At 62.6% G+C, this 57222-nt stretch carries 52 protein-coding genes and 1 tRNA gene (1 of these 53 only partly in view); 26 read left to right on the plus strand and 27 right to left on the minus strand.

What is annotated here, in order from left to right:
• Window positions 1-422: 422 nt before the first annotated feature.
• The 3 genes from V8352_RS07810 to V8352_RS07820 all read right to left on the minus strand — a co-directional run bounded on the left by V8352_RS07810 (window position 423) and on the right by V8352_RS07820 (window position 2997).
• Complete coding sequence (locus V8352_RS07810) at window positions 423-1127, minus strand: hypothetical protein (protein WP_336423718.1); 705 nt, start codon at window positions 1125-1127, stop codon at window positions 423-425.
• Window positions 1128-1138: 11 nt separating this feature from the next.
• The gene (locus V8352_RS07815; protein ID WP_336423719.1) at window positions 1139-1996 is read right to left on the minus strand and encodes a hypothetical protein; all 858 of its coding nucleotides are present in this window, start codon (window positions 1994-1996) and stop codon (window positions 1139-1141) included.
• A gap of 161 nt (window positions 1997-2157) precedes the next feature.
• Entirely contained in the window at window positions 2158-2997 is an 840-nt protein-coding gene (locus V8352_RS07820) for a hypothetical protein (protein WP_336423720.1), read from the minus strand.
• 140 nt (window positions 2998-3137) lie between these two features.
• On the opposite strand from V8352_RS07820, the gene V8352_RS07825 reads away from it, so the two are divergent.
• A complete protein-coding gene (locus tag V8352_RS07825) occupies window positions 3138-3875 on the plus strand; it encodes an FkbM family methyltransferase (RefSeq protein WP_336423721.1) in 738 nt (245 codons plus the stop codon).
• Window positions 3876-3917: 42 nt separating this feature from the next.
• Here the strand turns inward: V8352_RS07825 and V8352_RS07830 are convergent, their stop codons facing one another.
• Together V8352_RS07830 and V8352_RS07835 are read right to left on the minus strand one after the other, a co-directional pair.
• Entirely contained in the window at window positions 3918-4853 is a 936-nt protein-coding gene (locus V8352_RS07830; RefSeq protein ID WP_336423722.1) for a hypothetical protein, read from the minus strand.
• A 4-nt stretch (window positions 4854-4857) separates the two neighbouring features.
• Window positions 4858-6963 (minus strand): glycosyltransferase family 2 protein, encoded by a 2106-nt coding sequence (locus tag V8352_RS07835; RefSeq protein WP_336423723.1) that lies wholly within the window; start codon window positions 6961-6963, stop codon window positions 4858-4860.
• Between the two features lie 260 nt (window positions 6964-7223).
• Here V8352_RS07835 and V8352_RS07840 point away from each other — a divergent pair, with 260 nt between their 5' ends.
• Entirely contained in the window at window positions 7224-8873 is a 1650-nt protein-coding gene (locus tag V8352_RS07840) for an FMN-binding glutamate synthase family protein (RefSeq protein ID WP_336423724.1), read from the plus strand.
• 74 nt (window positions 8874-8947) lie between these two features.
• On the opposite strand, the gene clpB is transcribed toward V8352_RS07840, so the two are convergent.
• On the minus strand, window positions 8948-11566 hold the full coding sequence (gene clpB, locus V8352_RS07845; protein WP_336423725.1) for an ATP-dependent chaperone ClpB: 2619 nt from the start codon (window positions 11564-11566) through the stop codon (window positions 8948-8950).
• 255 nt (window positions 11567-11821) lie between these two features.
• Between clpB and V8352_RS07850 the strand changes: the two genes are divergently transcribed.
• From V8352_RS07850 to V8352_RS07860, 3 genes are all read left to right on the plus strand, one after another.
• The gene (locus V8352_RS07850; RefSeq protein WP_336423726.1) at window positions 11822-12121 is read left to right on the plus strand and encodes a hypothetical protein; all 300 of its coding nucleotides are present in this window, start codon (window positions 11822-11824) and stop codon (window positions 12119-12121) included.
• Window positions 12122-12199: 78 nt separating this feature from the next.
• A complete protein-coding gene (gene pyrF / locus V8352_RS07855) occupies window positions 12200-12913 on the plus strand; it encodes an orotidine-5'-phosphate decarboxylase (protein WP_336423727.1) in 714 nt (237 codons plus the stop codon).
• A gap of 80 nt (window positions 12914-12993) precedes the next feature.
• Window positions 12994-14250, plus strand: a complete 1257-nt coding sequence (locus V8352_RS07860; RefSeq protein WP_336423728.1) for a DNA polymerase IV — start codon at window positions 12994-12996, stop codon at window positions 14248-14250.
• 4 nt (window positions 14251-14254) lie between these two features.
• Here the strand turns inward: V8352_RS07860 and V8352_RS07865 are convergent, their stop codons facing one another.
• Window positions 14255-15118 carry an N-formylglutamate amidohydrolase gene (locus V8352_RS07865; RefSeq protein ID WP_336423729.1) on the minus strand — a complete coding sequence of 288 codons (864 nt, stop codon included), beginning with the start codon at window positions 15116-15118 and terminating at the stop codon, window positions 14255-14257.
• A gap of 155 nt (window positions 15119-15273) precedes the next feature.
• Between V8352_RS07865 and V8352_RS07870 the strand changes: the two genes are divergently transcribed.
• From V8352_RS07870 to V8352_RS07880, 3 genes are all read left to right on the plus strand, one after another.
• A tRNA-Val gene (locus V8352_RS07870) sits at window positions 15274-15348 on the plus strand.
• 79 nt (window positions 15349-15427) lie between these two features.
• Complete coding sequence (ykgO, locus tag V8352_RS07875) at window positions 15428-15553, plus strand: type B 50S ribosomal protein L36 (protein ID WP_005850168.1); 126 nt, start codon at window positions 15428-15430, stop codon at window positions 15551-15553.
• A 155-nt stretch (window positions 15554-15708) separates the two neighbouring features.
• Window positions 15709-16947 (plus strand): NAD(P)/FAD-dependent oxidoreductase, encoded by a 1239-nt coding sequence (locus V8352_RS07880; protein WP_336423730.1) that lies wholly within the window; start codon window positions 15709-15711, stop codon window positions 16945-16947.
• Window positions 16948-16968: 21 nt separating this feature from the next.
• Here the strand turns inward: V8352_RS07880 and V8352_RS07885 are convergent, their stop codons facing one another.
• From V8352_RS07885 to V8352_RS07900, 4 genes are all read right to left on the minus strand, one after another.
• Window positions 16969-17505 (minus strand): NADPH-dependent FMN reductase, encoded by a 537-nt coding sequence (locus tag V8352_RS07885; protein WP_336423731.1) that lies wholly within the window; start codon window positions 17503-17505, stop codon window positions 16969-16971.
• Between the two features lie 179 nt (window positions 17506-17684).
• Window positions 17685-18590 (minus strand): LysR family transcriptional regulator, encoded by a 906-nt coding sequence (locus V8352_RS07890; protein ID WP_336423732.1) that lies wholly within the window; start codon window positions 18588-18590, stop codon window positions 17685-17687.
• A gap of 159 nt (window positions 18591-18749) precedes the next feature.
• Window positions 18750-20324: an exodeoxyribonuclease VII large subunit gene (xseA, locus tag V8352_RS07895; RefSeq protein ID WP_336423733.1), complete on the minus strand. Its 1575-nt coding sequence runs from the start codon at window positions 20322-20324 to the stop codon at window positions 18750-18752.
• 67 nt (window positions 20325-20391) lie between these two features.
• Entirely contained in the window at window positions 20392-20952 is a 561-nt protein-coding gene (locus V8352_RS07900) for a type 1 glutamine amidotransferase domain-containing protein (RefSeq protein ID WP_336423734.1), read from the minus strand.
• Between the two features lie 180 nt (window positions 20953-21132).
• Between V8352_RS07900 and purD the strand changes: the two genes are divergently transcribed.
• On the plus strand, window positions 21133-22398 hold the full coding sequence (purD, locus tag V8352_RS07905; protein WP_336423735.1) for a phosphoribosylamine--glycine ligase: 1266 nt from the start codon (window positions 21133-21135) through the stop codon (window positions 22396-22398).
• A gap of 7 nt (window positions 22399-22405) precedes the next feature.
• Window positions 22406-23287 carry a bestrophin family protein gene (locus V8352_RS07910; RefSeq protein ID WP_336423736.1) on the plus strand — a complete coding sequence of 294 codons (882 nt, stop codon included), beginning with the start codon at window positions 22406-22408 and terminating at the stop codon, window positions 23285-23287.
• A 186-nt stretch (window positions 23288-23473) separates the two neighbouring features.
• Here V8352_RS07910 and V8352_RS07915 read toward each other — a convergent pair whose 3' ends face one another.
• Window positions 23474-23797, minus strand: a complete 324-nt coding sequence (locus V8352_RS07915; RefSeq protein ID WP_336423737.1) for a 2Fe-2S iron-sulfur cluster-binding protein — start codon at window positions 23795-23797, stop codon at window positions 23474-23476.
• Between the two features lie 126 nt (window positions 23798-23923).
• On the opposite strand from V8352_RS07915, the gene V8352_RS07920 reads away from it, so the two are divergent.
• Entirely contained in the window at window positions 23924-24298 is a 375-nt protein-coding gene (locus V8352_RS07920; protein ID WP_336423738.1) for an OB-fold nucleic acid binding domain-containing protein, read from the plus strand.
• Between the two features lie 91 nt (window positions 24299-24389).
• On the plus strand, window positions 24390-24932 hold the full coding sequence (locus tag V8352_RS07925; RefSeq protein ID WP_336423739.1) for a peptidoglycan-binding domain-containing protein: 543 nt from the start codon (window positions 24390-24392) through the stop codon (window positions 24930-24932).
• A 24-nt stretch (window positions 24933-24956) separates the two neighbouring features.
• Here the strand turns inward: V8352_RS07925 and V8352_RS07930 are convergent, their stop codons facing one another.
• Both V8352_RS07930 and V8352_RS07935 read right to left on the minus strand, forming a co-directional pair.
• A complete protein-coding gene (locus tag V8352_RS07930) occupies window positions 24957-25358 on the minus strand; it encodes a DUF2177 family protein (protein ID WP_336423740.1) in 402 nt (133 codons plus the stop codon).
• A 56-nt stretch (window positions 25359-25414) separates the two neighbouring features.
• Window positions 25415-26533, minus strand: a complete 1119-nt coding sequence (locus V8352_RS07935; protein WP_336423741.1) for an Mrp/NBP35 family ATP-binding protein — start codon at window positions 26531-26533, stop codon at window positions 25415-25417.
• Window positions 26534-26789: 256 nt separating this feature from the next.
• On the opposite strand from V8352_RS07935, the gene V8352_RS07940 reads away from it, so the two are divergent.
• A complete protein-coding gene (locus V8352_RS07940; protein WP_336423742.1) occupies window positions 26790-27017 on the plus strand; it encodes a DUF1127 domain-containing protein in 228 nt (75 codons plus the stop codon).
• Between the two features lie 240 nt (window positions 27018-27257).
• Here the strand turns inward: V8352_RS07940 and trhO are convergent, their stop codons facing one another.
• A complete protein-coding gene (trhO, locus tag V8352_RS07945) occupies window positions 27258-28178 on the minus strand; it encodes an oxygen-dependent tRNA uridine(34) hydroxylase TrhO (protein ID WP_336423743.1) in 921 nt (306 codons plus the stop codon).
• 99 nt (window positions 28179-28277) lie between these two features.
• Between trhO and pncA the strand changes: the two genes are divergently transcribed.
• A complete protein-coding gene (pncA, locus tag V8352_RS07950; RefSeq protein ID WP_336423744.1) occupies window positions 28278-28880 on the plus strand; it encodes a bifunctional nicotinamidase/pyrazinamidase in 603 nt (200 codons plus the stop codon).
• Window positions 28881-28924: 44 nt separating this feature from the next.
• Here pncA and V8352_RS07955 read toward each other — a convergent pair whose 3' ends face one another.
• Both V8352_RS07955 and V8352_RS07960 read right to left on the minus strand, forming a co-directional pair.
• Window positions 28925-29269 carry a VanZ family protein gene (locus tag V8352_RS07955; RefSeq protein WP_336423745.1) on the minus strand — a complete coding sequence of 115 codons (345 nt, stop codon included), beginning with the start codon at window positions 29267-29269 and terminating at the stop codon, window positions 28925-28927.
• 219 nt (window positions 29270-29488) lie between these two features.
• Entirely contained in the window at window positions 29489-30310 is an 822-nt protein-coding gene (locus V8352_RS07960) for an ABC transporter permease (protein WP_336423746.1), read from the minus strand.
• Between the two features lie 161 nt (window positions 30311-30471).
• On the opposite strand from V8352_RS07960, the gene cysQ reads away from it, so the two are divergent.
• From cysQ to V8352_RS07995, 7 genes are all read left to right on the plus strand, one after another.
• On the plus strand, window positions 30472-31242 hold the full coding sequence (gene cysQ, locus V8352_RS07965) for a 3'(2'),5'-bisphosphate nucleotidase CysQ (protein WP_336423827.1): 771 nt from the start codon (window positions 30472-30474) through the stop codon (window positions 31240-31242).
• A gap of 148 nt (window positions 31243-31390) precedes the next feature.
• Window positions 31391-32284, plus strand: a complete 894-nt coding sequence (gene galU / locus V8352_RS07970; RefSeq protein WP_336423747.1) for a UTP--glucose-1-phosphate uridylyltransferase GalU — start codon at window positions 31391-31393, stop codon at window positions 32282-32284.
• Between the two features lie 25 nt (window positions 32285-32309).
• Window positions 32310-33293, plus strand: coding sequence for a UDP-glucose 4-epimerase GalE (gene galE / locus V8352_RS07975; RefSeq protein WP_336423748.1), 984 nt, complete (start codon window positions 32310-32312; stop codon window positions 33291-33293).
• Window positions 33294-33336: 43 nt separating this feature from the next.
• Window positions 33337-34380: a glycosyltransferase family 2 protein gene (locus V8352_RS07980; protein ID WP_336423749.1), complete on the plus strand. Its 1044-nt coding sequence runs from the start codon at window positions 33337-33339 to the stop codon at window positions 34378-34380.
• A 142-nt stretch (window positions 34381-34522) separates the two neighbouring features.
• Entirely contained in the window at window positions 34523-35533 is a 1011-nt protein-coding gene (locus tag V8352_RS07985; RefSeq protein ID WP_336423750.1) for a glycosyltransferase family 2 protein, read from the plus strand.
• A gap of 34 nt (window positions 35534-35567) precedes the next feature.
• Window positions 35568-37268: a DUF5927 domain-containing protein gene (locus tag V8352_RS07990; protein WP_336423751.1), complete on the plus strand. Its 1701-nt coding sequence runs from the start codon at window positions 35568-35570 to the stop codon at window positions 37266-37268.
• Window positions 37269-37271: 3 nt separating this feature from the next.
• Window positions 37272-38696, plus strand: a complete 1425-nt coding sequence (locus tag V8352_RS07995) for a sulfotransferase family 2 domain-containing protein (RefSeq protein WP_336423752.1) — start codon at window positions 37272-37274, stop codon at window positions 38694-38696.
• Between the two features lie 28 nt (window positions 38697-38724).
• On the opposite strand, the gene V8352_RS08000 is transcribed toward V8352_RS07995, so the two are convergent.
• The 9 genes from V8352_RS08000 to V8352_RS08040 form a co-directional block, all read right to left on the minus strand.
• Window positions 38725-39189, minus strand: a complete 465-nt coding sequence (locus V8352_RS08000; protein ID WP_336423753.1) for a PTS sugar transporter subunit IIA — start codon at window positions 39187-39189, stop codon at window positions 38725-38727.
• A 49-nt stretch (window positions 39190-39238) separates the two neighbouring features.
• On the minus strand, window positions 39239-39802 hold the full coding sequence (gene hpf, locus V8352_RS08005; RefSeq protein ID WP_336423754.1) for a ribosome hibernation-promoting factor, HPF/YfiA family: 564 nt from the start codon (window positions 39800-39802) through the stop codon (window positions 39239-39241).
• 225 nt (window positions 39803-40027) lie between these two features.
• Entirely contained in the window at window positions 40028-40810 is a 783-nt protein-coding gene (gene lptB, locus V8352_RS08010) for an LPS export ABC transporter ATP-binding protein (RefSeq protein WP_442970983.1), read from the minus strand.
• Complete coding sequence (locus V8352_RS08015; protein ID WP_442970984.1) at window positions 40807-41310, minus strand: LptA/OstA family protein; 504 nt, start codon at window positions 41308-41310, stop codon at window positions 40807-40809. The genes lptB and V8352_RS08015 overlap by 4 nt, the downstream gene beginning before the upstream one ends.
• Window positions 41307-41924 (minus strand): LPS export ABC transporter periplasmic protein LptC, encoded by a 618-nt coding sequence (lptC, locus tag V8352_RS08020; protein WP_336423755.1) that lies wholly within the window; start codon window positions 41922-41924, stop codon window positions 41307-41309. The genes V8352_RS08015 and lptC overlap by 4 nt, the downstream gene beginning before the upstream one ends.
• Window positions 41921-42532 (minus strand): ribonuclease D, encoded by a 612-nt coding sequence (locus V8352_RS08025; RefSeq protein ID WP_336423756.1) that lies wholly within the window; start codon window positions 42530-42532, stop codon window positions 41921-41923. Before V8352_RS08025 ends, lptC begins: the two co-directional genes overlap by 4 nt.
• 253 nt (window positions 42533-42785) lie before the next feature.
• Complete coding sequence (gene arfB / locus V8352_RS08030) at window positions 42786-43208, minus strand: alternative ribosome rescue aminoacyl-tRNA hydrolase ArfB (RefSeq protein ID WP_336423757.1); 423 nt, start codon at window positions 43206-43208, stop codon at window positions 42786-42788.
• Window positions 43209-43524: 316 nt separating this feature from the next.
• Window positions 43525-44421, minus strand: coding sequence for a penicillin-insensitive murein endopeptidase (gene mepA / locus V8352_RS08035; RefSeq protein ID WP_442970985.1), 897 nt, complete (start codon window positions 44419-44421; stop codon window positions 43525-43527).
• Window positions 44418-45755, minus strand: coding sequence for an MFS transporter (locus tag V8352_RS08040; RefSeq protein ID WP_336423831.1), 1338 nt, complete (start codon window positions 45753-45755; stop codon window positions 44418-44420). The genes mepA and V8352_RS08040 overlap by 4 nt, the downstream gene beginning before the upstream one ends.
• 139 nt (window positions 45756-45894) lie before the next feature.
• On the opposite strand from V8352_RS08040, the gene V8352_RS08045 reads away from it, so the two are divergent.
• From V8352_RS08045 to yaaA, 3 genes are all read left to right on the plus strand, one after another.
• A complete protein-coding gene (locus V8352_RS08045) occupies window positions 45895-46182 on the plus strand; it encodes a YggT family protein (protein WP_336423758.1) in 288 nt (95 codons plus the stop codon).
• Between the two features lie 78 nt (window positions 46183-46260).
• Window positions 46261-48300 carry a DNA helicase RecQ gene (gene recQ / locus V8352_RS08050; RefSeq protein WP_336423759.1) on the plus strand — a complete coding sequence of 680 codons (2040 nt, stop codon included), beginning with the start codon at window positions 46261-46263 and terminating at the stop codon, window positions 48298-48300.
• 27 nt (window positions 48301-48327) lie between these two features.
• A complete protein-coding gene (gene yaaA, locus V8352_RS08055) occupies window positions 48328-49083 on the plus strand; it encodes a peroxide stress protein YaaA (RefSeq protein WP_336423760.1) in 756 nt (251 codons plus the stop codon).
• An 83-nt stretch (window positions 49084-49166) separates the two neighbouring features.
• Here the strand turns inward: yaaA and V8352_RS08060 are convergent, their stop codons facing one another.
• The gene (locus V8352_RS08060; RefSeq protein WP_336423832.1) at window positions 49167-51368 is read right to left on the minus strand and encodes a response regulator; all 2202 of its coding nucleotides are present in this window, start codon (window positions 51366-51368) and stop codon (window positions 49167-49169) included.
• Between the two features lie 143 nt (window positions 51369-51511).
• Between V8352_RS08060 and V8352_RS08065 the strand changes: the two genes are divergently transcribed.
• Together V8352_RS08065 and pbpC are read left to right on the plus strand one after the other, a co-directional pair.
• Complete coding sequence (locus V8352_RS08065; protein ID WP_336423761.1) at window positions 51512-56947, plus strand: alpha-2-macroglobulin family protein; 5436 nt, start codon at window positions 51512-51514, stop codon at window positions 56945-56947.
• 3 nt (window positions 56948-56950) lie between these two features.
• Window positions 56951-57222 carry the 5' portion of a penicillin-binding protein 1C gene (pbpC, locus tag V8352_RS08070; RefSeq protein ID WP_336423762.1) on the plus strand. 1762 nt of this gene lie beyond the right edge of the window, so only the first 272 of its 2034 coding nucleotides appear in the window; its start codon is at window positions 56951-56953; the stop codon falls past the right edge of the window.

Here is a 57222-nt window from a genome sequence, read left to right on the forward strand (position 1 = left end):
GGCCTCCAAGGCACCGCCTCGTCGTCCCGCCAACTCCCCAACCGCGCCTCAGCGCCGCCGGTGAAGGGGGTTCTACGGCCACTTCCCAATACCCGCAACCCTTTTTTTCGACAAAGGGTAGGTTTTATCGGATTTTCCTGATTTTCACATGATTTTATGGGGTTAAGGTCTGTTTGTTACGGTCGGGCCGGCGGCCGCGCAAGTTTGTGACTGCCTTTCCCTTAGGTGATGATCGGGAATCGTCGCCCAAGGCATCCTGCGGCAGGTGAGCGATCCATCAAAGCGCCTCACATCAGCCGAGTCGGCCGCCGAATCCCGGATGAATCACTGCCTCTGCCTCCGCATCAAAGCAAAAGGGCGAGGCCACCTCCGTGATCCCGCCCCTCCACCATGATCTGCGCACCCCTCCCGGGGCCACGGCGCTACCGCTTGTGAATCACCGCCACTTGGTCACGCCGCTTCTTCTGATACTTCACGGGATGCACGATGCAGGCCGAGATATCGGGGATAAGCGCATTGAACTGCGCTGCGACGTCGGGATCGGAATGCTGAAACTCCCGTGTGTCGATATAGGACCGCAGCAGCGCCGCCGTCTTGGTTATCCCGCGCACCTCATAGGGCTCGGGCTGCCAGCGCAAATCCTCGATCACATAAAGGCCCCCCGACGGCATCTTGGGGAAAATCTCGAGAAAGGCGTTCTGCTGGTGATGGCTGGCGTGACTGGCATCGTCGATCACGATGTCCGGGGCATCCATCCTGGCTGCGGCCTCGGCGATCGCGGCCCGATCATCCATATCGCAGCGATGAAAGGTAAAACGGTCGTGGTCGAACCACGAGAAATCCGACACATCCAGCCCGTGGATATGGGCATTGGGGAAATACTCCAGCCACATACGAACCGATGGCAGGTCAGTTGTCTCGCGGTCGGCGTGCGCGCCCGTCTCCGGACCGCCAATCAGCAGGCCCATCTCCAGAAAGTTGATCTTGCGCGCCCGGTAGGGGTGAAAGAGCATATGATACAGCTCGGTGTAGCGATGCTTGGTCGATCCCTTGTCCGAGCCAAAGCGATCGGCGAGGTCGGTCAGGTTGATCGGGTTCTTTTTCTTGGTGTCGCCTTGATCCAACATTTCTCGCTTCCTCATTCTGCCGCTTCGGCGTTGGGTTTCTTGGACATGATCGGAGCCTGTGTCGGATCGATCCCGTGCTTTTTCAAAAGCTGGTCGATAAGGCCGCCCTCATCCGGCAGACCGCCTGGGCGCGAGGCCAGAAATTCCCGGATGCGCCGACCGTAAAGATGAATCGAGGTCGTCTTTTCGGTCAGATAGCTCTCGGCACTCTCGGCCCGCGCGGCTTTCACCATGCGGCGGCGCTTGTCGAACGGAACCGGGTAGAGCACCTCGCGCGGAAAGGCGTATTTGTCCTCGCCCGTCTTGTGAACATAGTGCGTCACGGCCTGCGGGCCCCAGACCCCCCAGGGCAAATCGCTGCAATGCACAGGAGTGCCCGCATCCTTTTGCGCCTGAAGCTTGGCCTTGGCGCCATCGCTATACCATTCGGGAATGCCATATTCATCATGGCTCATCTCGAGCAGGCCCGCCAACGCAGGGCTGTCTTGCGGCAGGCCCAGAACGCCGCCATTGATGTGGCTCTCGCTCTCCCAGCCGTAATAATGCCCAGTCGCTGTCTCGAAAGGCTTCATGCAGTAGGCATCGGTATCGGCCCAGATCGTATGCTCGGACTGGGTCAGCATGTGATAGCGAAAGACATCCGAAAAAAGCGCAAGGCTTCCTGTGCGGCCATGCGCGATGAACTCGTCCCGCTTGAGGATTGTATCGCCATGCACCACCGCCGCGCCGTCCGGCACATTCTGAACCGGGCCATAATGATAAAGCGTGACGTCATGGCCCGCATCCAGAAAGGACTGCACGCAAAGTTGCTCGACATAACTCAGCGGGCCCTCGACCCATAGCATGGCGATATAGTGGAGTTTACTCATGTTCCGCCTCAAGCAGCTGGATTGTGTTGTACGTAGATCGGTGCATCCCGCTTGCCCTCAGCAGTAACAGAAAGCCTTCAGACCAAGCAATCTTTTGCAAGGGCGTCAGACAGGCCAAAGCTCTGGACGGATTTGCGATCAACTTGGCAGTCAACCCGCGCTTAGCCCGTCTCACGCGACCATACCGGTGAAGAGATCACATCAATTTCGTGCTTTTTCAAAATCTTGTCCATGTAGCTGCCAATCTGCGGATAGCCCCCGATGGACGATAGGTACTCTCGAACCCTGCGCCCGTAAAAATGCACTGAATATGTCTCGGGCGCGATGAGGCTTTCGATCTTGTCCGCCATCCGTGTTTTCATCAGCTTGCGGCGATCCCGAAAGTTGACCGGATACAGGCCCGACACTGGCAGCGCATATTTCGCCTCCCCAGTCTTGTTCAGGTAGTGGGTCAGCGCATGAGGGCCCCACACGCCCCACGGCAGATCTCCGACATGGATGGGCTGGCCAGCATTCTTCGACATCTCCATCCGCCGCTTCTCGGGGTCGGAATACCATTCGGGTATGCAATATTCGTCTTCGGTCATCTCCAGAAGCTGTCCCAGGGCATCACTATCCGCGGGCAGACCAAGCACCCCACCGTTTATGAGGTCGTCAGACGCCCATCCATAAAAATGCCCCGTAGCGGTTTCGAAGGTTTTGACACAATAGGCGTCCAGATCTGCCCAAATCATCCGGTCGCACTTCTGCAGCAGGTGATATCGGAAAACGTCCGAAAACAGCGCAAAGCTACCGGTTTTGCCATGACGCAGAAAATTGTCGGCCCGCAAGATGGTGTTGCCATCGACCAACTCTACAAAATCCGGCGCGTTCGGGATCGCACCATAATGAAACAATTTGACGTGGTGGCCCGCATCCACAAAGGATTTCGCACAAAGGATCTCCACGAAGCTCAGTCGCCCTTCGACCCACAACATTCCAATTTCGCACTCATTCGTCATCTTATCAGTCCACTACTATCTACTGCTTTGCACAGAAGCTGGATTAGCCGTTCTCATGGGCATTGGCAGAGCGTTCATCCCAACAGCTTTGCCTCGCGATTGTTATGCCGCGAAGAACAAAGCCCTTCCAACAAATTCCAATGCGCCTTATGATTTTTCAAAAAAAAGTCAGAAATGAGGCAAATATGCAGAATATGATCGAGTGCCGTGGCATTGCGATGCCGCATGACGAGCGGTTCATTAACACTAAAGTCCACAAACGACTGAGCCAGGACATGTATGAGACGCCTGAGGTTCTCGGGCTGGAAAAGTTCATCAAGTCGAGCGACCGCATCCTTGAGCTTGGAGCGGGCTTGGGATTCATTTCCAGCTACTTAGTCAAGCATCTGGGTGTCGACCATGTAACCTGCGTGGAGGCCAACCCACAGCTCTGCAATTATATTGAACGCGTGCACCGGGCCAATGAGATTGAGAACGCCTCCATCACCAATGCGGTGGCGCTTTCGGATTCCGCGACCTGGCCAAAAGACGACGTCATGCCGTTTTACGTGACTGACCCATTCTGGTCGTCCTCCTTAAGCGAGCCGCAGAACAAGCCGTCGACAATAACCCATGTTGCCGCGACGCGTTTGAGTGACATGATCAAACGAGAAAACCCCAGCGTCATCGTATGTGACATCGAAGGTGGAGAAGCCTCTCTATTCGACAGCGTGGATCTCAAAGGCGTCCGTGCAATCTATATGGAGTTGCATACGCGCGTGTATGGCGGCGCCGGCATACGCAAGGTCTTCGACGACATGCATCGCCACAATTTCTTCTATCACCAAAAAGCGTCATGTGCGGACGTGGTGCTTTTCGAGCGGCTCAAGATGCATTGATCCCGGCGCAGCAGATGGCAAATCTGCTCGAGACTTTGTCGGTCATCCGGCGCTCAGGAGAGTAACGCGGCTCCGCGCGGCGATGTCGGCTGTGTCGCGATCATAAAGCCGGGTCAGATGCGCGCGCTCGGAGGCGGTCCATGGATCATAGCCGGGATACTCGGACCCGCGCGGGTAGGCGTCCTGTATCTCGACGCGCCGCGCGAGGGCGGCTTCCGCCCCGTTGCGCTCGATCTCGATCAGCAGTTCCTGCACGGCGCGGTGGCTGGCCGACGGCCTGCCCCGCTTTCGCTTGGGCGAGACCAGCGTATCGGGGTCAATGTCTGGCCCACAGAGATTGCCGATCACCACCTGTGACAGATCGCCAAAATCCTCGTGCCGCCACAGCATCAGCTGGGCCTGCGGAAAACATGTTTCGATCACGTCGATGAATCCGCTCCAACTGGGCAGGTTCGACAGCACCGCACGCTTCATCAGCGCCTCGGGGATCACGTTCTCGCCCTTGGCCGACCGCAGGAATTCGATGAAGGTCGAGGCAAAGAAATCAGCATAGTTGCGAATGGCCAGATGCACCTCGGTCACCGGATAAGGGACATGCCCGGCAAAGATCGGGACCAGCACGTCGCGCCGATTGTAGAGCTGGCCAGAGCGCACGCAGTGCCCGCTGTGACCGGGCATGTTCTCGTCCGAAATGATGATGCGCTCACCGGGACCTGCGCCGATCCCATCGAAAAACGTCTGCGCCTTGCGGCTCAGCACCTCGTCCGGCACCTTGGTTTTGTAGTTCAGGCCCAGCTTTTCATATCCGTTCAGCTGGCACGGAACGGTGTAGTGCTTGCGCGTGTCGCGATGATGAACGTAATGCACCCCGCTCTTGCGCATCCGCCCGGCGTTGCGTTGCAGGATCGACTGGATGTGGCTGGTCGCCGTTTTATGAACGCCGCCATGCACCACCACGACGGGTGTGTCGCTGTCCATGTGTTCAGCCCTCAGCCATCTCCGGCGCGGCATTGATCGCCTTGATCTGATCACGGAACGCATCCCAGCCGTCGCGCAGGCGCAACTCTTCGATCCGGCCGCGGTGCCATTCGGTCGCCGCCTTATGGAGGCGTGCCAACTCGGGATCCTTGAGCAATGACGCCATTTCCTTGCGCAAGCCCGGCAGTCGCGCGTGGATCGAGGTGTCGCGCTCGGTATTGTAGTTCATGTTGGACCAATAGGTGACGCCCTGATCGTCGCCCACATGATTGGTCCGGCCCCGATCCCTCTTGACGAGAAAACTATCGACCGAGCGCACAGCATAATGATGCAGACGCACGTAATCGTGGCGGAAGCCGCTATGTGCCTTCCAGCCTTGCGACAGGTAAAGGTCGGGCATCGGCTGGCCGCCACCATCGACCCACGCGATATCGCCCTTGTCGAGGTGGAATGCGGGTCTGTGAATGCGCAGCTTTTCAAAGCGGTCAGTGTTGCGCACCAGCGTCTTCATGCCCAGCGCGCGGTAGTTCGGAAATTCCTGCTCGCCGCAGCCGCGATCGAACTGCTCGATCACGAAATCCTCACTATACGCGACGCGCCCGCTGTTGCCCATCAGCTTCCAGCAGACCGAGATGGCATCTGCATCGCCCACTGCGGCAAAGAGATCGTCGAGGCGCCCCTTGCCCACGCGCACGTTCAGGAATTCATCGCAATCGGCACAGATCAACCAGTCGGCCTTTTTCAGCAGATCCTCACTGCGCGCGGCCTTCAGCGCGCTGCGCTGGGGGCTGCCGCCGGGTTTGAACGGGTTCTGGCGGTGCTGCGCCATGCCCAACTCATCCAGACGCTTGGCGATCAGGTCGGTGCCATCGTCGCAATCATTGGTGTAGATCAGGAAATCGGTAAACCCGATCAGCCGGTTGTAGGCCACCCACTCCAGCATGAAAGGGCCCTCGTTCTTCATGGTGGTCACTATGACGCGGCTCTGCACTTCGGGCTTGGCCGATGCCTTCTTGCCCGCATTGGTCGGGGCAATGATGCGCGGCATGACGCCATCCGCCGGGGGCCTCGCACCCTTGATCTTGGGCTGCTTGGCACTCGCGGCCTGCGCATCGGCCGGCTGCGCGTCAGGCGCCGGCCTCGTTTTGGGTGCAGGCATTGTCGCCTCATCCTGCGCTGGCGCATTGGCCTCAGGTCCCACCTGCGCGGCCTCTTCCTCCAGACGGCGCTTGCGCTTGCGCAGACGGCGGCGGAACGCCTTGTCGAAACGATCTGCGATCGCCTCGCGCCCTGCCTCGCGAAAGTAATTGGAAAGCGCGCCGCGATACCACGGCAGATTGCGCCGCGCGCGGTAGAGGCGATAGAATTCCGCCTCGGTCAGCTCATCCATGATGCAATTCGTCATTACAGCCTTGAGTGCGTCGATCTTGCGCAGGAAAACCGCTGTCTTGTGATTGGAAAACCAGCATTTGAACACACGCAGATTATCGCCGTGAAACCGGTCGACATGCTTCTGGTCCAGGTCGAAATGCGGGTCATAAAAAATATTGACCCGCCCGGCCCCCTGCGTCAGCGCCGCGCCATCGCCCAAGGGCAGCATCCAATCCTGCCTTTGCCCGTTCTCATATCGCGTCTCCCACGGGACCAGATCAGGGTCGAGCGTGCTTTGCGGATTGATCGCGATCACATGCGCGCCCGGCACGAGCGATGAGAACACCAGCGACGCATAGCCCCCCATCGAAACACCCGCGAAAACAACGCGTTCATACCCCTCGAAAAACCCTTGGGCCACCAGCCCCTCGAAGCGACGAATGAGATCGGCATCACGATACCAATCGCTGACATGCGCCATGACACCCAAGTGCGAATACCCACTGTCAGAGGCGTATTTATAGGCCCACGGCTCGCGCTGGAGGCTGTCGTCGTTGACGTTCGAGAGGTTGTCGAAGGTGACCAGCAGACGGTCGCTGGGCCGCTTGATGAACATCAAGGAGTGGCGTAGGTTTTTCTCGAAAAACCCCTCGCCCTCGGCACCCGGCCTAAGATCGTCCAGCCACCGGGGCGTCTCGGGCGCGGAATCCGGGCTGTCGCTGTCGTCTTGGTCTGCCATCTGTCCAACTTTGCGTTGCGAGTGTTTATCCGCGCCGTGACCTCATGGGCCTGCCTCGACCCGCCCGGCACTTGGGCCGGACCATAACCCGGCCCATCCAAAACAGGCAACATATCTGTGCTTTCATGGTTATTGTTTCTTGATGCGAAACCTTGTCGTCACATACTCCTGTCCAATCGGGTGGCGGCGTCAGGCCAGAGATTGTAGGCCCGCCGAGCAGCGGCACCCAAGGCTGCACACCCTAGCGCCAGGAGGCACGCATGTTGGACACCATCAAACGCGCGATCATTCCGGTGACCGCCTTTGCGTTGTCGCTCCTTGTCATCGCGATGGGTTTCGTCAACGCGGCCTGGCTCTGGGTGCTGATCGTGACGTTGCCGATCGTCGCCCTCGGGATCTATGACCGCACCCAAAAGACGTGGACGATCACCCGCAACTTTCCCGTTGCCGGACGGCTGCGCTGGCTCTTTTACATCATGCGGCCCTATCTGCGCGCCTATATTGTCGAGGATGATCTCAGCGGCACGCCCTATTCCTTCAACGCGCGTAACCTCGTTCACGCCCGTGCCCGCGGCGAAAACGACACGCACCCCTTCGGAACCGAGCGGGACACGGGCGCGCAGGAGTATCACTGGCTGATGCACTCGATGGCCCCAGAGGACAATCCCGACCCGGCCCCACGCGTGCATGTCGGCCACGATCAGACGTCCAAGCCGTATTCCGCCTCGGTCCTTAATGTTTCGGCCATGAGCTTTGGCTCGCTTTCGGCCAATGCTATCCGCGCGTTGAACATCGGCGCGGCCAAGGGCGGCTATTACCACGACACCGGCGAGGGCGGCGTCAGCGATCACCACACGCAGCACGGTGGCGATCTGGTCTGGGAACTTGGCTCGGGCTACTTTGGCGCGCGCACCGAGGATGGCAATTTCGACCCCGGCAGGTTCCGCGATGCCGCCGCGCGCGATCAGATCAAGATGACGGAAATCAAGCTGAGCCAAGGGGCGAAGCCCGGTCATGGCGGCATGCTTCCGGGGACCAAGGTCACCGAAGAGATCGCGCGCGTGCGCGGCATACCGCAGGGGCAAGATTGCCTGTCGCCGCGCGGGCACAAGGCATTTTCCACACCCATCGAGATGATGGAGTTCGCGGCCCGGATGCGAGAACTGTCGGGCGGCAAACCCGTCGGCATCAAACTCTGCATCGGCCAACCCTACGAGGTCTTTGCCCTCATGAAGGCGATACTGAAAACGGGCATCAAACCCGAGTTTATCGTCGTCGATGGCGGCGAAGGCGGCACTGGTGCGGCCCCGCTCGAGCTGTCGGATTGGGTCGGCACGCCGCTGACCGAGGGCCTGATCCTGATGCGCAACGCGTTGGTCGGATGCGGCCTCAAGGATGACATCAAACTTGTGGCAGGCGGCAAGATCCACTCCGGCATGGGCCTTGCCCGCAACATCGCGCTTGGAGCCGATTGGTGCAATGCCGCGCGCGCCTTCATGCTGTCGGTCGGCTGCATCCAGTCGCAGCGCTGCCATATGGACACCTGCCCCACCGGCGTCGCCACGCAAAATGCCGCCCGCCAGCGCGGCCTCATCCCCGAGGTTCAAGGCCCCCGCTCGGCCCGTTTTCATCACAAGACGGTCGAGGCGCTGGTCGATATGGTGGCCGCCGCCGGCCTCAAACATCCCGGTCAGCTACAGCCGCATCACATGATGCACCGCGTCGGTCCGCAAGCGGCCCTGCCGATGGACATGATCCACTCGTTCCTGCCCGAAAGCATCCTGCTCGACGCGCCGCAGGACACGCTCTATGCGGACTGGTGGGCAGCCGCGCAGGCAGACAGCTTCGACCCTTCAACAGATCTGGTCAAGCGCCGTGCCGTGTCCCATCTGATGGCGTCAGCACCCTGACCTACCGTTCACGGCGCACGAAAAAAAGGCCGCGCATGTCACCATGCGCGGCCTTTCTTTTGGCTCAGCCGGGATCAGTGAACCACGGCATCCTCAGGCGGCTGCCGCTTGGTCGTGCCAACGCGGTCGCCGATGATAAGGCCACCATCGCCCCCCGTGACATTGATGACCGCCCCGTCCAGAACGTCACCGGCCAGCAGCATTTCGGCCAGGGGATCCTGCACAGCCCTTTGAAGAACCCTCTTGAGCGGACGCGCACCGAACACCGGATCATACCCTTCGTCGGCCAGCCACTTCTTGGCACTCTCGTCCAGATCCAGTGTGATCTTGCGACCTGCCAGACGCGACCTGAGCCGCCCCAGCTGCACCTCGACAATGCCGGTCATGTTATCCCGGCTCAGCCGGTCAAAGATCACCGTTTCGTCCAGACGGTTGAGGAACTCGGGCCGGAAATGCGCCCGCACGGCATCCATCACATCGCGCTTGGCACTGGCCGCATCCGCACCCTCCGGCATCTGGCTGAGGGCCTGAGATCCCAGGTTGGATGTCAGGATGATCAGCGTCTGCTTGAAGTCGACACGGTGGCCCTGACCATCGGTCAGCACACCATCATCCAACACCTGCAAGAGCACGTTGAACACGTCCGGATGCGCCTTTTCGACCTCGTCGAAAAGAACCACCTGATAGGGGCGCCGGCGGACGGCCTCGGTCAGAACACCGCCCTCGTCATAGCCGACATACCCCGGAGGGGCGCCGATCAGACGTGAAACGGAATGCTTCTCCATGAACTCGGACATGTCGATGCGCACCATCGCATTGTCATCGTCAAAGAGGAACTCGGCCACCGCCTTGGTCAGCTCGGTCTTGCCCACGCCGGTCGGCCCGAGAAAGAGGAAACTGCCCAAGGGACGGTTCTCGTCGTTCAGCCCGGCACGCGCACGGCGCACGGCATTCGCCACGGCCTTGACCGCCGCATCCTGTCCGATGACGCGCTTGTGCAGGCCCGCTTCCATGCCGAGGAGCTTCTCGCGCTCGCCTTCCAGCATCTTGGCAACGGGGATGCCCGTCCAGCGCTCGACCACCTGTGCGATCTGTTCGGGGCGCACGGCCTCTTCGACCATGACGCCGTCCTCTTCGGATTTCTCCGCTTCGGCCAGGTCTTTCTCCAGCTGGGGAATGACGCCGTAGGACAGCTCTCCGGCCTTGGCCAGATCGCCCGCCCGCTTGGCGGTGTCCAGGTCGATGCGGGCGCGGTCCAGCTTTTCCTTGAGGTCGCGGGCACCGGCCAGCTTGTCACGTTCGGCCTGCCATTTCGCGGTCATCTCTGCCGAGCGTTCCTGCAACTCGGCCAGTTCCTTTTCCAGCTTGACCAGACGGTCCTTGGAGGCAACGTCATCCTCTTTTTTCAGGGCCTCCGCCTCGATCTGCTTTTGCAGGATCTCGCGGTCGAGCGCGTCCAGTTCCTCGGGCTTGCTGTCCACTTCCATGCGCAGACGGCTGGCCGCCTCGTCCATCAGGTCGATCGCCTTGTCCGGCAGGAAACGGTCGGTGATGTAGCGATTGCTCAGCGTTGCCGCCGTCACAAGCGCGCTGTCACTGATGCGAACACCGTGGTGCAACTCGTATTTTTCTTTGATCCCGCGCAGGATGCTGATCGTGTCCTCCACCGTCGGCTCGGAAATGACGAGCGGCTGAAAACGACGCGCCAGTGCCGCGTCCTTCTCTACGTGCTTGCGATACTCATCCAGCGTGGTCGCACCGATACAATGCAATTCGCCCCGCGCCAAAGCAGGCTTGATGAGGTTGGCGGCATCCATCGCGCCATCGCCCTTGCCCGCGCCGATCAGCGTGTGCATCTCGTCGATGAAAAGGATGATCTCGCCCGCGGCATCCGTCACCTCGTTCAGCACGGATTTCAGACGCTCTTCAAACTCGCCGCGATACTTCGCGCCGGCAATCAGCGCGCCCATGTCGAGACTCAGCAACCGCTTGTTGGCGAGGCTCTCGGGCACGTCGCCATTGACGATGCGCAGGGCAAGGCCCTCGGCAATCGCGGTTTTACCCACGCCCGGTTCACCGATCAGAACAGGGTTGTTCTTGGTCCGGCGCGACAGCACCTGCATCGCGCGGCGGATTTCGTCGTCACGGCCGATGATGGGGTCGATCTTGCCCTCGGCGGCGGCGGCGGTCAGATCGCGCGCGTATTTTTCCAGCGCCTCATAGGTATCCTCGGCGCTCGCCGTATCAGCGGTGCGGCCCTTGCGGATATCGTTGATCGCCTCATTCAGCGTCTGGGCAGACACACCGCCCGACTCCAGCGCGTCCTTGGCCGGGGATTTCGTCAGCGCCAGCGCCTGAAGCAGACGTTCGACCGGGACGAAACTGTCCTTGGCCTTGGTCGCCAGCTTCTCTGCTTCGGCCAGAACCTTGCCGGTTTGCTGATCCATGTAGGTCTGGCCCGCGTCACCCTGAACGCGCGGAATCTTGGCGACCGCGATGTCGTTGGCCTGCAAGACACGCGCTGGATCACCACCAGAACGGCGGATCAGGTTTGCCGCCAGTCCCTCACTGTCGTCCATGAGCGCTTGGAGCAAATGCTCGGGCGCGAGGCGCTGGTGGCTCTCGCGCATTGCTATCGTTTGTGCCGCCTGGATAAATCCGAGCGAGCGTTCAGTGAACTTGTTCAAGTCCATGGGCTTTCTCCTTGGTTAAGCGAAATTCCTGTGGCGCACCCTGCGATAGGCATGCGCCTGCGGAACCCTCGAGTTGTATTTGGGCAACAGGGGAACCCGCTTCAAGACCTCCAACCCTCAAATCGCGTTCAAGGTAAATTTTCTGTCAACTGTGATGAAACCGTAACAGCCACTCTTTAGTTGTAAGTCTGACAGGCAAGTTATCCACAGGCCGGTCGCATGCCAGCATAGCTGGTTCAAAGCAGGAGCAGTCCCATGAAGATCGAGAAAATTCAGTTCGATAATGTGCGCTACAACCCCGAGATCGGTGCATTCGAAACGCTGGTGAAAATCCACGATCACGGACAGACATATTCCTATCCCGCGCAGGTCGCCGCACCGCTGCATGCCGAGTACGGCATTATCGCGCGGGGTCTCGCACAGGCCGCGAGCAAGGCGCACAAGGGCGCAAGCGGCAAGACGCGCCTGCACCATGCAGAGCCGCCCAGAGCCGCCATGGCCGACGCAAGCCACAAAAGCCTTCTTTCGCGCCTCTTGGGCAACGCCGCCGCATGACGTAACGCCCATGGGCGCGGTTGACGCGGGTTCGGTGCGCCGTATGAAGGGCGCATCGCCCCAACCGGAGTTGCGCCCATGACCACCCACCCCGATCCAACCACAGCGGATGATCGTCTGATCGTCGCTCTTGATGTGCCTGATGCGTTGTCGGGACTGACCTTGGCCGAGGCCTTGGGCGACCAAGTAGGGTTCTACAAGATCGGTCTGGGGATGCTGACCGGGGGCGGTCTTGCACTGGCCAATGAGCTCAAGAGCGAGCACGGCAAGCGGATTTTCCTCGACATGAAGCTTTTCGACATCGGCGCGACGGTCGAGGCTGCTGTGCGGGGGCTGGTGCAATTCGATCTGGATCTGCTGACCGTCCACGGCGACCCCCATGTCGTGCGCGCCGCAGCCGAGGGCGCCTCTGGCAAACCCACCAAGATCCTTGCCGTAACCATCCTGACATCGCTGGACCGTGCCGATCTGGACGCGGGGCTGATCGTGCCGGGCGATATTCCTGACCTGGTCACGACCCGCGCCGCCCGCGCCTTCGAGGCGGGCGCCGATGGCATCATCGCCTCACCGCAGGAGGCCAAGATGATCCGCGCCCTGCCCGAAGCCGAAGGCAAGCTGATCGTCACACCCGGCGTGCGCCCCCACGGCAGTGCATTGGGCGACCAGAAACGCGTTGCGACACCCGCGCAGGCCATTCGCGACGGCGCCGATCATATCGTCGTCGGGCGGCCCATCTGGGCGGCAGATGATCCCGCTGCCGCGGCAGCAGAGATATTGGCCAGCCTTCCCTGACTGGCGGCAACTCGCCAGACACATGCTGAAAGACGAACGGGCGGGCTTAGCGCCGCCGATCTGGCGTGGTATGATAGGACATGCCTGCATTCTGCCGCGATTGCCTGACCGAAAATGACCCTGCACAGCGGCGCTGCGTGGCCTGTGGGCGCCCGCGCGTCATTTCCCACCCCGAGCTCTATGATCTGGGCATCGCGCACATGGATTGCGACGCATTTTATGCCAGCGTGGAAAAGCGCGACGATCCCAGCCTTGAGGGCAAGCCCGTCATCATTGGCGGTGGCCGGCGCGGCGTGGTGTCGACCGCCTGTTATGTCGCTCGCATTCGCGGCGTGCGATCCGCCATGCCGATGTTTCAAGCGCTCAAACTCTGCCCCGATGCCGTCATCATCAAGCCGCGCATGGAGGTCTATGCCGCCGTTTCGCGCCAGATCCGCGCGATGATGGAAGAGATGACGCCCGCCATCGAACCCCTCTCATTGGACGAGGCTTTCATGGACCTGCGCGGCACCGCGCGCCTGCACGGCGCACCGCCCGCCGTGATGCTGGCCCGGCTGGTGCGCCGGATGCGGGACGAGCTGGGCGTGACCGGCTCTATCGGGCTGAGCCATAACAAGTTTCTCGCCAAGATCGCATCCGACCTCGACAAGCCGCGCGGGTTTTCCGTGATTGGTGAGGCCGAAACGGCGGAATTTCTGCAAGGCAAGCCGGTGCGCCTGATCTGGGGCGTGGGGCAGGCCGCGCAGGCGTCTTTGGAGGGGGCAGGCATTCGCACGTTCTCGGACCTTCTGCGCTGGGACCGGACGGATCTGCACGCCCGTTTCGGGGCAATGGGCGACCGGCTGTGGCATCTGGCGCGCGGGCAGGATTTCCGCCGGGTGGATGCGCGCGCACCGGTGAAATCCATCTCGAACGAGACGACATTCAACGAGGACACCGGCGATCTGGATATCCTCGACGGCCACATCTGGCGGCTGGCGGAAAAAGTGTCGGATCGGGCCAAAGCCCGGCAGCTTGCAGGCCGCGTGGTCACGCTCAAGCTCAAGCGCGCCAATCACAGCAGCCTGACGCGCCGCCAATCCTTGCGGGACGCCAGCCAGATGGCGGACACGATTTACCGCACAGCCCGCGCGCTGATGGATGGCGCGGCAACCGAGGCCCCGTTCCGTCTGATCGGTGTCGGCCTGTCAGAACTTGTGAACGAGACTGCCGCCGACCTCTCGGGCGACCTGCTGGATCCCGGCGCCGCCCGGCGGAGCGGCGCCGAGCGCGCACGCGATCAGATCCGCGCGCGATTCGGCGAGGCGGCCATCGTCAAGGGGCGGTCACTGCGCTGACGCATTATTCAGCGGCCAGCGGCATCTGGACGGGGCGGCCGATCTCGGCCAACTCCGCGACAATGCCATTCATCAATTGGCGGAACTCATCAAAGTCAGACCGCGGCGTGATCGTGCGCTCATCCATGTATAGCGCGCGGTCGATCTCGACCTGAACGGCGTGACGCCCCCGTGGCGGGCGCCCGTAGGTCTGCGTGATGTAGGCCCCAGCAAAAGGTGTGTTGCGTGCCACGACAAGGCCCGCGCGCGTGAACGCCGCCTCGATCCTGTCGGTGATCTCGCGGCTGGCCGACCCGCCGAAACGATCGCCCAGCACCACATCCGGCCGGCGCGCACCGCTGCGCACCGTGCCTTCCAGCGCCTCATGCGGCATCGAGTGGCAATCAATCAGGATTGCATCACCGAAAGCCTCATGCGCACGGTTCATCTCGGCCATCAGGGCCGCATGATAGGGGCGCCAATACAGCTCGATCCGCTTCTGCGCCTCATACAAGGCGATCTTGCCGTCATAAATCGCGCGCCCGCCCGCGACGACGCGCGGGATCACGCCCAGCCCTGAGGCAATGCGTGGATTGTGGCCATGGTGCCGCGCCCCATGAATCAACGCGGGGTCCAACTCGTCCGCGCTGCGATTGAGATCGACGAAAGCACGGGGCGTTCCTGCCACGAGCAGCGGCGCCCCGTGCGAGGGCGCGCAGTCAAAGAGCCGATCGACAAACGCATCCTCGGAGCTGCGCATCGCCAGCGCATCGGGCAGCGCCTGCGCAAGAAAGGCCGCCGGGTAGTCGCAGCTGCTGTGCGGCGACGCAAAGACGACGCTGGTTGTCCGGCGCGTCGGCGAATGCAGATGGTAGGCGGCTTTGAACATGGTCGCTCCGATGAACACCGCTTATGATAGCCCGAAGTTTGCAGCGATCAAAAGCCCCTTGATCCTTTGTCCGACTCCTCTTATAGACCAGCGAACCGACGCGGATATTCGCGCCTCCGTGTTATGCGGAACGTGGACCAAGTGTCGGTATTCATGGGCGATTAGCTCAGTGGTAGAGCACTTCGTTGACATCGAAGGGGTCACAAGTTCGAACCTTGTATCGCCCACCATGAATTCACTGGCTCCGATCACAGGGGCCGACCGCAACCTCAGGCGCTGGCCCGCGCCGCGACAGACAGGAGATGAACGATGAAAGTTCGCAACTCGCTCCGCTCGCTCAAGAACCGGCACCGGGATTGCCGCGTCGTGCGCCGCAAAGGCCGCGTTTACGTGATCAACAAGACCCAGCGCCGCTTCAAGGCCCGTCAGGGCTAAGCAGGCAGGCACCGCGCAAGCGGCCTAGAAAAGAACCCCGTCCCGGCATGCCGAGGCGGGGTTTTTTCTTTGTGCCATACGCTCTTGCCCCGATGCGCCGATCCGGCTTAGCTGGCGGCAGAGCAACCCCCAGAGCAATCCCCGGAGAGCCTGCCATGAGCGCGCAAAAGGTCATCGTCGTCGGCGCAGGTATCTGCGGGCTGTCCTCGGCCATCTGGCTGCGCCGCGCGGGCCATGATGTGATGCTGATTGACAAGGATGGCCCCGGTGCGGGCGCGTCTTATGGCAATGCCGGGCTGTTGGCCGAATGGGGCATCGTGCCGATCAGCGGGCCGGGCATTGCCTGGACCGGGCTGAAATACCTCACGTCACGCAATGCGCCCCTGTCCGTTCAATGGGGGCAACTGCCGCGCATCGCGCCTTGGCTGGCGCAATTCCTGCGCAACGCCTCGGATACGCGCACGCGCGAGATTTCCGCCGCACTCTCGCACCTTTTGCACGATTCGGTCGATCAGCACCGCGCGCTGGCGCGCGGCACGCGGGCGGAGCGGTGGATCGCCTCCAGCGATTTTGGCTGGGCCTATGCCAGCCGCGCCGCCTTCGACGCTGATGCCTATACCTGGGAGCTGCGCCGCGACGCCGGCCTCATTCCCGAAGTGATCGAGGGCGAGGCCGTGCGCGAGGTCGAGCCGATGCTGGGGCCGGCGACAAACTGCCTCGTGCGGTTGCGCGGCCACGGTCATGTCACGAACCCCGGCGCCTACATGGCGGATCTTGCGCAGGTTTTGCAGGATGAGGGCGGCACATATCGCCGGGCCGAGATGCGCGACGTGACGATGGTGGATGGCCGCATCACCCAAGTCATCACCGACCATGGCCCCCTGCCCTGCGATACCGCCGTGCTGGCTGCCGGCATATGGTCCGAGCAGCTGGCGCGCAAATTGGGCATCCGCGTGCCGCTGGTGGCCGAGCGCGGCTTTCACCTTGAGTTCAAGGACCCGTCGCAAATGCCGCGCATGCCACTGATGATGACCAGCGGCAAGTTTGCCGTGAACCCGATGTCGCAGGGCCTGCGCTGCGCGGGGATGGTCGAGCTGGGCGGCACGTCGCCCAAGGTGTCGCGTCGCCCGATCGAGCTGTTGCGCCGCAACGTGGCGTCGGTCTTTCCGGATCTGAAATACGGCGAGGTCGAGGAATGGATGGGTTATCGCCCCTCCACCCCTGACAGTCTGCCCATGATCGGCCAGATGGGGGCAAGCGGCGTCTATGCCGCCTTCGGCCATCAGCACATCGGCCTGACCGGCGGCCCCAAGACGGGCCGCTGGATTGCGGGGATGATCGGTGGAGGCAGCAATGCCGAACTGGCGGCTTTCGGCGCGAACAGGTTCACCTGACGCACCGAAAGCGCTTGGACTTTAGCCCAGCATCTCGCGCAGGCGCGCCATGCGGTCGGCGATCTGCCCCTTGAGAAAATCGTTACCCAAGCTGCCATCCTCACCGAACTCGTCATGCGCGGCAGCCACCAGGATAAGCGGGCCGTGCACCACCTTGACCTGCAATTGCGTCAGGATCTGGTGCGCCATGAAATGCGCGGTCTCGCCGCCGGTGCGCCCCGCCGAGGCCGACAGGATGACGGCCGTATGATTGGCCAGAACATTCGGGTTCGCCCTGCTCAGCCAGTCGATCGCGTTTTTCAGCGGTGCGGTAATTCCCTTGTTATACTCGGGCGCACCAATGACCAGCGCATCGGCGCGGCGTGCCTGATCGATCAGCGTTTGAACAGCGGCGGGCATCCCCGCATCTTCGACATCGCCATTATACAGCGGCAGATCCAGATCGCCCTCGATCACCTCGGCATCGCCAAAGGCACGCACGGCCTCTGCAATCAGCATACGGTTGTAGGACGCCTTGCGCAGCGAGCCGGGCATGGTCAGCAAAACAGGTTTGGTCATGATAGAAATCCTTGCGGTTTGAGTTGCCCTTCTAATTGCGCCCCGCGCCGCCCAAGGCAACCGGCGCTGGCGCACAGAAGATGTGCGGCCCAGCACGTGAAAAGCCCCGGACGCGGGCAATCGCATCCGGGGCAGGTGGCCAAGATTGGCAAACAGACAGTCAGGTCGTCAACGAAAAGTCACCACTCGGCCGGGCCCTTGTCGGCAAAGGCATGGACCAGAAAATCGATGAACGCACGCACCTTGGGCTGGGTAAAGCGGCCAGGCGGATAGACGGCATAGATGCCCTGCGTCTCGACCGGCAACTCGGGAATCACATCCTCGACCAGCCCCTTTTGCATCGCCCCCGCATAGAGAAAGCTGGGCAGATAGGCGATGCCAAGACCCGAGATCGCCGCATTCAGCAGCGATTGCCCGTCATTGACCGAAAGGCCCCCGGCGGTGCGCACCTGGCGTTTTTCACCAGAGGGCGCTGTCAGCTTCCACACCGACCCGCCAGCCTGGCTGGAATAATGCAAGAGCTTGTGCTCGTTCAGGTCGTCGATCTTGGTGGGGCGGCCGTATTTGGCAATATAGCCGGGCGACGCGATCATCCGCTTGGTCGTTTCGGTCAGCTTGCGCGCGCGCAGGGTGCTGTCCTCCAACTCGCCAATGCGAATTGCCATGTCGAACCCTTCCGAGATCAGCTCCACATAGCGGTTGTTCAGCACCATGTTGACGGTGATGTCGGGAAACTCGTCAAGGAAGGTGCCCAGGACCGGGCTCAGATGATTGACGCCAAAATCCGTGGCGACGCTGATGCGCAAGAGGCCAGATGGATCACTCTGCATCGAGCTGACCAATGCGTCGGCTTCGCCTGCGTCGTTGAGCACGCGCAAGGCCCTGTCATAATAGGCAAGACCGATCTCGGTCGGGCTGACCCGGCGGGTCGTGCGATTCAAAAGCCTCGCCCCCAGACGCGCCTCAAGCGACGAGACATGCTTGGACACCGCAGATTTCGAGATGCCCATCTTGCGGGCCGCATCGGTAAAGCCGCCTTGATCCACCACCGTGGCAAAGGCTTCCATTTCCGTCAGGCGATCCATTCACACATCCTTCCGACTTGTTCTTCAACGGTCGGTATGCGGAGCAACTTGGGCGCAAACGGGGCAGGCGCTAGACAATATAAGGGTTTTATCGCCCACCGTTCGATTGAGGGGAACGCGGAAACGACGGTTTCGGCGCCCCGGCCTCACATGATGCGCCTAGAAGAGCGAGCCTTGGTCGGGTGCATCGGACTTCGGCTTGTTCTTGGGCGCGCTCTTAGGGGTGTTCTTGGGCGCTGGCACAGCCGCGCCAAGGCTGATGCGTCCATCGGCGAATTCAACCTCGAGCGCGCCAGCCGCCTTGGCCGCCTTGCGCGTCGTCACCAGCGCGCCGTCGCCCCGCACCACCGCATAGCCGCGCTTCAGCGTCGCCTTGTACCCCAGCGTTTCGCGCAATCGGTCAAGCGCGGTGATACGCTGCGCCCAAGTGGTGATCTGCCGCTCCCCCGCAGCTGACAGTCGCTGCGACACGCGGCCTGCCTCGGCGCGACGCGCAGCCACCTCATCGGCAGGAGAACGCGCGCCGAATCGCGCGGCAAGCGCATCGAATCGGCGGCGATCATCGCGCGTGCGCCGCTCGAGCGCGCCGCCCATCCTCTCGGACGCAGCCATTAGCCTGCGGCTGTCGCCCTCGATCATCCGGCGCAGCACGCCGGGGCGCAGCGCGCCACCAGCCTCCGACAGCGCAACGCGGCGCACCTGAACGCCGCGGATCAGCGCGGCTGGCAGCCGGTCCCCCCAGACATCGAGGCGCTGGCGCGGCCCATCCAGCAGCACCTCTGGGCGCGGCAACGCCCGCGCCAGATCGCGCAAGCGCTGACCGCGCTGCGCGACACCGCCGCTGAGGGCATGGATCAGGCGCCCCTCCTGACCGTCGAGCCATGCCAGCAGCTCAAGCCGCACGGGCACCGCCAACTCGGCGGCGGCGGTCGGTGTCGGCGCGCGCTTGTCCGAGGCGTAGTCGATCAGCGTCGTGTCCGTCTCGTGGCCCACAGCGGAAATCAGCGGGATCTCACTGGCGGCGGCCGCACGCACAACCGATTCCTCGTTAAAGCCCCACAGATCCTCAATCGAGCCACCTCCCCGCGCAACGATTATCAGATCGGGCCGGGGCATGGCGCCACCGGGCGTCATCGCGTTGAAGCCCTGAATGGCGCGCGTCACCTCCGGCGCGCAGCGCTCGCCCTGAACCGCGACCGGCCAGATCATGACCTTGCGGGGAAAGCGGTCGCGCAAGCGGTGCAGGATATCGCGGATCACGGCACCAGAGGGCGAGGTGATGACACCGATAATCTCGGGTAGGTAGGGCAGCCGCTTTTTGTGCTGCTCATCAAAGAGGCCCTCACCCGCCAGCGCAGCCTTGCGGCGCTCCAGCATCGCCATGAGCGCGCCGGCACCGGCGGGTTTGATATCTTCGATGATGATTTGATAGCGTGACTGGCCGGGGAACGTGGTCAGGCGGCCGGTTGCCACCACTTCCATCCCCTCTTCGGGCTGAACCGGCAAACGGCCCGCGACACCCTTCCAGATGATGCCATTGATGACGGCGCGGTCATCCTTGAGGTCCAGATAAAGATGCCCGGACTTAGGACGGGAGACGCGCCCGATCTCGCCTCTGATGCGGACATGACCGAACTCGCCCTCGATCAGGCGCTTGATCGCGCCCGACAGGTCCGAGACCGAGAATTCAGGCGCATTCGCGCCGGGATCGGGATCATCAATAAGGTCTGACATTCCTCATCAATGCCCTATCCCGACGCCCTTGAAAAGATGCGCCGCGCTCTGGCGGCGCACCCCCTTATCAGGCCGCGCGCGAGCGGTGCCGCCCCTCGGCGATCTCTTCGATCAGCTTGGCATTGAATGCGGGCAAATCGTCAGGGCTCCGGCTGGTGACCAGCCCCTTGTCGCAGACGACTTCGCTGTCTTGCCACCGGCCCCCTGCATTCTCGACATCCTTGCGGATCGAGTGATACGAGGTGACGTCGCGGCCTTCGATGATTTCCGCCTCGATCAGCAGCCATGGCGCGTGACAGATGGCACCGATGGGCTTCTTGGCATCCCAGAACGCGCGCACGAATGTCACCGCATCAGGGTTGGCCCGCAGGATGTCGGGGTTGATCTGCCCGCCGGGCAACATCAGCGCGTCGTACTCGGCCGATTTCACGGCATCCAACGTATGGTCCACCTTGACGTTGGTGCCCCAGTCATCGCCGGACCAGCCACGGATTTCGCCGCCTCCGGGGGAAATGACATGCACGGTTGCACCTGCGTCTTTCAACGCCTTCATCGGGCTTTCCAGCTCGGATTGCTCAAAGCCGTTAGTTGCCAGGATTGCGACGGTACGATCAGAAATATCTGCCATTCTGTTTCCTTTCCTCATCGAGTTTAATCTGGTGGAGGAACGCTGTGCCCCGCGCACCCGTTCCATCCTGCGTGATCTGCGCCCCTGCTGCCCGCGCGCCTGCTGTCTGGCCACCGCTGCTTGCTTGCGCGCGGCCATGCCCCTATTGAAAGCGCCAAGGCGCAGAAATGGGAGAGCGGCATGAACATCTTGATCCTCGGCGGCGGCGGGCGCGAGCATTCACTGGCCTGGGCGGTGCTCCAGAACCCCAAGTGCGACCGCCTGATCGTCGCGCCGGGCAATGCAGGCATCGCCGCGATTGCCGAATGTGCCAGCCTAGACATCATGGATGCGGGCGCCGTCGTCACATTCGCCGAAGAGGAGTCGGTGGATTTCGTCATCATCGGTCCCGAGGCGCCTCTGGCCGCCGGTGTGGCCGACCGTCTGCGCGAGGCAGGCATCCTGACCTTTGGCCCCTCCGCCGCCGCCGCGCAGCTTGAGGCATCCAAAAGCTTCACCAAGGAAATCTGCGCCGCCTCGAATGCGCCCACGGCCGCCTACGGCCATTTCACCGACGCCGCCGCCGCGCGCGAATACGCCAGCGCTCAGGGCGCGCCCATCGTGATCAAGGCCGACGGCCTCGCCGCAGGCAAGGGCGTCATCATCGCCGAGACCCTGGACGAGGCACATGCCGCCATCGACGACATGTTCGGCGGCGCCTTTGGTGGCGCAGGCGCCGAGGTGGTGATCGAGGAGTTCATGACGGGCGAGGAGGCATCGCTCTTTGTTCTCTGCGACGGGACCAACATCCTGTCGATCGGCAGCGCGCAAGATCACAAGCGCGTGGGTGAGGGCGACACCGGCCCCAACACCGGCGGCATGGGCGCCTATTCTCCCGCGCCCGTGCTCACACCCCAGATCGAGGCCATCGCGATGGACCGAATCGTGCGCCCCTGCGTGGACGAGATGGCCAAACGCGGGGCGCCCTTTCAAGGCGTGCTGTATGCGGGCCTGATGATCGAAGACGGCCAGCCGCGCCTTGTGGAATACAACGTGCGCTTTGGCGATCCCGAATGCCAAGTGCTGATGATGCGCCTCGGCGCGCAGGCGTTCGATCTGATGCACGCCGCTGCCGAAGGACGGCTGGACGGCGCGCAGGTCAACTGGGGCGACGATCATGCCCTGACCGTCGTCATGGCGGCCAAGGGATATCCCGGCGCCTACACCAAGGGCAGCGTCATCAGCGGTCTTTCCGAGTGCCCTGCCGACAGCTTCAACATGGTGTTTCATGCCGGCACGTCAGCCAAGGATGGCAAGATCACCGCATCGGGGGGCCGTGTCCTCAACGTGACGGCGCGCGGCGCTTCCCTGCGCGAGGCGGCCGATAGCGCCTATGGCACCGTGGACCGTATCGACTGGCCCGACGGTTTCTGCCGCCGCGACATCGGCTGGCGCGCGCTCTCGTGATCCAGCCATGATTATCCGCGATACTCCGGGGCCCCTCCAGCTGCTGTTTTCGGTGCGCGGCTCGGTGCTACCGCGGATTTTGCCGCGTATCATCTTGGTGACCGCCTTTGCCGCGCTGCTGGTCTGGCTCGATGCCAGCTATGCCGCATTGCCACATACCAACGCCGCGCCCTTTGCGGTCTTCGGCATCGCCCTGTCGCTCTTTCTCGGCTTTCGCAACAACGCGGCGCAGGACCGCTGGTGGGAGGGGCGCAAGCTGTGGGGTCAGTTGATCGCCGACTTCCGCAGCCTTGCTCGCGAGGTTCAGATCTTTTTGCCCGAGGGCGAGGATCGCCGCGAGATCCTGCGCCTTGCCGTCGGCTTTGCCCATGCGCACCGGATCAACCTGCGCAAATTGCCTGCCACGGCCGCGCCGCAGGACTGGCTGACGCCCGAGGATCTGGATCACCCCCATCCGCCCTGCGCCATGCTGAACCGCATCGGGGACATCATCGAGCGCGCCGCGCCCGACGGCTTTGCCCGCCGCGCCCTGGCCGAGCGTCTGGCCTCGATTGCCCGCGCGCAGGCTGGCTGCGAGAGGATTGCGACAACACCTCTGCCGTATGTCTATTCGCTTCTGATTTTTCGGACGACCTATCTCTACTGCGGCCTGATTCCCTTCGGTCTCGTCGAGACGGCAGGCTGGTTGTCACCGCTTTTCGTGGCCATCATGGCCTATATCTTCATCGGACTGGCAGAAGTGACCGAAGAGCTGGCCCGTCCCTTTGGCGAGACGGTCAATGGCCTTCCCTTGGATGCGATGTGCCGCACGATCGAGATCAGCCTCGCTCCGCATCTGGGCCTGCCCGCGCCTGCCCCGAAAGAGGCCAAGCGTTTCTACCTCAGCTAGAAAAGCGCGGCCCGCCAAGCGGGCGCGGAACGGCACTGCAAAGCGTCCTTGCCGCTCGTGTAAATCTGCGTCGATAACGGCACCGCGCCGCCAGAGGGCACGCCCTCAGCAGCGCGCGGCGCGCGATTCATCGCAATGGGCGCGCGAGAGGACGCCGCGCCACCCATTGTTTTCATATCCGCTTTTTCAGATCTGCTTTTCGGGCATCTGAACCACGAGGCCGTCCAGATCATCCGTCACCTTGAGCTGGCAGGTCAGGCGCGATCTTGCCGGATCGGGCTGAAACGCGAAGTCCAGCATGTCCTCTTCCATATCGTCCTTGGCGGGCAGCTTCTCGATCCAGGCGGGGTCGACATAGACATGGCAGGTCGAGCAGGCGCATGCGCCGCCGCAATCGGCCTCGATGCCCGGAATATTGTTGTCGCGCGCACCTTCCATGACCGTCAGGCCGGTGGGCACATCGACCTCATGCTTGGTCCCGTTATGCTCGATATAGGTGATCTTGGCCATGCTCGCGAACTCCCTCTATTGGCGATTGCCGGTTACGTAGCGGTCGCACCCCGCCCAGACCAGAGGATTCGCGCATTCCTTGCGGAAAGAGTTGCGCAAAGGCCCATTTGTTCTATTTTTGTTCTTATGCAGAATCACGCCAGCAGCCCTTATCCTTCCCATGACTGGCCGCGCCCGCCCTCGGCGCTGGTGGCAGCCCGGCAGGGCCAGCCGCCCACCGGTGCGCGCGTGACCGTCGCGGGGATAGTGATCCTGCGGCAGCGACCCGGCACGGCCAAGGGCGTCATATTCCTCACGCTCGAGGATGAGACGGGCGTCGTCAACGTCATCGTCTGGCGCAAGATCTATGAGGCGTATCGGCGCGCCGTGATCGCCGGGCGCCTCTTGCGGGTGACGGGGCGGGTGCAGCGCGATCATGGCGTGACCCATGTCCTCGCCGAAGAGATCGAGGATATCTCGGCCATGCTGGACAGTCTGCTCGACACCGGTTCTGTCGAATGACGCTGGCGCGGCACAGGTATCTTTCCTGCCGGCCCAAAACGGTCTAGCGTGCGCGCAACACGGCATCAGACCGCCAATCGAGGCACGCGCATTGATCACCCGCCCCCTATCCTTGCTGGCCATTCTGGCCCTGGCGGCCTGCGATGCGCCCTTGCCCGGCATTGGTCCCGGCTCGGGCGAGTCTGGCCTGATCCAGACATTGGCCGAGGCGCCCCCCGGCGCCGCACCCGGCACCTGTTGGGGCAAGGTCGTCACCCCCGCCGTGATCGAGACGGTGACCGAACAGGTGCTGGTCCAACCGCCTGAACTTCAGCCCGATGGCAGCATCGCCGCGCCCGGCATCTACAGGACCGAGACACGGCAACAGATCGAGACTGAACGGCAGGTGACATGGTTCGAGACGCCCTGCCCAGCTGACCTGACACCTGATTTCGTCGCCTCGCTGCAACGGGCGCTCAAGGCGCGCACGCTCTATCGCGGAGGCATCACCGGCGAGATGGACGCCCGCACCCACGCGGCCGTGCGAAAATACCAGCAAGCCGACGGCCTGAACAGCAGCATCCTGTCACTGGCCGGCGCGCGCAAGCTGGGCCTCGTCGCGGTCGAGCGTGTCGAGACCCAGAGCGAAGAATGATCGGAACGAGTTTGCCCCGCCAGCCTAGCTCAGCGCACGGGCCACGGCGACACCCGCCGTCGCCGAGATGCCCGTCAGGAAAGTGCCCCACGTCAGATCGGTCGCCACCATGCGCCATGTCCAGTCCTTGAGCGTGGCGAGATTGGTAAACTCATACGTGCCATAAGCCATTGCACCGATCAGCGCGCCCGACGCAAAGACCCACAACAGCGATTTGCCATCCTCCATTGCCGGCCAGCTGACGAACCACAACAGGACGCCGATATAAAACGCGTAGAATACGATAGCCGGCCCGAGACGCGGGCTGTCCAGCAAGAGAGGCGCGATGTCCTTCTCGAAGGTCGGCTTGATCAGATAGCTGAGCGCAAAGTAATCAAGACCCAGAAAGACAGCCAGCGTCGCGACGTAGAGAATGAGAAGGGTCATGAAAGACTCCGTTTGAATATGCGCCTCAACGCCGCGAACGCAGCTTTGGTTCGGTCCTAGACGATGCCCCCCTCGATCAAGCGCCGGGCAAGCGCGGCATAGGCGGTCGCCGCTGCACTTTGCCCTGCGGCAATGGGCGTGCCCTCATCGCCCGCCAGCCGAGTATCGAGGTCAATGGGCAGCGAGCCGAGGAAGGGCAGGCCCATCTTCTCGGCCTCCGCCTTGACCCCGCCATGGCCAAAGATCTGCGCCTCGTGTCCGCACTCGGGGCAGATGTATGTGCTCATGTTCTCGATCATCCCAAGGATCGGTGTTTTCAGCGTCGAGAACATGTCCATCGCCTTGCGCGCATCCAAGAGCGCCACATCCTGCGGGGTCGACACGATGATCGCCCCCGACGGTTCGGCCTTCTGACAAAGCGTCAGCTGCACATCGCCGGTGCCCGGCGGCAGATCGACGATCAGGACGTCAAGCTCGCCCCAACTGACCTGACTTATCATCTGCTGGAGCGCGCCCATCAGCATCGGGCCGCGCCAGACGACCGCCTTGGCAGGGTCCAGCATGAGGCCGATCGACATGATCGTAACTCCATGCGCGTGCAAAGGCTCGATCGTCTTGCCATCAGGGCTGGCGGGCCGTTTAGACACACCCATCATGCGCGGCTGGCTGGGGCCATAGATATCGGCATCGAGCAGGCCCACCTTCTTGCCCGCCCGCGCAAGCGCAACGGCGAGATTCGAGGACACGGTCGATTTGCCGACGCCGCCCTTGCCCGAGCCCACCGCGATGATCGACTTGACACTGGCGGGCTTCATCGAGCCTTCCTGCGGCTTGGGGTGGCCACCGATCTTGAGGCTGGGGGCCTGCTGACCCGATGGGTCGGGCTGACCGGGCTGTGGCGGCGCCTTGGCGCCTGCATTGCTCGGGGCCGCATGCGCCGTCAGAGCCACAGAAGCACGGGTGACGCCGGGCATCGCGGCCACAGCACGCTCGGCGGCGGCGCGCACACCTTCGATCTGGCGGGCAATATCGGGGCTGGGCGCCTCGATGACGAAACGCACCTCACCGCCTTCGACGCTGAGCGCACGCACCCAATCCCGCGAGATCAAGGTGCCCCCGTCCGGCAGCTGGATCTGGTCCAGCTGCGCCTCGATTTCACTGCGCGTGACGGCCATGGTGTCCCTCCAAATGATGCTGTGACATAGGTGGCGATTTTCGGCGACGGGGCAAGGGCGATCCGGAAAACGACAGAAAAACACGACTATTTCATGACGCTACGTCACTTTTATCTATGCAATTGCTGCATAGCAGCATTGCCCTTAGGCGGGATTGTGCAACCGCAGCGAAGGCGTATGTAGGGGTCACAGAGGCACACAGGACTGCCCCGCCGACCCGGCGAGCGTAGCAACCCGAAACCGAAGGAACGTTAAAATGAGCTATGCATCCCACGCACATGCTGGCCGCGCCACCGCTGGCCATGGCCTGTCCGCAGCATTCAGCGACATGAAGAACAAGATGGCCCGTCGCCGCGCCTACCGCCAGACAGTCAACGCACTGTCAGAGCTGTCAGACCACGATCTGGCCGATCTGGGCCTGAGCCGCAGCACGATCCCCAGCCACGCATGGCACGCGGTCTACGGCACGCGCCGGCAAGGCTAAGAAATTCGCCCGCAAGAGCGGGTGACACCGGATCCGGATATCTGATTCCTCCTCCCTAAGATATCCGGGCATGGCGGCGGCCCTTCTCCTCCTCCCTGAGGGCCGCCGCTGATCTGCCGCTGCAACGCAGTGAAGACCTATGAGACCTATCTGAGAACCGGCGCGCCCCAGCATGGGCGTCGCCGGTTTTTGCTATCCGGGGAGGTGAGTATTTCTGGAACAATGAAAGGGCCTTGGGGCCTAATCCTCTTGTCCGGGGATATTGAGCATATGCCGCTCGCCGCGCGCCTGCGACAGGGCGATCTGCTTTTGACGCTCGCGGAAGCGGGCCTTGTCCGCTTCGGTCGTCTCATCGGCGCACATGTGGCAGGCAACACCCTGTTCGTATTCGGGGCGCTCCATGTCTTGGGGCAGTATCGGACGGCGGCAGGCATGGCAGAGCAGATGGGGCCCCTCGGTCAGGCCCTGACCGACCGAGACACGTCCGTCAAAAACAAAGCACTCGCCCTGCCAGGTGCTTTGGTCCTCGGGAACCTCCTCGAGGTATTTCAGGATACCGCCCTTGAGGTGGTAGACATCCTCGACCCCCTGCCCCAGCAGGTAGTTCGTCGATTTTTCGCAGCGGATGCCGCCGGTGCAGAACATCGCGATACGTTTATTGTGAAAGCGGTGCTTGTTCGCCTCCCACCATGCGGGAAAGTCACGGAAGCTGGCCGTCTTGGGATCGATCGCGCCTTGAAACGTTCCGATGGCGACCTCGTAGTCGTTGCGCGTGTCGATGACGGCCACGTCGGGCTGCGCGATCAGATCATTCCACTCGGCCGGGGCGACGTAATGCCCGGCGAACGCGCGCGGATCGACGCCGGGCTGGCCCATTGTGACGATCTCGCGTTTGATGCGCACTTTCAGCCTGCCGAAGGGTTGCTGAGCGCTGCGACTTTCCTTGTGTTCGAGCGCCTCGCAACCGGGCCAGGCCCGCAAATGCGCCAGCACCGCATCAATGCCGCTGCGGGGCCCGGCAATGGTGCCATTGATCCCCTCCTCGGCCAGGATGAGCGAGCCGGTGATGCCTTCGGCCCGGCAGAGATCCAGCAATGGGCCCTGCAAGGCGGCGGGGTCGCCAAGGCGGCAGAAATGATAGAGTGCGGCGATGATAAACATGCGCGCTGGTTTAGGCCGATGATCCGCGCGCGGCAAGGGGGCGATATTGACGGGCTTTACGCAGCCGCCTACCCATGAGTGAAGACTGAGGAGGCCACAATGACACATGCCCTGATCGTGATCGACATGCAGCTGGATTTCTGTCCGGGCGGCGCGCTGGCCGTGACCGAAGGCGATACCATCGTCGAAGGGATCAACGCACGCATGGAGGATTTCAGCGCCATCATCCTTACGCAGGATTGGCACCCCGAGGCACATTCGTCCTTTGCCTCCAGCCACCCGGGGGCATCGCCGATGGAGGTCATCGACATGCCCTATGGCCCCCAGGTGCTCTGGCCGGATCACTGTGTTCAGGGGAGCCGGGGCGCGCAGTTCGATCCGGTGTTGAACGCCGATGCCGCGGACCTGATCATTCGCAAGGGATACAACCCCGCGATCGACAGCTATTCGGCCTTTTTCGAGAACGATCACCAGACGCCGACCGGCCTGCACGGCTACCTTCAGACAAGGGGCATCACTGAGCTGACGATGGTCGGGCTGGCGCTGGACTTTTGCGTGAACTTCTCGGCCGTGGATGCGGCCAAACTGGGCTATGAGGTGCGCGTAGAAACAGCGCTGAGCCGGGGGATCGATGCGAACGGGTCGATGGATGCCGCGCTGGCGGGGATGCGCGCGGCAGGTGTCGCGTTGATCGAGGGCTGACACGCGCCAAAACTGATTGGGCCAAATCTGATCGGCGCGCACTCCTAGCGGCGCAGCAACCACATCAAGAGCACAGCGGTGCTGGCGCCTGCGATATCTGCCAGCAGATCGCCCCATTCCGCACCGCGTCCGACATAGGGCTGAACCACCTCGATCATCGCCCCAAAACCAGCGACCCCCGCGATGATGTGCCATCCCCAGCGCGGACGCGCATACCCCAGCGGCAGCGCCAGACAAAAGAACCCGGCAAAATGCTGCAACTTGTCACTGCCGGGCGGTCCCACGGAAGGCATGGCCGGGGTGAGCGTCGTGATGCAGATCGCGACCGCGATCAGCAGTGTCGCCGCACAGGCGCGGCGCAGCAGGCGGTCTTCTTGACTGTCGGACATGCGCGCTCCTTGCCTCGGGCGGGCACCAAGTTTGGCGACGGCCTATAGGGGTGTTCTGCCCGTGCCGGCGCAAGATGACAATACGGGCGCACTGCGGGGATCGATGCTGCCCTGCCGCAGCCAGCCAGCGGGTCCGCATCAGACCGCATGCAAGGGTAACGCACTGCCCCGCCCCAAGGTCGCAACCATCTCAGACATATCGCCGGGGCCAGGTGCGGCTCAGCGCCGCGCGTCCCAACTGGAGGAGGCATGACGCCTTGTGTAGAATTCGCCCATGAGGCCGATCATCGTCAATGTGATGGCCACGATGATCGGATATTCGACGTTGGAATTGTTGGGCGAATAATTCACGAAAACAAAGCCACGCGCCTGATCAATAGCATGAAACAGCGGATTCCAGTCGAACATTTTCAGCATGTATCCCGGCAGCATGTTGGCAACGAACATCTTGCCGGACGCGATCATGTTGGCGCGCTGGTACACGGTGGCGAAGGTGGCGACAAAAGTGGGAAACCACGGCTTGAGGGCCAGAAGGACAAGACCGATCGCCGCGCCAGTGAACCACGCCAGCAAGAACATGCCAATCGCAGCAAAAGGATACTCAACCTCAAAGGGTGTCACCGCGACGTGATACGCAAAAAGGATCAGCGACATGGACAGCACCTGGATATAGAGCGACCCCAAGGCTGCCGAAGTGATGGAAATCGCCGTTGTCATTGGCGCATGTTTCATCATCGGCGATGATGGCCCCTCCGAGCCGACGACTGCTCCGAGCGCCTTGATGTGCGTCAGAAACAGAAAAATTCCGGACATGATATAGAGCAGGAAATCCCCACGCAGCGCAGCGCCACGCAGGCCCAAGATCGAGAACATGACATAGAAGGCCGCCAGAAACACCAACGTCTGGAGGATGTTCAGGCCCAGCGCGACAAGCGCGTTTCCATGCGTCTTGCGCACGTCACGGACAGTCGCGTGGTAGATCAGTTCGAGGATGGAAACCGCCGAGTGCAGCTTTGACCGATGGTGCGTCTGTTGGAACATCGCCCTCGCCTTGCGCTGTTGATCCTGCTGTCATGCCACGGAATTCTTGCCGATCCGTTATGACGAGACCATAAGGAGGTCGGCGCATCCCCGCAACAACGCGTTGCGCCGCACCAAACGCAGGAGACGCCGCATTGGATTATGCAAGACTGACCACCGAAATGCGCCGCCTCGCGCTCGAGGCAGGCGACGCGATCATGCAGATCTATGGACAGGAGGATTTCGACGTCAAATCCAAGTCCGACGATAGTCCTGTCACCGCCGCCGACGAGGCGGCGGATGCGCTGATCTCGGCCGGGTTGCGCGCCGCATTCCCGGATGTGATGCTCGTCACCGAAGAGCAGGCAGACTCGCACACCCAGCAGGCCGATACGTTCCTCATCGTCGACCCGCTGGACGGGACCAAGGAATTCATTCACCGTCGGGGCGATTTTACTGTCAATATCGCGCTGGTCGAGAATGGTGCGCCAACGCGGGGCGTCGTCTATGCCCCGGCCAAAGGGCGCATGTTTTACACGCAGGCAGACGGTGCGTCAGTCGAGGAAACCGGCCCGCTGGCCAAGGACGCCGTTGGCCCGCTTCGCCCCTTGCGCGTCTCGACGCCGGACAACAGCGCCCTGATGATTGTCGCCTCCAAATCGCACCGCGACGCCGCGACCGACGCCTATATCGCCAAATATGCGGCCAAGGATATGAAAAGCGCAGGCAGTTCGCTGAAGTTCTGCCTGATCGCGACAGGCGAGGCGGACATCTATCCCCGTGTCGGGCGCACGATGGAATGGGACACCGCCGCAGGCCATGCCGTCCTGGCTGGCGCGGGCGGGCGCGTCGTGCGCTTTGACGATCACGCGCCTCTGACCTACGGCAAGGAGGGCTATGCCAATCCGTTCTTTATCGCCTACTCGCCGGATGTAGAACTGAAGGGGCCTTGATGTGCCTGGCAGAACCGTGCCCTGAAAGTCGCATTTCTCGAAAAAACAGTCGCTTCGTTGGGTAGAATAAACTAACACGCACCCAAGAGATATGCGCAACGAACTTTCGTGTTATTCAGTTGAGTAAAGAAGTATCAAGGGGCAGGCGATGCGCAGCAAGGTGACCAAGGCGATCTTTCCCGTGGCCGGATTGGGAACGCGGTTCCTGCCCGCGACCAAGTCGGTGCCCAAGGAAATCATGACGCTCGTCGATCGCCCGCTTGTCCAATATGCCATCGACGAGGCGCGCGCGGCCGGGATCAAGGAATTCATCTTTGTGACCTCGCGCGGCAAAGGCGCGCTCGAGGATTACTTCGACAACGCCCCGCAGCTCGAGCAGGAGCTTCGCAAGAAGGGTAAGACCGAGCTGCTGGAGATCCTCAAGTCCACCAACATGGACTCGGGCGAGATCGCCTACATGCGCCAGCACAAGCCATTGGGCCTTGGTCACGCGGTCTGGTGCGCCCGCCGCCTGATCGGGAACGAGCCCTTTGCCGTGATCCTGCCCGATGATGTGATCGCCGCGGAAAAGCCCTGCTTGCAGCAGATGGTGGAAGCCTTCGAAGAAACCCAAGGCAATATCGTTGCCGCGATGGACGTGCCCGACGACAAGGCATCGGCCTACGGCATTCTGGACATCAAGGAAGACATGGGCGCGCTGGTCTCGACCAAGGGCATGGTGGAAAAACCCGCGCCGGGCACGCAGCCATCGAACCTTGCCGTCATTGGGCGCTACATCCTGACGCCCACCGTCCTGCAAATGCTGAACAAGAAAACCGTCGGCGCGGGCGGCGAGATCCAGCTGACCGATGCCATTGCGGACGCCCGCAACGAGGGCGAGGAGGTTTATGGCTACCGCTTCAAGGGGCACCGCTATGATTGCGGCTCCAAGGCGGGTTTCCTGCAGGCGACGGTCGCCTTTGCGCTTGCGCGCGATGACCTGCGTGACGACTTGCAGAACTTCCTCTACGATGTCCTGGACGCGACAAAAGCCGCACAGTAATTCCGCTGCAAGAGTTGGGCCGGGCGTGACGAATATTCTGGTAACAGGTGGCGCAGGCTATATCGGCAGCCATGCCTGCAAGGCGCTCAAGACTGCGGGCTATACCCCGGTCACTTATGACAATCTCAGCTTCGGCTGGGCGGACGCGGTCAAGTTCGGACCGTTCGAAGAGGGTGATCTGACCGACCGCGAGCGGCTTGATCAGGTGTTTGCCGCATACAACCCCGCCGCCGTCATGCATTTTGCCGCGCTCAGCCAAGTGGGCGAAGCGATGCGCGAGCCCGGCCTCTATTGGTACAACAACGTGGCCGGGTCACTGACCTTGATGGAGGCCGCCGTTCAAGCGCAGTGCCTCGATTTCGTCTTCAGCTCGACCTGTGCGACCTATGGCGATCAGGATAACGTGGTGCTTGATGAGGACTGCGTGCAGCGTCCGATCAATGCCTATGGCGCGTCCAAACGCGCAATCGAGGATATGCTGCGCGACTTCGAGAACGCCCATGACCTGCGCCACGTCATATTCCGCTACTTCAACGTGGCCGGTGCCGATCCTGAGGCCGAAGTGGGCGAGTTTCACCAGCCCGAGACGCATCTGGTCCCCCTCATGCTGGACGCCATTCAGGGGAAGCGCGCCGCGCTGACCATTTTTGGCACCGACTACGACACGCCCGACGGGACGTGCATCCGCGATTACGTGCATGTCTGCGATCTGGTCGATGCGCATGTGCTGGGCCTGAAATGGCTGGAGCAGGACAAGGGCAGCCGCGTCTTCAACCTTGGCACCGGGTCGGGCTTTTCCGTGCGGGATGTTATCGGCCATGCAAATGCGGTCACGAACGGCCAGGTGCCCGTGATCGAAGGGCCGCGACGCCCTGGCGACTGCACCAAGCTGGTTTCCGGCTCGACCCGTGCCGAGGCCGAATTGGGCTGGAGTGCGCCGCGCAGCACGATGGACCAGATGATCGCCGATGCCTGGCGCTGGCACGGAACTGGACATTACGAAAAGTAGACGCGACGCTGACCCTTTGGGGACAAGAGCAGGCGGAGAACGGATGACTGGCAGCGCGCAGATCAGGGACGCCGCGGCGGAGCTGAGCATGGCCTATCGCCTGCGCTGGAAACGGCGCCGCCTGCTATGGCGCAGCTTTCGCAAGCGCCGCCAGCTGAGCGTGGTGGCGGACCGCACCGGCCAAATCACGCAGCGCGCCATCCTGTGCTTTTCCACCGTCCGAAACGAGCTTGTGCGCCTGCCCTACTGGCTGGAGCATCACCGCAGGCTGGGTGTCGATCATTTCCTGATCGTGGACAATGGCTCGAAAGATGGCACGCGGGAATACCTCGCGGAGCAGCCCGATATCTCGCTGTGGCACACGGCGCACAGCTATCGGATGTCGCGTTTCGGTGTCGACTGGCTGACCTGGCTGCAAATGCGCCACGGGCACGATCATTGGTGCCTGACTGCCGATGCGGACGAGCTGCTGATCTACCCCTTTCACGACACGCGGCCCCTGCCAGCGCTGACTGAATGGCTGGATCGGCGCGGCACGCGGTCGTTTGGCGCGCTCATGCTGGACATGTATCCCAAGGGGCGCCTGAGCACCGCGCCCTATGCCGCAGGCGAAGATCCCTGCAAGGCGCTGCCGTGGTTCGATGGCGGTAACTATATGATTCAAAAGCAGGACCGCCTGCAAAACCTGTGGATACAAGGCGGCCCCCGCGCGCGCAATTTCTTTGCGCAAGAGCCCCGCCGCGCACCAACGATGGGCAAGGTGCCACTGGTCCGATGGGATCGACGGTATGCCTATGTCAGCTCCGCCCACTCCGCGCTGCCCCGGCGGCTGAACCACGTCTACAACGAGGATGGCGGCGAAAAGACCAGCGGCGTTCTGCTTCACACAAAGTTTCTGCACATGGTGACCCAGAAATCCGCCGAAGAAAAAGGGCGCCGCGAGCATTTTGCGAATTCGGCCCTTTATGACGATTACTACGACAGCCTGATCGAAGACCCCGACCTGTGGTGCCCCGGCTCGACCCGCTATCTGGGGTGGCGACAGCTCGAGGCGATGGGCCTTATGTCGCGGGGAACTTGGCTGTGAGCGGCGCAATAACAGTTTACCCAAGCGCGCCAACAGCTTATCTTTCGCGCAGCGTGGGCCATGGCGACCATAGACGAGGCAACAGAACCTTAATCCTCGGTCCATATGCTGCATCCGAGGCAGGGATCAGGGGAGGGCCGTCATGAGTATTTTGCAATCATACCGGATGCGCCTGCGCCGCAAGCATGCCAAGGCCCGCTCGATCCGCAAGGGGCTTTCACTACGCCCGGTGGTCGATCGCACGTCTCAGATCACACCCGGTGACATCTTGCTCTTTTCGACCCTGCGGGACGAGAATGTGCGCCTGCCCTATTTCCTCGATTACTACCGCAGCATGGGCGTCGATCATTTCCTGATGGTGGACAATGACAGCAGCGATGGCAGCGGCGATTATCTAGCGGGCCAGCCTGATGTTTCGCTCTGGCACACCAAGGGAAGCTATCGCAATTCGCGGTTTGGGGTTGATTGGCTCAACCGGCTTCAGTCGAAATACGGGCACGACCATTGGACCCTCGTGGTCGATCCTGACGAATTGTTCGTCTATCCATTCTGCGACACGCGCCCCATTCGCGCACTGACCGATTGGCTGGACGGATCGAATGTGCGCAGCTTTGGCGCGATGTTGCTCGACATGTATCCCAAGGGACGCCTTGATGCGGTGCCCTATCGGCGCGGACAGAATCCGATCGAGATCGCCGCTTGGTTCGATCCCGGCAACTACATGATCGAGAAGAACCACAAGTTCGGTAATCTCTGGATTCAGGGCGGGCCGCGCGCGCGCGTCTTCTTTGCCGATCAACCGAAAAAGGCGCCGGCCCTCAACAAGATCCCACTGGTCAAGTGGAACCGGCGCTATGCCTACGTCAGCTCAACCCACATGCTGCTGCCGCGCGGCCTGAACCTGGTCTATGACGAATGGGGCGGCGAGACGGCGAGTGGCGTCCTCTTGCATGCCAAGTTTCTCGATACTTTCACCCAGAAGGCCGAAGAGGAAATGCAGCGCAAGCAGCACTACCGCGCATCTCTGGAATACAAGGCCTACATGGAAAACATGGCCGAGCAGCCAGAGCTTTGGTGCAAATGGTCTGAAAAGTATATAAATTGGCGGCAACTGGAAATCTTGGGCCTGATGTCCAAAGGAAACTGGGCATGATGACAAGGACCGTCACCGCAAGGGCATACTCCGGATGAGCGTCGGTATCGTCATGCTGGTTCACACCGCCCTTGGCCGGGCCGAGCAGGTGGCACGCCACTGGTCGGCCGCCGGCTGTCCTTTGGTGATCCATGCTGACGTATCTGTTCCGACCAAGACCTTTCGCGCGTTTCAAAACGCACTGGCCGATTTACCCGATGTCCGGTTTTCGCGGCGCCACCGCTGCGAATGGGGCACCTGGGGGCTGGTGGCCGCCTCACAGAGTGCGTCCGAAATGATGCTGAAGGAATTTCCACAGGTGCGGCACGTCTACCTTGCGTCGGGCTCGTGCCTGCCGCTGCGCCCGGTGCAGGAGCTGATCGACTATTTGGACGCACATCCCCAGACCGATTTCATAGAAAGCGCCACGACCGCCGACGTTCCCTGGACCATTGGCGGCCTCGACGCCGAGCGGTTTACCCTGCGGTTTCCATTTTCATGGCGCAAGCAACGCTATCTGTTTGATCGGTATGTCGCGCTGCAACGCATGTTGGGCATGAAGCGCCGCATCCCCGGCGGAATCGTGCCCCACATGGGCAGTCAGTGGTGGTGCCTCACACGTCAGACCCTGTCGGCCATTCTCACAGACCCCGAACGCGCCACCTATGATCGCTATTTCTCCAAGGTGTGGATACCTGACGAGAGCTATTTTCAGACCCTTGCGCGGCAATATTCGCGCCAGATCGAAAGTCTGTCGCTGACCCTGTCCAAGTTCGACTATCAGGGCAAGCCGCACATCTTCTACGACGACCATCTACAGCTTCTGCGCCGCTCGGACTGCTTTGTCGCGCGCAAGATCTGGCCCCATGCAAACAAGCTTTATGACGCCTTTCTCACCGACGAGGCGGGCGCAATGAAACGGGCCGAGCCGAACCCCGGCAAGATTGACCGCATCTTCTCGAGGGCGGTCGAGCGGCGCACGCGCGGCCGTCCCGGCCTCTACATGCAAAGCCGCTTTCCCGTGGAAACGCGTGAGAACGGGCTGACATCTGCGAAATATTCGGTCTTCCAAGGCTTTTCCGAGCTTTTCGAGAATTTCGAGCCGTGGCTTGCGCGCGCCACCGGCGTGCGGGTGCATGGCCACCTATTTGCGCCAGAGCGCGCCGAGTTCAGCGAGGGGGCCACCGTGGTCAACGGCGCCCTCAGCGACAGCGCGGCCTTGCGCGACTACAATCCGCATGCCTTTCTGGCCAGCCTCATCTGGAACACCCGGGGCGAGCGGCAGTGTTTTCAGTTCAGCCCCCGCGACAATCAAGAGATCAACTGGGCCATCGCCAAGGATCCCAACGCGCAAATATCGGTCATCTCGGGGGCTTGGGCGATACCTCTGTTTCAGTCCAACGGCAACTTCGTCGATATCCGCCGCGCGGCGGCGCTGCTGCAGCAGACGGAATTGAAACATCTTGAAATCCTGCGCTCAAGCTGGACCAAGGCACGCGTGCGGATCTGGACCATGGCCGAATTCATCGAGGCCCCGATGGAGCCGCTTCAGACCATCATCGACGAAATCGGCCCACAGCAACTGCAGCGCGGCGTTTCCGAGGTGCCCAAGATGGTCGACCTCACCGGCTTTGGGCAATTCCTGCAAAATCTGAAGAACCAAGGGATGCACCCCTACCTGATGGGCAATTTCCCGGTCGCCCACGACCTGCACGAGGCGCCGACCAGCGCGCGCAAACCCTATTTGGTGCGGTGATCCATGCCTGACTTCGACTATTTCGTGGTCCTGGCCGAGATGCGCACCGGCTCCAACCTGCTGGAGTCGCACCTCAATGCGTTCCAAAGTTTCGAATGTCATGGCGAGGCGTTCAATCCTGCCTTTATCGGCTATCCCAACCGCACCGAAATCCTGGGCATCACGCAGGCCACCCGCGAGGGGGATCCGGCCCGACTGATCGACACCATTCGCGACCGCTCGGCCGGGATGGGCGGTTTTCGCCTCTTTCACGATCATGATCCGCGTGCGATCAAGATATGCTTGAATGACCCGCGCTGCGCCAAGATCGTGCTGACGCGCAACCCCGCCGAGAGTTATGTCAGCTGGAAAATCGCGCAGGAAACCGGGCAGTGGAAGCTGACGAACGTCAAACGTCGCAAGGATGCCAAGGCGACCTTCGACGCCGAGGAATTCGAGCGGAATGTGACCAGTTTGCAGGCGTTCCAGGTCGAGGTGCAAAATACCCTTCAGAAATCCGGGCAAACGGCCTTTTACATTTCTTATGATGATTTGAACGATCTTGAGGTCATCAATGGCCTCGCCCGCTATCTCGGCGCCGACGAAGCGCTCAAAGCCTTGGGCGACAAGCTCAAGATCCAGAACCCCGGCCCGCTCTCCGAGAAGGTCGCCAATTTCGACGAGATGGCCGAGGCCCTGTCGGGGCTGGACCGTTTCAACCTGACGCGCACGCCCGCGTTCGAGCCGAGGCGCGGCCCTGCCGTGCCAGCGCATATCATCGCCTATCGCGCGCCTCTGATCTACATGCCGATCAAATCCGGCCCCGAAGAGGAGGTGATCGCGTGGATGGCCGCGCTGGATGAGGTCGTACCCGAGGCGATGCACACCAATATGAACCAAAAGGGCCTGCGCCAATGGATGCGGCAGGCCACAGGTCACCGCAGCTTTACCGTGATCCGGCACCCCGCAGCGCGGGCGCATGCCGCCTTTTGCCAGCGCATTTTGCAGCCCGGCCCGAGTTGCTTGGGGGAAATCCGCCGCGTCCTGCGTAATTTTCACAAGCTGCCGATCCCCGGTGGTGGCCCGGACGAGACGTATGACCGGCGCGCGCATTACCTCGCCTTCACCGGGTTTCTCGAATTTCTTCGCGCCAACCTGCGCGGCCAGACCAGCGTGCGCGTTGATGCCAACTGGGCGACGCAAACGGCTGTCTTGCAAGGCATGGCGCAGTTCAGCCTGCCTGATGTCATCATCCGCGAGGATGAGATGCAGCTGCAACTGGGCGCGCTGGCCAAGCAGGTGGGCCGTCCCGGCGCCGCGCCCATAGCGCCCGCAGAGCCTGCAGGGCCCTATGCGCTTGGGGAAATCTACGATGACGATATCGAGGCGCTGATCGCCGACATCTATCAGCGCGACTACATCATGTTCGGGTGGGATCGCTGGGCCTGAGGCCTGCGCACGTCGTCAGCCAGCCCCGTCAGGCAGCCAGAATCGCCTGCGCCTCGGTGACGATCGTATAGAGCGTCGCAGGATCGGGGTTGGCCCGCAGTTTGGAACAAAGCTGCGCATCCCGCAGCGTGCGCGAGATCAGCGCCAACGCCTTGAGATGCTCCACTCCGGCGTCCTTGGGTGCAAAGAGGGCAAAGGCGATGTCCACGGGCTGGCGATCGACCGCAGCGAAGTTGATAGGCTTTTCCAGCAGAACCAGTGCGCCGACAACGCGGTCGATATCGTCCAGCCGGGCATGAGGCAGGGCGACACCATTGCCTACGCCGGTCGGCCCCAAGGCTTCACGCTCCAGCAATGCCTCGACAGCGGCATGGGCGTCGGCACCATAGGCCGACTGGGCGATATCGCCCAATTCATGCATCAGCCGTTTCTTGCTGGATGTAGCACTCAGAACGCGCACGGCCCCGGGTTTCAGGATCATGGGTATATCCATTCGCTGCTCCGTTGGCCAAGGCGGTGACAAGTCACCGACAGGCCAGATTTTACGGATCGATCCACCCTATATTGCCGTCATCGCGGCGGTAGACCACATTCAACCCGCTTTTTGCCTCGTTGCGAAACACCAGGACGGGGGCCCCTGCCAGCTCCATCTGCATCACGGCCTCTCCAACGGAAAGCGACGGGATCTGCGCCTCCATTTCGGCGACGATGATGGGCTGAAGGCTATCGGGCTCCGATTCCCCTCCTTCGGTTTCTGAAGCGAGGATATAAGAGGAGCCACCCGAGAGTTCAACCGGTCGCGCGCGTTCCTTGTGATGGTCTTTCAACCGGCGCTTGTAACGGCGCAGCTGTTTTTCCATTTTTTCACAGGCCGCGTCGAATGCGGCATAAATCTCATGCGCCTTGCCAGTTGCCTGGGCCGTCAGCCCGGTCGACAGATGAACGATTGTCTCACAGGCAAATTCGCTGGCACTTTTCGAGAAGATGATATTCGCATTGGTCGGGCGCTCGGCATATTTCGCAACGGCCTCGCCAAGTTCGGTCCTCACATGAGTTTGCAGGGCCTCACCAATATCGATCTGCTTGCCAGTGATTTGATAGCGCATGGTCTCTCCTTCAAAAAGGCGCACCGGGTCCGGCCCAAAGCGTCGAAACGCCTCTCGCAAGGCCGGAGAGGGCGGCTGAAAATTGATATTTCGTTAACGATTTCAAGGCCCCTCCGTGTCTTTAGAGCTATGAAGCGCACAAAACATCATCCCTCAATTGACGCCCTTTCGGGCGCTCTTGTCAATGATGATCGGCGCGGGCCCGGCGAAATCCGCCGTGCGGTTTTACGAAATTCGAAAGTTTTCGCCCAAGTAGACCCGGCGCACATTCTCGTTTGCCACCACCTCTTCGGGCGTGCCCGACATCAGCACCTTACCATCGTGCAGGATATAGGCCCGGTCGACGATTTCCAGCGTCTCGCGCACGTTATGGTCGGTGATCAGCACGCCGATGCCACGCTTTTTGAGGTCGGCAACGAGGTGGCGGATATCCCCCACGCTGATCGGATCGACCCCGGCAAAGGGCTCGTCCAGCAGCAGGTATCTGGGGTCGGCGGCAAGGCAGCGCGCGATCTCGACGCGCCTGCGCTCGCCACCCGACAATGCCAGCGCAGGCGCGCGGCGCAGATGCTCGACCGAGAATTCGGCCAGCAGCTCTTCCAGCCGCTCGCGGCGCTTGTAGGTGTCGCGAACCGATATATCGAGAATTGCCATGATGTTATCTTCGACCGAGAGACCCCGGAAAATCGACATCTCCTGCGGTAGATACCCAACGCCCAGCTTGGCCCGGCGATACATCGGCAGGTTTGTCACGTCGCGCCCTTCAATGATCACATGCCCGCCCTCGGGATAGATCAAACCGGCGATGGCGTAGAAAGTCGTCGTCTTGCCCGACCCATTCGGACCCAGCAAGGCGGCCACCTCGCCCTGCTGCAAATGCAGGGACACGTCACGAATGACCGTCCGCTTCTTGTAGCTCTTGCGCAGGCTGCGCACGATCAAGCCAGCGTTCTCATCGGGCGGCCCGAGGTCGGCGCCGCCTGCAATGCGCAAATCTGGCCTCGTCACTGGCTTGCCTCGGGTTGCAACACGGTGCTGACTTGCCCGTTCATGCGCGCTGTGCCGGCGGCAGTATCGACGGTCATGCGATCCGCAGTCAGCGCCGCAGGGCCCTGCACCAGCAGAACATCGCCATCCATTTCAATCATGCCGGTCTGCACGTCGTAGTCGGCATTCGTAGCCTCCGCCGCATCCTCGCCACTGACAAGGGTCACCCCCCCGCTCGCCTCCAGGCGCGCGATGCCACTGCCATCCGCCAGATAGACGACCAGAACGCGCGGCGCCGACAGGCGCATTTCGCCCTGCCCGACCACAACATCTCCGGTGAAGATCGCGGTGCCATCGTTCTGATTGACGTCAAGATTCTCGGCCGTCACTTCAACCGGCAGATCGCCGTCCTGCGCGGCACTGCCAAAGGCAACCTGCATGCCTTGCGCATGCAGCGTGCCACCAAAGGCTGTCATGAACAGCAGGATCATCGCCTGGATAATGCGTGGCACGTCGGTCATTCCTTCGGCTTTGGGGGCTTGTATACCAATTTGACCCCATCCGTGAACTGCAAATGTGCTGTGCCGGTTTCGGGGTCAGACGTCAGGATCATGCGCCCCGCGTTCAGCTCGCCGGGCGGGCCGGTGCCCGAGATCGGGCCAGGCGTCTCGGCAAAGAGTGTATCAAAGCGCGTATTGATCGCCTCGGTCCGGATGTCGTAGCCGGTGGTCGTAATGACCTGCACATCGCCTTCCAGACGCGCGGTCATGCGCGATTGGCTGGCTTGCCCGCGCTGCGCCTCGATGTCAATGACGCCGCCGCCGTTCAGCCGCATGGATGCAGTCGCCATGTCGGCCAGCAACAGATCGCGATCCTCCGGATCGGGCCGCACGGATGCAGCCCGAAACGATATCTGCTCGCCCCCCGACGCGACCCCGGCAAAGCTGGGGTTGGTCGCACCCTGATCATGGGCGCGCTGCTCCAGATCGACTTCGGCGAAGGGGACAGCGTTGTTCACGTCCGCCTTTTGCGACAACAGAAACACGGTCGAGAGCAAGCCCAGCGCGACAAGCGGCAGGATGATCTTGGCCCAGTTGACCAGACGCGTGTGAAAATTGTCGCCCCGGCGGATCAATGTGAAAAGATATCCTGTTCGGGCCAGCCCGCCAGATCCAGCGCAGCACGCGCCGGCAGGAAATCAAAGCAGGCCTGTGCCATTTCCATCCGCCCCTCACGCTCGAGCCGCTTGTTCAGCGCTTCGCGCAGGCGATGCAGATAAAGAACATCCGACGCCGCATAGTCCAGCTGCGCCTCGGTCAGTTGTGGTGCACCCCAGTCACTGCTTTGCTGATGCTTGGAAATATCGACGTTCAGCAGCTCTTGCAGCAGGTATTTCAGCCCGTGCCGATCCGTATAGGTCCGGATCAACTTGCTGGCGATCTTGGTGCAGTAGACCGGCGCCGTGACAGCGCCAAAGGCATTCTGCATCGCTGCAATATCAAAGCGTCCAAAGTGAAACAGCTTGAGCACATCGGGATCGGTCAGCATCGCGCAGAGGTTCGGCGCCTCGGTCTGCCCCTTGGCCACCTGCACGAGGTGCGCATTCCCATCGCCGCCCGACATCTGAATCACGCAAAGCCGATCACGATGCGGATTGAGGCCCATTGTCTCGCAGTCAATGGCCACCACGGGGCCAAGGTCCAGCCCATCCGGCAGATCGCCCTGGTACAGCGTATTCGTCATGTCCGCTCCTTCACGTGTTTGCGGCTAAAGCGTCACGCCAATACCTAGAGACATCAGTCAAAGGCGAGGCGCGCGCATCATTCATATTGTGCACTGCCCTCCGCCAAAGGCCATGATCGCCTTTTTCGGCAGAGCGCCTTAGCCGTATATAGGATCTAAAGCCCCCGCCACCAATATCTGGACCGGCGCGTGCAGAGTGGCGACAAAAATCCAATAGGGTTTCTATTTCGGAAACACGCGTTTTCGCACGCCTTCAGCCTTCGCCCTCGACGCGGCCGCGCAGAGCCTTCTTTTCGCCGTGCACTTTCTTGGCCTTGAGACGCCGTTTCTTGGACCCCAGCGTGGGGCGTGTGGGGATCCGGCGCTTGGGCTTTTCCGTCGCCTTGCGGATCAGCTCTGTCAGGCGATCCCGGGCGATGTCACGGTTGCGCGCCTGATGCCGCGTCTCATCGCATTGAATGATGAGCGTGCCCTCTGTCGTCCAGCGCCGCCCCGCAAGCAGCCTCAGCCGTCGCTTGACCGGATCGGGCAGGTTGGGCGAGCGCTCGGCCTCGAAGCGCAGCTCGACCGCGCTCGACGTCTTGTTCACGTTCTGACCGCCCGGACCGCTGGCGCGGACGAATTGCTCCGTCAGCTCCCAATCCTCGATCGCTATGGTGTCAGTGATACGCAACATGAGGCTCAACTTAGCGCTGCAGCGGCAAAATCGAAAGGGCCGCTCCATCGCTGGAACGGCCCTCTAGAGCTTTTCGGAGGCGGGCCGGTTAGGTGGCACACCAATTCAGGTCTTCACATACCCAAGGGCTGCCTCAGGTACGGTCCTCCCAAACTGTTCCGACACCTCGCTCCAATACCTCTGTAGACACTGGACCACCTCCTTTCAGTTGTTGAAATCTAACCTCAGCCTGCCACAAATTTCGCCCATGTCAAAAACAAAATGCAGTGGTCGGCAAAGTTTTTTCCACGTCATGTTGTCGTGAGCCATAGAGTGCCTATTGCGATTGCAGAACACTCAGGCATTGCTGCGGCAAGTCGGACATCGTCAGTTCGCGCTGCGGCTTGGGTGCCGGCGCGTTCGGATCGCGCGGTTTGGGGGGCGGCGGATTGAGGATGTTGTTCACCCATTCCTGCGCCTCGGCGCAGCCATCGCCGGGTGGTGGCGGATCCTGATTGACGCAGCCGGACGCGCCTGCGGGGCAGGCAAGGCGCACGTGGAAATGATAGTGATGCCCCCACCATGGCCGCACCTTGCGCAGCCAGTCGCGGTTGCCGGTCTCGTCATTGCACATCTGCACCTTGGCGCCCGGAAAGATAAAGATCCGCGCGACGCGCGGGTCGCTGGCCGCGGCCTTGACCAGCTCATGCTGTCCGCGCGTCCAGCGCGAGTTGACATAGGCGCCATTCGCGCGCCGCATCGAGGTCGCCGACAGGTTCTCGCGCTCTCGAATGCTCAGGTTGAGTCGGCTGGGCTGCATCAGCCATATATCCGCGTCGAGCCCGATCTGGTGCGAGCGGTGCCCGCTCAGCATGGGGCCTCCGCGCGGCTGACTGATGTCGCCCACGTAAATCCCCGGCCAGCCCGACTGCTGCGCCACCCTGGCCGAGAGCTTTGCGATGAAATCCACCACTTGCGGATGGCCCCAATTGCGGTTGCGGCTCAGGCGCATCGCCTGCCATGTCGGCCCGGTTTGCGGCAGTTGCACGCCGCCTGCGACACAGCCCTTGGCATAGCTGCCGAAGGGTGCCGCGCTCTGGCGCGATCCGACGCTGGCCGCCCCAAAGAACTGCTTGGCCTCTTTGCCCTGCATGCTGGCGGGCACGCCTTGGGCAAAGGCCGGCGGGGTCGCAAGGACGAGAATGGCGGCAAGCGCCCTGATATGCGTGATCATTCGGCTGGATCTCCTTGCGGTTTCACGAACGATAGCAGGATAAGGCCCAATGCGAAAAGGCCGATCAGCGGCGTGACGCCGATTTGCTGGCTGCCCGTCACTGCGGTCACCACCCCGATGAGGGACGGCGCGAGAAAAGCCGTCGCCTTGCCCGCCAGCCCGTAGAGGCCAAAGGACTGCGTCATTTGCCCCGGACGCGCCTGGCGCACCATCATCGACCGGCTGGCCGACTGCAGCGTGCCCCCCGCCGCGCCGATCAGGATCCCGCAGCCATAGAAAAGGATGTCCGGCAGGGCGGACCCCGGTGGCAGGGCAATGCCATAAACCGAACTGCGCGATATGGTCGCAATGGAGATGGCCACCACAAGCAGGACGAGAATGGCCGCGACAATCACGGCCTTGGGGCCGAAGCGATCATCCGCATAGCCACCCAGCCAGGCAAAAAGCGCGCCCGACACCAGCGCGAGAATGCCAAAGACGCCCACATCGACCACGCTCCACCCCAGCACGCCCGAGGCATAGATGCCGCCAAAGAAATACATCCCGTTAAGTGCATCGCGGTAGAACATCGACGCGCCGAGATAGGAAAACATGGAGGGCGTCTGCGGAAGCTGCCGGATCGTGCCGATCACCTCGGCCAATGCCCGCCGCTCCGCGCCCATCCCGGCCCGCATCGGCGCAGGATCACGCACCCACCAGAAAAACGGCACCATGAAGGCGATATACCACAGCCCCGTCAGCGGCCCGACAAACCGCGTCCCCTCGCGCGCGCCGGCATCCAGACCAAAGGCAGGCGCAAGGCCGATGAGTGTCCGCCCCGTATCGGCCCCTTCGGCAAAAAAGAGCAGCATGATGGTCAGCGCCACCAACCCGCCCAGATACCCAAATGCCCAGCCATTGCCGGAAATGCGCCCGATCTCGTCCGGGCGGCCCAGATCCGGCAGCATGGAATTGGTAAAGATCGTGGCGAACTCCATCCCGATCATGCCGATCACGAAGAATCCGAGGATCAGAACCACGTTTGGCCCCTCGGGCACAGCCCACCAGATGCCAAAGGCGCCCAGCACATACATCGCCGAAAAGACCCATATCCACCGCAGCCGCGCACCCGAATGATCCGCCATTGCGCCCAGGATCGGCGCACCCAGCGCGATGATGACGCCGCCCACCGCGATGCCAAAGGCCCATATGGTCTGCGCCTGCGCCCCATCACCGATCAACTCGTTCATGTAGGGCGCAAAGATGAAGGTGATGAGCAGGGTGTTATAAGGCTGGCTGGCCCAGTCGAAAAAGAACCACCCCCAGATGCGGCGACGTTTGCTGATGGCTGTCATGTCATCCCCGACCCCGCTGCCCTGCGCCACGATATGACAGCCCGTGCCCCGGCGCGGCAAGCCATTCCTGCCACTGCTCTTGCGCTTTGCGCCGCTGCGGCCTAATTCGGGGCTAGCGAGACACAAGGGGTAGCATGACATGCTGGCAATTTACGGACCTTTGCAACTGATCCTCAGCATCGTCTATTTCGTGATGATCGTTCACATCATCATGAGCTGGCTGATCAACTTTCAGGTGCTGAACCTGCGCCAGCCGCTGGTGTCACAGATCTGGGACGGCCTCAATCGCCTGCTCGAGCCGATCTACCAGCCGATCCGCAGCATCCTGCCCGACACGCGTCCGCTGGATCTGGCGCCGCTGGTTGCGCTTGTCATCGTGATTTCGCTGCGCGCCTATGTGCTGCCGGTGATGTTCGGCTTTGCCTGATGGCACCTGGGGCCTTGTTCACCGAATCTTAGTGTGAAAATACTCCTGTAAGAGCATACGCACCTACAGGATCTCCCCATGCCCCCCGCTGCCACCCTCCTGAGGGACATATTCGGATTCGACGCCTTCCGCCCCGGCCAGGAGGAGATCGTAAGCGCCGTCGCAGGCGGGCAAAACGTGCTGGCGATCATGCCGACGGGGGGCGGCAAATCCCTTTGTTTCCAATTGCCTGCGCTAATGCGGGAGGGCGTGACCGTGGTCATATCCCCCCTCATCGCCCTGATGCGCGATCAGGTCCGCGCCCTGCGCGCGGCAGGTGTCGAGGCCGGCGCGCTGACCTCCGGCAATACCGAGGAGGAGACGGCCGCCGTCTGGGAGGCGCTCGAGGCGGGCAGGCTCAAGCTGCTCTACATCGCGCCCGAACGTCTTGCCGCCGGATCGGCGATGGGCATGCTCCGCCGGATCGGCGTCAGCCTCATTGCCGTGGACGAGGCGCATTGCGTCAGCCAGTGGGGCCATGATTTTCGCCCCGACTACTTGCGCATCGGCGAGCTGCGCCGCGCCCTTGGTGTGCCGCTGGCTGCTTTCACCGCCACGGCGGATGCCGAAACGCAGGACGAGATCATCGAAAAGCTGTTCGATGGCGCCGCGCCCGAACGGTTCCTGCATGGCTTTGACCGGCCCAATATCCACCTTGCCTTTGCCGCCAAGGATAGCCCCCGCCGCCAGATCATGGACTTCGCAGGCGCGCACAAGGGGCAGTCAGGGATCGTCTATTGCGGCACCCGGGCACGCACCGAAACGTTGGCGCAGGCGCTGCGCGAGGGCGGGCACAACGCGGTTGCCTACAACGGCGGGATGGAGGCAGATACCCGACGCGCCGTCGAGGCACGCTTCAACGCCGAGGATGGCCTGATCGTGGTGGCCACCGTCGCCTTCGGCATGGGCGTGGACAAGCCCGACATCCGCTGGGTCGCCCACGCCGACCTGCCCAAATCCATCGAAAGCTATTATCAGGAAATCGGGCGCGCGGGCCGGGACGGCGCCCCGGCCGAGACGCTGACCCTCTATGGACCGGACGACATCCGCCTGCGCCGCAGCCAGATCGACGAGGGGCTGGCCCCACCCGAACGGCGCATGGCAGACCACGCACGCCTCAATGCGCTCCTCGGTCTTGCCGAGGCGCTGGAATGTCGGCGCGTGAAGCTGCTGGGCTACTTTGGCGAGGACACGCAAACGTGCAAGAATTGCGACCTGTGCGACACGCCCCCCGCCACGTTCGACGGGACAGAGGCGGTGCGCAAGGCGCTATCCGCGATCCTGCGCACGAATGAATATTTCGGCGCGGGCCACCTGATCGACATCCTGATGGGCAAGGTCACCGACAAGGTTCGCCAGCGCGGACATGACGAACTGCCCACCTTCGGCGTGGGCAAGGATATGTCCAAGCAGAACTGGCAGGGCATCTTTCGCCAGATGATGGGCCACGATCTGGTCCGCCCCGATCCCGAGCGGCATGGCGCGCTACGCATGACGGATCCTGCGGTGCCCATTCTCAAGGGCGAGGCAGGCATCACCCTGCGCAAGGACATGGTGCTGGCCGGGGATCGCCGCCCTGCCGTAAAGGCGCTGGTCTCGGACGAGGATGCGCCGCTTCTGTCAGCACTCAAGGCCAAGCGACGCGCCTTTGCCGAGGCGCAGGGCGTGCCCGCCTACATCGTCTTCAACGACCGGACCCTGATCGAGATGGCCGAACTGCGCCCCGCCAGCCTTGACCAGATGGCCCGTATCGGCGGTGTCGGCGCCAAGAAGCTGGATCAATATGGCGATGCGTTCCTTGAGGTCATCAACGGCGAGGCCGCGCAGATGCACCCCGCGCGGCGCAAGTTGGCCGGGCGCGCGTCGGGCAGCGTCTATGACCGCCTGAACGAGGTGCAGCAGCAGTTGGCACGCGGCGCGGACGGTCTGGACAAACCGCTCAGCTGCGGCACCAGCCTGATCACCCGCATAGCAGAGCAGCGCCCCCGCGACGCCGCGCAGATGGCGCGCATCCTCGGTGACAAGCGCGCCGAGCGTTTCGGCCCCGCCTTTCTGGACGTTCTGCAAGAGGCGGACTAGATCAGGGCCATTGCGAAAGGAAATTTCATGCTCGTTGCCATCTCGCCCGCCAAGAAACTGGATATGTCGCCCGCCGAGGCGCAGGCCACAGTGCCCGGCTTTGCCAAGGACGCAAAGGTGCTGGCGGAGGTCGCACAGCAGCTGAGCCAGGACGAGTTGCGCAAGCTGATGAGCATCAGCGCCGATCTGGCCAAGCTGAACGCCGAACGTTTCGCCAATTTCGGCGAGATGGAGAGCAAGCCAGCCGCGCTTGCCTTTGCGGGGGACACCTATCAGGGGCTCGAGGCCAGCAGCCTTGACCCCGAAGAGATGGCATGGGCGCAAGACCACCTTCGGATCCTGTCCGGTCTGTATGGTATCTTGCGCCCGCTTGATGCGATCCAGCCTTACCGGCTGGAAATGGGCAGCAAGCTGAAAACGGATCAGGGCAAATCACTTTATGAGTATTGGGGCACGCGCCTGTCCGAGGCGCTGAACCGGCATGCCGATGAGGTCAAGGCAGATGTTCTGGTGAATTGCGCCAGTCAGGAATATTTCGGCGCGGTCGACCGGGATGCGCTCAAACTGCGCGTCATCACGCCTGTGTTCCTTGAGGACAAGGGCGGCGAGCCCAAGATCGTCAGCTTCTACGCCAAGAAGGCGCGCGGCGCGATGGCGCGGTTCATCATCCAGAACCGCCTGACCGACCCAGACGCGCTGCTGGAGTTCGACACCGGCGGCTATGCACACAGCCCCGATCTGTCCCAAGACGGCAAACCCGCCTTCGTGCGCGCCGCCAGCTGACGGCGCGGCGCGCGCAGCAATCCTCGTGTGCACGCCGCTCCGCCAAACGCTGTGATCTGAGGATTGGGCGAAACGCCTTGGGACTACCCCGCATCCGCGACAGGCGGGACAAGCGGGCGCACATTCATAGGACATGCCTCCACGATCCGCTCATGTATTGCAGCCTTGCGCAGTGGCTTGGTCAGATAATGGTCCAATCCAGCCGCAAGGATGCAGGTGTCATCCCCGTCCATCGCGTGGGCGGTCATTGCCACGATGGGCACATGCACACCGGTCTTCTTCTCGATGTCGCGGATGTGGCCCGTCGCCTCCTTGCCGTCCATCAGCGGCATCGAGATGTCCATGAAGACGATGTCGGGCTGAACGCTCTGATAGAGCGCGACCGCCTCGACTCCGTTTTCGGCAAAGGTCAGATCAATGTCGAGTGCGGCGACCATCTTGGAGAAGACCAGCCGGTTCGTCTTGTTATCCTCGGCGGCCAGCACACGCAGAGCGCGCGCTGGCACGCCGGGCGCAGCGGCATCATCTGCGCCCGGCTGGGCATCTGGCGCTTTGGACCGCGCCTGCACAGGCAGCGCCGCGAGCGCCGCGCATAATTCGCGCCGCGAGACAGGTTTTTGCAGGACGGCATGCAGGAGAGGCCGCGCCGGATCTTGCGCGGCATAGCCAATGTTGTCGCTCAGCAGGATCACGGGCATCTCATGCTCCGCCGCACGCAGCGCCTCGGCCAATTCGAGCCCGTCCATTCCGTTCAGGTGATGCTCGGTCAGAACGAGGTCGACCTGTGGCCCGACAAGGGACAGCGCCTCTGGCGCATCCGCGCAGCAAACCGTTTCGATGCCGAACAGGTTCAACCGCTTTTCCAGAAGCTGCCGATTTGCATCGTTGCCATCGACGATCATCGCGCGGCTCAGGCCCGCGATGGCAACCGGCGCAGGCTCGGCCGCGCCGTCGGGCATCGGCAAGGTGATCTGAAGGCCGAAGGTCGATCCGACACCCAGCTCGCTCTCGACCCAGATCTGCCCGCCCATCAGCCGCACCAACTGCTGCGAGATGGCAAGGCCGAGGCCCGTGCCCTCGAACCGGCGATTATGCTCGTCATCCACCTGATTGAATTCACCGAACACATGCTCGACCTTGTCCGCCGGAATGCCGATCCCCGTATCCTCGACCGCGATATGCACCTGCGCGCTGCCATCCTCGCCCATCATTCCCGTCACCCGGATCAGCACATGGCCCTTTTCGGTAAACTTGACCGCATTGCCCATGAGGTTCGTCAGTACCTGCCGCATCCGGCCCGGATCGCCGATGAATTGCGTCGGCAAGAACAGGTCATAATCCAGCAGGATCTCCAGCCCCTGATCGCGCGCCTTGGGCTGCAACAGCATGATCAACTCGTGAATGCAGCGCTCAAGATCAAAAGGCTCGGGCTTGAGCACCAGCTTTTCAGCTTCGATCTTGGAGTAGTCCAGCACATCGTTGATGATGACCAAGAGCGCCTCGCCCGAGTTCTTGATCGTATCGGCATAGAGGCGCTGCTCTTCGGTCAGCTCGGTATCCTTGAGCAGATCGCTCATGCCCACGATGCCATTCATGGGCGTTCGGATTTCGTGGCTCATGTTGGCGAGGAAGGACGATTTGGCCCGATTGGCAGCCTCGGCACGCGCGCGCGCCTCCTTCAGACGCTCTTCATAGCGGATGGTTTCGGTGATGTTCAGCGCCAGGCTGACCACGTCACCGCCATGGCCGCGCTGATCGATCAGCTTGATGTATTCGCCGCTCCACAGGCGGATGACGGTCGGCTCCGGGTCGATGCTCTGCCAGCGGTCCAGCATCGTCTCGCGCCAGGCGGCTGGGGCAAGATCGCCGATATCGACGATCCCCTCCTCGGTGGCCAGCTGCAAAATTTCGACATAGCTGATGCCCGGCTCGATCAGCTCCAGCCCGTCAAAGACCGACATATAGGCCGGGTTGGCCGCGATCATGCGGCTGTTGTCATCGAAAAAGGCAAAACCGTCCTGAATTGTCTCGATCGAATGCCAGAGCCGCCGTTCGGCGACCTGCACCTTTTCATTGGCGACATGCAGATCCGATTTGACCCGCTGGTTTTCATCCTCGACCGTCTGAACCTTGGCTCGGGTGACTACGATCTCGTCCGACAGGGCGCGCGCATGCAGGCCCAGCTTGCGGTTGGCCGCGTGCAGCTCAGCCTGCTTTTGCTCTAGAAGGCGCTCGGCGGCAAGGCGCGCGCGCCGTTCCTGTGCCACTTTATTGGCAAGCTCCATGCCGATTCTCAGCCACCTTGTCACCTGATGCAGGCAACCTTGCGGCAGTGACGTGAACATCTTCTTAACGCCGCTTGGCAGGGCCATTGCCCTGCAAGGGCGCGCATGGCACGATGATTGCATCCCCTTGTCAGGAGGCCGCCATGCTGCGCCACGTTCTGCTTACCTTGCTTTTCGTCAGCTGCGCGGCAGGCGCTTCTGCTCAATCCTCAAACAGTCAGTCCCCAGAGACCCAGCCCGTGCCCGACAGGCGCGCGGTCATCACGCCGGATGTCGATTTTTACGGCTCGGACCTGACAGCGCTTTTCGACACCACCTATGAGGCCTGCCATACCGCCTGCCTCAGCGCGCCAGCGTGCCAGGCGTTCACCTTCAACAGCAAATCGAACGCCTGTTTCCCCAAAAGCGCGGTCACCGAAGAGCAGCCTTTCGAGGGGGCAACTTCAGCCCGCATCGTCCCCACAAGCGCCGCCGTGCTGGCGCAGGCCGAGGCGCGCGCCAGCGATCTGGCGTTTCTCGGCGCGGGCACCATGGCAGAGGCGCGCACGCAGGCAGAAAAGCTTGGCCGGCTGCATTCGGGCGGCAACTATGACCTTGGCGCGATGATCGCAGCCGCGCAGGCGCGTGAGGCCAGCGGCGACATGCTGAATGCGATGCGCTGGATGGGGGCCGGGACTGCCACCAGCGATCTGGCCGAGCATTGGACGGATTTCGCACGCCTCTCTCTCGAGATTGATGAAAACCAGTCGCAGCATACGCGGCGCGCCGTTACGGCCAGCGCCAATGCGTATTTGCGCGCCCTTTCGGGTGGCACGCGCGTCAACGCCCTCCTGATCATGGCCGAGGCGCTGGAGCGCGCGGGCCGGGGCGCGGACATGGTCCGCGCGCTCCGCCTTGCCGACGGGATCCAGCCGCGCGCCGATGTGACGGCCGCGCTGGAGGATGCGGTCGCCAAATACGGCTTTCGCATCGTGGACAACAACACCGAGGCAGACAGCGCCGCGCCGCGCATCTGCGCCGAGTTTTCCGAGGATCTGATCGAGGCAGGGCAGGATTATGCACCCTTCGTGCGCCTGCCCGATCCCGGCCTCGTCGTGCAACCAGACCAGCGCCAGATCTGCGTCGACGGCGTTCAGCACGGCGAGCGCTATGCAATCACGTTTCGCCAGGGCCTGCCTGCGGCGGATGGCCAGACCCTGACCAAGGATGTCCAGATCACCGCCTATGTCCGCGACCGCGCGCCCAAGGTCACCTTTCCGGGCCGGGCCTATGTGCTGCCGCGCGCCGCAGATGCCGCGCTGCCGGTCGAGACGGTCAACCTCGATGAAGTGCAGCTGAGCCTGCGGCGCATCAGCGACCGCAACCTCCTGCGCACAATGCAGAACGGCTCTTTCGGCCGCCCGCTGGATGGCTATTCGCGCGAGGCGTTTTCGCAGAACATCGCGCAGGAGGTCTGGACCGGCACGGGCGAGGTCGAAAACTCGCTGAACCGCACGATGACCACACGCCTGCCACTGGGCGACGTTCTCAAGGAGCAGCCGACGGGCATCTATACCCTGACCGCCAGCATCGAGGGCGTCGATCGCCATGACGATGTGGGGGCGACGCAATGGTTCGTGCTGACCGACCTGGGGCTGACGACCCTTTCGGGAAATGATGGTCTGCACGTCTTTGCCCGTAGCCTTGACAGCGCGGATGCGCTGGAGGGGATCGAGGTGACGCTGCTGTCGCGCGCCAATGCGGTGCTGGCCACCGCCATGACGGATGCCGAAGGCCACGCTCGCTTTGATCCCGGACACGCGCGCGGCATAGATGGTGCCTCTCCTGCGCTCATCCTTGCCAAGCAGGGCGAGGCGGATGCGGCCTTTTTATCCCTGACCGATCCCGCATTCGATCTGTCTGATCGCGGCGTCGCGGGGCGCGCGCCCGCGCCGCCCGTCGATGTCTTTCTCGCCACGGACCGGGGCGCCTACCGCGCGGGCGAGGTCATTCATGCAACAGCACTGGCGCGCGGCGACACTGCCGAGGCGACCACCGGCCTGCCCTTGACGGCAATCCTGACGCGCCCCGATGGCGTCGAGTATACGCGCGCCCTGTCGGCTGATGACGCGGCAGGCGGCCATGTCTTTGCCCTGCCCGTGGGTCAGACGGCCCCCCGCGGCACCTGGACCTTGGATATCAAGGCCGACGTCGACGCGCCCGCCCTCGCCAGCACGCAAGTTCTGGTCGAGGACTTCCTGCCGGAGAGAATAGATTTCGAACTGTCCCTGCCCGAGGGCACGCTGAACGCAGCCGCCCTGCCCCCGCTGGAAGTCGATGCCGAATATCTCTTTGGCGCACCCGGCGCGGGCCTCAAATCCGAAGGCAGCCTCGTGCTGCGCCCGGCGCGCCGCCTTGACGCGCACCCCGGCTATGCCTTTGGCCGCCATGATGCCAGCAGCGGGCCGCGCGTCGAGGTTCTCGACAGCGACGTGACGGGCGACGATGGCCGGCTGAGCGTGCCGCTGACCCTGCCCGATAACCTGGACGAAACGCGGCCCTACACTGCCACCGCCACCTTGCGCCTGCGCGAAGGGTCGGGTCGCCCGGTCGAGCGGCAGATCAGCCGCACCGTTGCGCCCACTGCACCGATCATCGGGATCAAGCCTGCGGTCGATGGCGTTCTCCCCGAGGGCGGCGAGGCCAGCTTTGACGTGATTGCCGTCGCGCCGGACCTTGGCCGCAGCGATATGCAAATCGAGTGGACGCTGAACCGCATCAACACGCGCTACCAATGGTATAGCTACTATGGCGACTGGAATTGGGAGCCGATCACGACGCGCACGCGCATCGCCTCGGGCAGTGGCGCGCTGGGCGAGACGCCGCTCACCGTCACCGCGCCCGTGGAATGGGGCGAATACGAACTCTTGGTCGAGAGGACGGATGGGGCCTATACATCCTCGTCGGTCCAGTTCCACGCAGGTTGGTATGCGCCCGCCGACAGCAGCCAGACCCCCGACACGCTGGATCTGTCGCTGGATGCTTCCAGCTATACCCCCGGCGACACCGCGCGCCTGCGCATCGACGCGCGCTATGCTGGGACGGCACTGATATCGGTCATGTCAAACCGTGTCATCTCGCGACAATCCGTCGAGATGGCCGAGGGCGAGAACATCATCCCCCTCGATGTCACCGAAGACTGGGGGCCCGGCGCCTATGTCACCGCGCAGCTCATCCGCCCGATGGATGTGTCTGCCGGGCAAAATCCCGCCCGTAGCCTCGGCCTTGCATATGCCGGCATCGATCCGGGCGCCCGCCAGCTGAGCGTCAGCATCGACGCCCCCAAGGAGGTGGATCCGCGCGGCCCCATGACCGCCCGCGTCAAGGTGGATGGGCTGAACGGCGAGGCAGGCTTTGTCACCCTTGCCGCCGTGGATGTGGGCATTCTCAACCTCACAGGGCATCCCAGCCCCGACCCGTCCGCGCATTACTTTGGCCAGCGCCGCCTTGGCGTCGAGATCCGCGATATCTATGGCCGCCTCATCGACGGCATGACCGGCGCCGAGGGGATTGTGCGCTCGGGCGGGGATGCAGGCAACGGGATGCAGCGCCAATCTCCTCCGCCGACAGAGGATCTGGTGGCCTATTTCACCGGCCCACTGGCCGTTGGGCCGGATGGCAGGGCCGAGGCATCTTTTGACATTCCCGACTTCAACGGCACCATTAGCCTCATGGCCATCGGCTGGAGCGCGGTGGGCGTCGGGCAGGCCGAGGCCGAGGTGCTGGCGCGCGATCCTGTCGTGCTGACCGCCTCCGTGCCGCGGTTCCTTGCGCCCGGCGATGCCAGTTCGATGTTGCTCGAGATCGTTCACGCGACCGGCCCCACGGGCCGCGCCAGTTTGGACGTGACGGCAGCAGATGGCCTCACCCTGGCGGGCGATGTGCCGCCGGGCATTGACCTTGCCGAGGGACAGAAACAGACGCTTCGGCTGCCCATCACTGCGGGCGAGGTGGGCGATCACACCATCCGCATCGCACTGACCACGCCGGATGGCCAGCAGCTGACCAAATCTCTGACCCTTCCGGTGCGCGCCAATGACCCGGCCGTGTCGCAGACGCGTCAATTCCAACTCGCGGCAGGCGACACATTTACGCTCACGGACGATGTCTTTGCCGGGTATCGCCAAGGCACCGGCGAGGCCGTCATCTCGGCGGGGGCCATAGCGCGGCTGAACGTTGCCGGGCTGCTGCAATCGCTGGACCGTTATGCCTACGGCTGCACCGAGCAGGTCACATCCCGCGCGCTGCCGCTGCTGTATTTCAATCAGGTCGCCAGCGCCCTTGGCATGGGCAGTGACGCCGCCATCAAGGCGCGCGTCGATGAGGCCGTCTCGCGCGTCCTGACGCGGCAGACAGCCAGCGGCGCTTTTGGGCTCTGGCAGGCGCAATCCGGCGATTTCTGGCTCGACGCTTATGTCGCGGATTTCCTGTCCCGCGCCCGCGCCGAGGGATATGGCGTGCCGGATCTGGCCTTTGCCATGGCGATGGACAACCTGCGCAACCGCGTGAACTACGCCCCCGACTTTGACGAGGGCGGCGAGGACATTGCCTATGCGCTCATGGTGCTCGCCCGCGAAGGCGCGGCGGCCATGGGTGATCTGCGGTATTATGCCGATGTCAAAGGCGCCGATTTCGCGACGCCCCTCGCGCAGGCGCAACTGGGCGCGGCGCTTGCCTCCTACGGGGATCCCAGCCGCGCGGACGCGATGTTCCGCGCCGCGTTGGACAGTATGGGCGAGGAGGAGGACAAACCCGTCTGGCGCAGCGATTACGGCACGGCCTTGCGTGACCGCGCGGGCGTGCTGGCCCTGATCATCGAGGCCGGCAGCGAGGCCGGCGATACCGAGGGGCTGGCGCGCAGCCTTGCCACCACGGGCCCGCACCTGTCGACCCAGGAAGAGGCGTGGAGCCTTCTGGCCGCCCATGCGCTGATCGATGAAACGGGGGCAAGCGGCCTGACCCTGAATGGCGGCGAGATAGCCGGGCCGTTCATCCGCAAGCTTGCTGCCGAAACGCTTTCGCCGCAGGCCATCGTGAATACCGCGCCAAGCGCCACTGACATCACCCTGACCACCTTTGGCGTGCCCGAGGTGCCGGGCCCGGCGGATGGCTATGGCTACGGGATCGAGCGCGAATACTTCGACATGGAGGGCAACGCGCGCAATCTGGACGATATCCCATCCGGGACGCGCTTGGTCGCGGTTCTCACCGTGACCCCCTTTGAGGCCAGCGAGGCGCGTCTGATTGTCGATGACGCGCTGCCCGCCGGGCTGGAGATCGACAATCCGAACCTCGTCACCTCCGGCGATATCGGCGCCCTCGACTGGCTCGAGACAGCCTATGCGGAGCACACGGAGTTTCGCAGCGACCGCTTTGTCGCCGCCGTCGATTGGCGCGATGACCAGCCGTTTCGCCTTGCCTATATCGTGCGCGCGGTGACGCCGGGCCGTTACCACCACCCCGCCGCCACGGTCGAGGATATGTATCGCCCTGCGTATCGAGCAAACACCGATACCGGCGCGATGACGGTCACGGAATAGGCCATGCGCGCGCATCATTGGCTCTTTGCGGTTGCCCTAGCGCTTACCATTGGCGCGGGCGGGCGCGATGCGGCGGACCGCTGGATCGCGGCCACGCCCCTGCCTGCGCTGCTGACCACAACAGGCACCGAGGTGCTGGACCGCAGCGGGCGCCCTTTGCGCATCTACACCGTAGCCGATGGCCGGTGGCGGCTGGCGCCGGGGCCGGTCGATCCAGCCTTTACCGATATGCTGATCGCCTACGAGGATCGCCGGTATCACAGCCATTCGGGCGT

The organism is Roseovarius sp. D0-M9 (assembly GCF_037083805.1).
Lineage (GTDB): Bacteria > Pseudomonadota > Alphaproteobacteria > Rhodobacterales > Rhodobacteraceae > Roseovarius.

Excerpts from the sequence above, each read along its gene's own strand:
- V8352_RS07960 (WP_336423746.1), bottom strand. The coding sequence starts at position 30,310 with ATGTTCCAACAGACGCACCATCGGTCAAAGCTGCACTCGGCGGTTTCC.
- V8352_RS07980 (WP_336423749.1), top strand. The coding sequence starts at position 33,337 with ATGACTGGCAGCGCGCAGATCAGGGACGCCGCGGCGGAGCTGAGCATG.
- V8352_RS07885 (WP_336423731.1), bottom strand. The coding sequence starts at position 17,505 with ATGACCAAACCTGTTTTGCTGACCATGCCCGGCTCGCTGCGCAAGGCG.
- V8352_RS07825 (WP_336423721.1), top strand. The coding sequence starts at position 3,138 with ATGCGCCTTATGATTTTTCAAAAAAAAGTCAGAAATGAGGCAAATATG.
- hpf (WP_336423754.1), bottom strand. The coding sequence starts at position 39,802 with ATGCGCTATCAAATCACTGGCAAGCAGATCGATATTGGTGAGGCCCTG.
- V8352_RS07820 (WP_336423720.1), bottom strand. The coding sequence starts at position 2,997 with ATGACGAATGAGTGCGAAATTGGAATGTTGTGGGTCGAAGGGCGACTG.
- V8352_RS07860 (WP_336423728.1), top strand. The coding sequence starts at position 12,994 with ATGCCTGCATTCTGCCGCGATTGCCTGACCGAAAATGACCCTGCACAG.
- V8352_RS07915 (WP_336423737.1), bottom strand. The coding sequence starts at position 23,797 with ATGGCCAAGATCACCTATATCGAGCATAACGGGACCAAGCATGAGGTC.
- trhO (WP_336423743.1), bottom strand. The coding sequence starts at position 28,178 with ATGTTTATCATCGCCGCACTCTATCATTTCTGCCGCCTTGGCGACCCC.
- pncA (WP_336423744.1), top strand. The coding sequence starts at position 28,278 with ATGACACATGCCCTGATCGTGATCGACATGCAGCTGGATTTCTGTCCG.
- V8352_RS08060 (WP_336423832.1), bottom strand. The coding sequence starts at position 51,368 with ATGGAGCTTGCCAATAAAGTGGCACAGGAACGGCGCGCGCGCCTTGCC.
- V8352_RS07880 (WP_336423730.1), top strand. The coding sequence starts at position 15,709 with ATGAGCGCGCAAAAGGTCATCGTCGTCGGCGCAGGTATCTGCGGGCTG.
- V8352_RS07955 (WP_336423745.1), bottom strand. The coding sequence starts at position 29,269 with ATGTCCGACAGTCAAGAAGACCGCCTGCTGCGCCGCGCCTGTGCGGCG.
- V8352_RS08015 (WP_442970984.1), bottom strand. The coding sequence starts at position 41,310 with ATGACCGACGTGCCACGCATTATCCAGGCGATGATCCTGCTGTTCATG.
- V8352_RS08000 (WP_336423753.1), bottom strand. The coding sequence starts at position 39,189 with ATGGATATACCCATGATCCTGAAACCCGGGGCCGTGCGCGTTCTGAGT.
- V8352_RS07900 (WP_336423734.1), bottom strand. The coding sequence starts at position 20,952 with ATGGCAGATATTTCTGATCGTACCGTCGCAATCCTGGCAACTAACGGC.
- V8352_RS07995 (WP_336423752.1), top strand. The coding sequence starts at position 37,272 with ATGCCTGACTTCGACTATTTCGTGGTCCTGGCCGAGATGCGCACCGGC.
- V8352_RS07990 (WP_336423751.1), top strand. The coding sequence starts at position 35,568 with ATGAGCGTCGGTATCGTCATGCTGGTTCACACCGCCCTTGGCCGGGCC.
- V8352_RS07930 (WP_336423740.1), bottom strand. The coding sequence starts at position 25,358 with ATGACCCTTCTCATTCTCTACGTCGCGACGCTGGCTGTCTTTCTGGGT.
- V8352_RS07815 (WP_336423719.1), bottom strand. The coding sequence starts at position 1,996 with ATGAGTAAACTCCACTATATCGCCATGCTATGGGTCGAGGGCCCGCTG.
- V8352_RS07910 (WP_336423736.1), top strand. The coding sequence starts at position 22,406 with ATGATTATCCGCGATACTCCGGGGCCCCTCCAGCTGCTGTTTTCGGTG.
- recQ (WP_336423759.1), top strand. The coding sequence starts at position 46,261 with ATGCCCCCCGCTGCCACCCTCCTGAGGGACATATTCGGATTCGACGCC.
- V8352_RS07835 (WP_336423723.1), bottom strand. The coding sequence starts at position 6,963 with ATGGCAGACCAAGACGACAGCGACAGCCCGGATTCCGCGCCCGAGACG.
- V8352_RS08045 (WP_336423758.1), top strand. The coding sequence starts at position 45,895 with ATGCTGGCAATTTACGGACCTTTGCAACTGATCCTCAGCATCGTCTAT.
- ykgO (WP_005850168.1), top strand. The coding sequence starts at position 15,428 with ATGAAAGTTCGCAACTCGCTCCGCTCGCTCAAGAACCGGCACCGGGAT.
- V8352_RS08040 (WP_336423831.1), bottom strand. The coding sequence starts at position 45,755 with ATGACAGCCATCAGCAAACGTCGCCGCATCTGGGGGTGGTTCTTTTTC.
- V8352_RS07935 (WP_336423741.1), bottom strand. The coding sequence starts at position 26,533 with ATGGCCGTCACGCGCAGTGAAATCGAGGCGCAGCTGGACCAGATCCAG.
- V8352_RS07830 (WP_336423722.1), bottom strand. The coding sequence starts at position 4,853 with ATGGACAGCGACACACCCGTCGTGGTGGTGCATGGCGGCGTTCATAAA.
- galU (WP_336423747.1), top strand. The coding sequence starts at position 31,391 with ATGCGCAGCAAGGTGACCAAGGCGATCTTTCCCGTGGCCGGATTGGGA.
- V8352_RS07920 (WP_336423738.1), top strand. The coding sequence starts at position 23,924 with ATGCAGAATCACGCCAGCAGCCCTTATCCTTCCCATGACTGGCCGCGC.
- V8352_RS07985 (WP_336423750.1), top strand. The coding sequence starts at position 34,523 with ATGAGTATTTTGCAATCATACCGGATGCGCCTGCGCCGCAAGCATGCC.
- pyrF (WP_336423727.1), top strand. The coding sequence starts at position 12,200 with ATGACCACCCACCCCGATCCAACCACAGCGGATGATCGTCTGATCGTC.
- V8352_RS07890 (WP_336423732.1), bottom strand. The coding sequence starts at position 18,590 with ATGGATCGCCTGACGGAAATGGAAGCCTTTGCCACGGTGGTGGATCAA.
- V8352_RS07840 (WP_336423724.1), top strand. The coding sequence starts at position 7,224 with ATGTTGGACACCATCAAACGCGCGATCATTCCGGTGACCGCCTTTGCG.
- V8352_RS07810 (WP_336423718.1), bottom strand. The coding sequence starts at position 1,127 with ATGTTGGATCAAGGCGACACCAAGAAAAAGAACCCGATCAACCTGACC.
- purD (WP_336423735.1), top strand. The coding sequence starts at position 21,133 with ATGAACATCTTGATCCTCGGCGGCGGCGGGCGCGAGCATTCACTGGCC.
- V8352_RS07865 (WP_336423729.1), bottom strand. The coding sequence starts at position 15,118 with ATGTTCAAAGCCGCCTACCATCTGCATTCGCCGACGCGCCGGACAACC.
- clpB (WP_336423725.1), bottom strand. The coding sequence starts at position 11,566 with ATGGACTTGAACAAGTTCACTGAACGCTCGCTCGGATTTATCCAGGCG.
- mepA (WP_442970985.1), bottom strand. The coding sequence starts at position 44,421 with ATGATCACGCATATCAGGGCGCTTGCCGCCATTCTCGTCCTTGCGACC.
- V8352_RS07850 (WP_336423726.1), top strand. The coding sequence starts at position 11,822 with ATGAAGATCGAGAAAATTCAGTTCGATAATGTGCGCTACAACCCCGAG.
- V8352_RS08025 (WP_336423756.1), bottom strand. The coding sequence starts at position 42,532 with ATGACGAATACGCTGTACCAGGGCGATCTGCCGGATGGGCTGGACCTT.
- arfB (WP_336423757.1), bottom strand. The coding sequence starts at position 43,208 with ATGTTGCGTATCACTGACACCATAGCGATCGAGGATTGGGAGCTGACG.
- xseA (WP_336423733.1), bottom strand. The coding sequence starts at position 20,324 with ATGTCAGACCTTATTGATGATCCCGATCCCGGCGCGAATGCGCCTGAA.
- V8352_RS07940 (WP_336423742.1), top strand. The coding sequence starts at position 26,790 with ATGAGCTATGCATCCCACGCACATGCTGGCCGCGCCACCGCTGGCCAT.
- cysQ (WP_336423827.1), top strand. The coding sequence starts at position 30,472 with ATGCGCCGCCTCGCGCTCGAGGCAGGCGACGCGATCATGCAGATCTAT.
- V8352_RS08065 (WP_336423761.1), top strand. The coding sequence starts at position 51,512 with ATGCTGCGCCACGTTCTGCTTACCTTGCTTTTCGTCAGCTGCGCGGCA.
- yaaA (WP_336423760.1), top strand. The coding sequence starts at position 48,328 with ATGCTCGTTGCCATCTCGCCCGCCAAGAAACTGGATATGTCGCCCGCC.